This is a genomic window from Campylobacter fetus subsp. fetus (assembly GCF_900475935.1).
GTDB lineage: Bacteria > Campylobacterota > Campylobacteria > Campylobacterales > Campylobacteraceae > Campylobacter > Campylobacter fetus.
In genome coordinates this window covers 55,921-113,472 of the sequence record NZ_LS483431.1, presented here as the reverse complement: position 1 = coordinate 113,472, position 57,552 = coordinate 55,921, and the positions used below count along the sequence as shown (strand labels likewise).

Sequence of the window (57,552 nt, the reverse complement as noted above, 5' to 3'; positions counted from 1 at the left end):
AATAGGAGCATTTTGCATACTTATAGCGCTTCTTTTTATCTCATACTTTGCCGGAAGCTTCTCATTTATGCAATGGAGCAAACTAGATATAGATCCAACAGTCGCTACTTGTATTCTTATTCTGCTCTTAATAGGATTTGGCAGCAAAATCGGAATGTTTCCGTTTCACGTATGGGCACCGCTTGTTTATCCGTTGGCTCCATCAAACGTAGCAGGAATGTTAAGCGGTATTATGTCTAAAATGGCAATATTCGGAATTATTCAATTTAGCGTTATTTTGCCTATAACTTCTGGATTTGCTCTTAGTGTTGTAGCATTAGGAGCCATTAGCGCGCTGATTGGTATAACTTACGCTTTGATACAAAATGATTATATAAAATTAATATCATATAGCTCAGTTGAAAACTTAGGTATTATTATGCTTGGAGTTGGAGTTGGGTTTTACGGTATTAGCATAGCTGAGCCGACTCTAGTTTTGCTTGGGTTCATAGGAGCTTTATTTCACGTGCTTAATCACTCAACATTTAAATCATTGCTATTTTTAGGTTCAGGAAGCATATATAGCGTCACTAGAACAAAAAATATGAACTCTCTTGGAGGGCTTGCTAGAAAAATGCCTTTTACTGCGCTATTTTTTCTAATAGGAGCCATTAGTATATCCGCTCTTCCTCCGCTAAATGGATTTATCAGCGAATGGTTTATTTATAGATCTATGTTTATGGGAGCGCTTGATGATAGTATAGCTTCAAGACTGATTTTTGCTCTTGCTATCATATGTTTAGCGCTTACTGGAGCTATGGTAGTTTATGCTTTTATCAAACTTTACGGAGTTATATTTGCCGGGACACCAAAAGATGAAAACATACATAACAGAGCTTGTGAAAAATCATTCTTTATGCCATTTGGCATGTTTATACTAGCTTTTAGTTCTATTTATTTTGCTGTTTTTGCAAATAATATAATTCTATTCTTAGGAAACGTAGTTTTATATTTAGTACCTCAAACCATGTATAGCATGAACATAAATGTTATTTCAATGCCTGCTATAATGATTTTACTTATGTTTGCTTTAGCACTTCCGTTTCTGCTTTTTGGACTATTTGGAGCAAATATGAGCAAAGTCAGAGCAAGCGAACCTTGGGCTTGCGGATTTAAATTTAGTCCGCAAATGAGCATGAACTCAAATTCGTTTGTCGGGGATTTTAAAAGACTTATTAGCAAAGTTATCAAATTTAAAACAGAAACTAAGCAGCAAAATTACTTTAGTAATGTAGATTATAAAACCGGCACTGAAGATGTTTGGTGGAAGATTTTATACGAGCCGATTATCAAGTTTAATATGCTTATAGCTGATAAAATAGGTGCTTTTCAAAACGGAAGAAGTAGCTTTTATGTTGTATATATACTAGTTTATCTCTATGCTATGCTAGTAGTTGGATTTTACTTTTTGGGGGCTTAAATGGAAGCTGTTTTACTAATGATTTTACAACTTTTTGTTGCATTGGCGCTTACTCCGTTGTTTGATGGTATAGCTAGAAATCTGCGTGGTAAAATTCAAAGTCGCAAAGGTTCACCGATATTACAGACGTACTATGATATATTTAAACTTTTAAAACGTTCTCGCACGGCTCCAAACTGCGTGCATTGGTTTTTTAAATTTAGTCCGTATATGCTTTTTAGCGTTTGTGCTATGCTTGTGATGATGATACCTATAACTTATGGCGGATCGGCAAACGCCGGAGCAGTTAGCGATATCATAGTCGTGGTTTATCTAGTTGCGCTTTTTAGATTTATCTTTGGAGTCGCAAGCTTAGATAGTGCAAATCCTTACGCAGCAGTAGGAGCTAGTAGAGAGAGTCTTATAGCTATCTATATAGAGCCTATAATGATAATTTGTTTAGTAGTGATAGCAATGCTTGCAAAAACAACAAATCTTGCTATCATAAAAGAGCTTATACAAAACGCGGAAATAGGCTACTCAAGCGCATCTTACGCAGTAGCAAGTGTAGCATTTTTGTGGGCGATGTATGTTGAAACAGGAAGAAAACCGTTTGATCTTGCAGAAGCCGAGCAAGAAGTACAAGAGGGCGTCATCGGCGAATACAGTGGAAAAGATCTGGCTTTAGTGGAAATGGCTCTTATGCTAAAACAGTTTGCTATGATAAGCTTTTTCATAGTTATGTTTGTTCCTATCGGTTTTTCAAGCCCATTTTTAACTCTCATTGTTCATCTTATTTTAGTGGGGCTTTTTTATGTAGGAGCGATTTTGATGGACAACTTTGGACCGAGATTTAGGATAATTTCAAGCTTGAAATTTAACTCAGCTTGCATACTTTTTATATCTCTTATATCTCTTAGCCTCTATGTAGTAGGAGTATGATATGGAAATTTTAATAATTTTAATGATGATTTTAAGTCTTTTGGTATTTGGTTTTAGAAGTTATAAATTAAGCATTATAAGCTACGTTTTAGAAGCTATAGCACTAGTTTGCGTGTTTTTGTTTTTAGCAAACGAATACAAAGCAAATGAACTGTTTTCATGGGCGATAATCGCATTTTTTATAAAAGTTATAGCAGTTCCGCTCATTCTCTTTACTCTAGTAAAAAAGCTTGGGGTTACTCACGAAGTTGAGCCCGTAGGCGGATTTTTGGTTTCACCGCTGATCGCATTTGCTTTTTCTATAGGATCGGCTATGCTGATAGCTCCTATATTTATGGAGTTTTCACTTATCAAAAACGAAACTGCTTTGATAGGCGGAATTTTTATATTTATGGTAGGAATATTTGGATTTATACTTAGAAATTCATTTGTAAAGCAAATTTTATCTTACTGTTTATTTGAAAACGGTATTCATCTAAGTCTAGCTCTCACAGCTTATAATTCCCACGCTTTAGTTGAGCTTGGCATTCTTAGCGACGCTGTTTTTGCCATCATCATAATGAGTATTTTAGCATTTGCTTACTATAAAATTTACGGCACTCTTGATACAAGTATAGCTGCTAGTTTAAAAGGTTAATTTATGGATATTTTATTTTTAATTCTACTGCTTCCTTTGGTATCGGCTCTCATTTTATTTGTATCTCCTTTAAATGTAAAAGTTTTAAACCTTTTGCATATACTTTGCAGCGCCGCAGTATCTTTAGCACTACTTTGTTCTATAAGTAAAGTTTTAAGCTTGGGTGCCATATATGCATTTAACGATATGTTGTTTTTAGACTCTTTAGGAGCTGTTTTTTTAGTACTTATAAGTTTGACTGGATTTTGTGTAAATTTATACTCGACTAGCTATTTTAAGTGGCAGTTAAACTCAAATTCTTTAAATTTAAAACAGATAAAAACAAATTTCTGTTTATCTCATATAACCACGTTTGCTATGACTCTAAGCTGTATTAGCAATAATATGGCGATAATGTGGGCCGCTCTTGAAGCAACCACTTTAGCAACGGTATTTATGGTGGCGCTAAAAGGTGATAAACGCTCACTTGAAAGCGGATACAAATATATAATCATCTGCTCGGTCGGCTTAGCATTTGCTATGTTTGCAACCATACTTTTGTACGCTTCTAGTTTAAATACTTTACATGATGAGAAAAATGCGATTTTGTTTTCAAATTTAATACTTCACGCAAGTAGCTTAAATCCCGATGTTTTAAAACTTATATTTATATTTGCTTTAATCGGTTTTGGAACAAAAGCGGGCTTAGTGCCTACTCATACTTGGCTCCCTGATGCTCACGCTCAGGGTCCAGCTCCAACTTCAGCTATGCTTAGCGGAATCGTTATAAAATGCGCCATGTTAGGACTTTTGCGTTACTACGCTATCGCTTCAAATGCAACCGGAGGTAATTTTAGCGAACAAATAATGTTGATAAGCGGTACATTAACGCTTTTCGTATCTGCGTTTTTTCTTATCAGACAACATGATGTAAAAAGAATGTTCGCTTACCATTCAGTAGCACATATGGGAGTTATAGCTTTTGCTCTTGGAGTCGGTGGAAAAATAGGCGTTTTTGCAGCCGTTTTCCACTGTGCGGCTCACAGCTTTACAAAAGCTTTAGCATTCCTAACCACAGGAAACACTGCTAGAATTTACGGGACAAACGATATGAGTAAAATGGGGTGTATGATACATATCGCTCCGCTCACAACCGTTTTGTTTGGCATATCTATCTGCTCACTCGTAGGAGTTCCTGGTTTTGCTATCTTTGTAAGTGAGTTTTTGACGTTTAAAGCCGCTGTTTTAAGCGGTCAGTACGCTGCTATCGTATTATTTGCGCTGGCTTTAACTATCATCTTTATAGCCGATTTTTCACATTTTTTTATGGCAAGTTTTGGTGAAGTTAAAGGTGAAGTTAAATTTAAATCAGAAATGAGTTTATGGGAAAATTTACCGCTTATCGCATTAGCATTTTTGATAATCAGCTTTGGCATATGGCAGTTTGATAACTTTTGGATATTAGTACAAAACAGCGTCACAATGATAAAAGGAAACTAATGAGAGGCGATAAATTTATAGATATTTTAAAAAATGAGTTTAATATTTTAGAAACAAGCAGACAATGTGAAGATCAAATAACGATATTAGTAGATAGAAATGATCTACCAAAAGTCGTTCATAAACTATACTACAGTATCGGCGGTTGGCTTTCTAGTATGGTAGCAAACGATGAAAGAACCATAAATCAAAGTTACGCGCTTTACTACGTTTTATCTATGGAAGGCTCGAAAATGAGCAAAGAAGACGGAACTATAGATGAGATACAAAGTAGCGAAAAATGCTTTATCACGGTTAAAACCCTTATCCCCCAAAACGACCCTTGTTATCCCTCCGTTACACCTTTGGTTCCTGCTTGTGTATGGTATGAAAGAGAAGCTTATGATATGTTTGGTTTAGTAGCCGAGGGCTTACCCGATAAAAGAAGACTCGTTCTTAGCGATGACTGGCCTGAGAATTTATACCCGCTTAGAAAAGATGCTATGGATTATAAATTTCGCCCGGATCCGGTGCAACCAAAAGACGAACCAGACTATGAGTTTATGCGACCAAACGGCTCTGTGACGGACATACCTTTAGGACCTCTTCATATAACAGCCGATGAGCCGGGGCATTTTAGGTTGTACTGCGACGGCGACACCATAGTAGATGCCGATTATAGACTGTTTTATCAGCACCGAGGTATGGAAAAACTAGCCGAAAACAGACTAAACTATAACCAGATGAGCTACCTTGCAGAAAGAGTATGCGGGATATGCGGATTTGCTCACTCTATAGCTTGCGTTGAAGCAGTAGAAAGAGGTATAGGGCTTGAAATTCCACGCCGTGCACAAGCTATCAGGATTATGAGTAGCGAAATAGAGCGAATGCACTCAAATCTTTTAAATTTGGGCTTGGCTTGTGAAGTTACTGGAAATTATACGGCATTTATGCATATATTTAGAGTTCGCGAATACACGCTTGAACTAGCTCAACTCATAACAGGTGGTAGAAAAACATACGGTACTATCGTGATCGGCGGCGTTAGACGAGATATCACGCTAAATGAGATAAAACAATCTTACGAAATCTTAGAAAAAATTGGCACCCAACTAGATGAAATTTGGCAAGTCGTCATGGAAGATAAACGCCAAATAGGACGCTGGAAAGGTATAGGCATACTTGATAAACAAGTGGCGCGTGACTTTAGCCCAGTCGGTCCAAACGTGCGCGGAAGCGGATTTAAAAGAGATACGAGATATGATCATACTTACGGATTTTACAAAGAGCTTGAGCTTACTCCTAACGTCCAGTTTGACGGTGACGTGCTAAGCAGGGAATTAGTTCGATATAACGACTGCAAACAAGCCTTGCGGCTAGTAAAACAGTGCCTTGATATAATGCCGGGCGGTGCTATTTTTACAGATACTAACTACAGACTACAACCTGGAACTTACTGCTTAGGATACGACGAAGCCCCGCGCGGGGAAAATATACACTGGATCATGCAAGGCGACTCTCAAAAAGTATATCGCTGGAGATGTAGAGCTTCTACGTATAATAACTGGTCAAGCTTAAGATATCAACTTCAAGGAAATACCATAGCAGACGCCGCACTTATAGTATGTAGTTTAGATCCTTGCTACTCTTGCACCGAGCGCGTGACTTTAGTAAATGTAAAAAGCGGAAAGTCAAAAGTGATAGGCGAAAAAGAGCTTAAAAAATACTGCCAAAGCCTAAAAGATAGTCCGACAAAGGATATAAGATGAAAATTTACGATATAGTCAAAAAAACAGGTATCGTTACAAGTAAATATCCATATGAACCTTATATAGTAGAAGAGCATTTTAGAGGCAAACCGACGTATCATTACACAAACTGTATAGGTTGCGCGGCTTGCGGGGTAGCGTGCCCGAGCAACGCGATAAGCGTAAAATGGGAGGATGGGAAAAAATTCATAAAATGGCGATACAACTGCGGTAGATGTATATTTTGCGGTCGTTGCGACGAGGTATGTCCTACTGCGGCTATAAGGCTAAGCAATGATTACGAACTTACGGTTAAATTTGATAAATCAGCACTCATCCAAGAAGGAGAGCTAGAAAGTGAGCTATGCAGTGTTTGTGGTAAAGCGTTTTTGAGTAAAAAATTCGTGCAGTTTTGTGAGCAAAGGCTTAGCACTTTAAGCAAACAAAGGCTAGAAGAAGCCAAAAAATATCTACATATCTGTCCTAGCTGCAAGAAAAATGCAATAGTAGAGATGATGACAAACAAAGAGTATAAGGCGGTAAAATAATGTACGTTGTACCTGATGATATACAAAGATCAAACGATCTAAACTCAAAGCTAAATTTACTTAAAAACATCAAACGCAGTTTTAGCGTATTTCGCATAGACTGCGGAAGCTGCAACGGTTGCGAAATAGAGATATTTGCCGCTCTTAGTCCGCTTTGGGATCCAGAGCGATTTGGATTTAAACTAGTAGCAAACCCGCGCCACGCAGACATTCTGATAGTCTCAGGACCTATCACTAGACAAATGTACTATCCGCTTCTTAGAGCCTACGAAGCCACTCCAGATCCAAAGATAGTAGTTGGCTTTGGTGCGTGCGGAGTGAGCGGTGGGATATTTCACGATAGTTACGCGGTTTGGGGTGGAGCCGATAAGGTTTTACCAGTTGATGTATTTGTGCCTGGTTGCCCACCTCATCCAGCAAGCATCATTTATGCTTTAGCAACCGCGGTCGGTCTGATAGAACAAAAGCTAGAAAAACAGAGCTTCAAAGACGACGATTTACTACCGAATTTAACTCAAAAATCGCTACTTGACAACGCTTCTTTTGAGCGCGATCTACTTGTAAAAGCTAAGTTTTTGATGAGCTATATATACGGCAGGATCTTATATGATAAATTTATAACCGCTCTAAAAACTTGCGTCAATCCCAAAGATCCGATTCTTGCAAAAGACGCACTTAGCTTAGCCATAAAAGAGCAAGACGATCAGAGATATGCTGAGTGTCTAGCCGTACTTTTTAATGAAATTTATTTAAAATACACAAACGCTTCAAATGAATTTCATATAAATTTAGATCAAATTTGGGATAAAAAGTGATACAAGTCTGGAAACTCACAAAACGCCACGTTGATGAAAACGCCGAACTTCCACAAATTTACAAACAAATAGTCACGTTTAGCACTTGCGTAGGACACGGCGTAGGAACGATAGATTTCAACGAAAAGATAGCAGAATTTGACGATGAACAGTGGAATAAAATGCTTGATAGCAGTGATGAATACGCCAAATTTAAACTCGGAAATATAAACAAATATTTTGAAGTCGAGATCTTGCCTGTTCACGCAAAAGTGCTAAAAGACAAGCTTCCAAACTCAAAATTTAGAGATATACTTTCAAGCTTAGATGAAGGCTATATCGTCCTAAAAAAGAGTTAAAAATGCCCAAAACCAAAAAAGAACTAAAAAAATCTCTACTTTGCATAGGCAATAAAATGCGAGGCGATGACGCCGTGGGTTTATACGTGGGCGAGTTAGTAGAAGAGCAGATGCCTAGCTGGAGAGTATTTTACGGGCAGGACGTGCCTGAGAACGAGTTTGGCGCTATCAGAGAGTTTGCTCCTGATATCATTGTGGTAGTCGATGCGATGAGCGGCTTTAAAGACGATAAGATAGAGTTTTTTAACCTTGAGAACGAGAGAGATTACATCTACTCCACGCACAATTTACCTACTCCGGTTTTGCTAAGCTATCTTAGAACCATCACTCCAAAAACGCTGTTTTTAGGTATCTCGGTGCTACTTGAAAATGTTCTTGGCTTTGAAGAAGGTCTTAGCCAAAACGCAAAGATATCTGCCAAAAAAGCAGTGCAAAAGATAAAAGAGATAGATTTAAATTTAAAATAAAACATACCCAAATATCTATTGTTTATATATAAATTTACCAAATTTAAAAGTAAAAATAGATCATAGAATTTAGAGAAAAAAGCCGGAAAAGCTTCCGGCTTATGGTTTTAGAGTCTAGACTCGTAACGTCTAAGCATATAAAGTCTTTTAAGCATTTTTTTGCGAGCTGAAATTTTTTGTTTTTTACGAATTTCAGTCATAGGCTCAAAAAATCTTCTAGCACGAACTTCAGTAACAACTAGGTTACGATCGGTTTGTTTTTTGAAACGTCTATAAGCTTCGTCAAAAGACTCATTAGGATGTACCTTTACTCCTGGCACAGTCCTCACCACCTTTCAGATTAAAATAAGTTGAGATTGTATCTAAATTTGACTTAAATTTGATTTATAAATAAAAAATATATAAAATACGTTTAACCTATTTTTAAAATCATAAGTTATATAATTGTTCCAAGTTAAATTTATAAAGGATTTACGAATGTCTGCAAATATCAAACAATACTTAGCGAACTGGACTCCATACGCTACAAAACGCTACATAGCTTACGCAGTAGTCACCATTATAGCACTCGTTTTGCCTTTTATCAGAATTAATGATAATCACTTTTTCTTGCTTAGTTTTGATAAAAAGCAACTTCACCTGCTCTTTACATCATTTGATATGCAAGAGCTATATTTGATGCCGTTTGTACTAATAATTTTATTTTTAACGATATTTTTTCTAACTACTCTTGGCGGAAGAATATGGTGCGGCTGGGCATGCCCCCAAACCTGTTTTAGGGTGATATATAGAGATCTTATTCAAACTAAAATTTTAAAAATAAGAAAAAATATTAGAGATAAGCAAAAAAAAGTTGATAGCGAGTATTTTAAAAAAATGATAGCTGTATTCATTTGGACATGTTTATCCCTAGTTGCGGCAAGCAATTTTTTATGGTATTTTGTACCGCCTGAGGATTTTTTTAGTTACTTAGCAAATCCTGCTCAGCACAAACTTTTAATAGGAATTTTAATAGGAATTACTCTATTTATCGTTTATGACGTAATTATTTTAGCTGAAAATTTCTGTATTTACGTATGTCCTTACGCAAGAGTTCAAAGCGTAATGTTTGACAATGATACGGTTCAAGTAATATATGATGAAAAACGCGGCGGAAAAATATATGAATGTCATACGAAAATAGGTAAAAAACCTCTTGAAAAAGATGCAAAATGTATAGGCTGTGATGCTTGCGTACATATCTGTCCAACCCATATAGATATAAGACAAGGAATGCAGCTTGAATGCATAAACTGCCTTGAATGCAGCGACGCATGTACAAAAGTTATGGCTGGATTTGGCGAAAAAAGTCTTATAAATTGGACAAGTGCAAAATCTCTGCAAACCGGAAAAAAGGTAAATTATTTTAGATTTAGAACTATAGCTTATATGGTAGTTTTATCTATAGCTATTATAGCTTTGATATTTATGAGTACCAAAAAGGAGCATATGCTTTTGAATATCAACCGAACAACGGAATTATATAAAATAAAAGTGGAAGATTCGAAATTTGAAGTACAAAACGCATATACGTTTTTGATCCAAAATACGCAAAACAAAGTGCACGAGTACTATTTTGATGTAAATGACACTAGAATCAGTATAAATAGACCTCTTGAGCCTATAAAACTAAAAGCCGGAGGCAAAAGAAAAATAATAGTAGTGCTTAGTACAAAAGATACTCTTGTCGACGAGGTAAACAAAGATACTCCTATTGATATCACTATAAATGCTTACGCCGTTGACGATATAAACACAGTTAAAGTTTCAAGGGATACGATTTTTGTATTTCCAAAAATGACCGAAATAAATAAAGCAATTCAAAAGCAAGAAAATGAGTAACGAAATACTTTCTCAAATAAAAAGTAAAAAAGCAAAAGATAGATATGAGTTAATCTTATCTGTCTCGCTGGAACTATTTTTAAAAAACGGTTTTGAAAACACTAGCTTGAATGATATTATTTCAAAAAGCGGCGGATCTCTTTCTACTATTTATACGTATTTCGGTAGTAAAGAGGGACTTTTTAAAGCTATAATCGATCGTGGAGTAAGGCAGTTTTTAACAGAAGTAGAGAATCAAATTTATCTTGACTCTTCTGATGATTTGGAGAAATTTTTATTTAAATTTGGTGAAGAATTTTTGAATGTAGTTTGGACAAAAGACTCTCTGCTGCTTAAAAAGCTGATTTTGAACGAATCATTTAAAGATAAGTCACAAATAGTAGATATATTTTACGAAAGTGGTGTTAAAAAAGTCAATCAAATACTCACGGATTTTTTTAGCAAACCATCCGTAAAACCAAGATTTAAAAGCGATGATTTGGAGCTATTGGCATTTAGATTTTGCTACTTGCTCGAAGAGCCATTTACAGTAAGAAGCGCAATACTTAAAAGACACTTAAATATGAATAAACAAGAGAAAAAAGAGTGGGTAAAAGAGTGCGTAGAGTTCTTTTTGAGTGCCGCACTAAAATAAAAACTTGAAGTCCATAAAAGTAACTTATTTAACAATTTAACAAATGTTTAATAAATTTTATGTATAATTCAAAACTATTTTGTAATTATCATTACTAAATTTAAAAATGAAAATTTGAAAGGTAAATAAATGAATAAATTTTTTAATTTTGTTATCCTGACCTCATCTTTGATACTAGCTGGATGTTTAGGCTCAGATAATAAAAAATCAGCCGCCCAGCAACAGATACCGCCTATGCCAGTAACTGTTATGCAAGCAAAAATGGGTGATATACCTATTGTTTTATCATTTAATGGTCAAACAGTTAGCGATATGGATGTCGTTTTAAAAGCAAAAGTAGCAGGAACTATAGAAAAACAATTTTTTAAAGCCGGAGCAAGCGTAAAAGAAGGAGATAAACTATACCAGATAGATGAAGCAAAATACAGAGCTGCGTATGATAGCGCATTTGCAAATTTACAAGTATCGCAAGCAAATTTAAAAAACGCGGAATCTGACTTTGATAGGGCAAAAAAATTACAAGAAAAAAGCGCAATCTCTCAAAAAGAGTATGACGCGGCTTTAGCGGCTTATGAATCTGCAAAAGCTAGCGTATTAGCCTCAAAAGCAAACGTACAAACTGCAAAAATCGATCTTGATTATTCTACTGTAACGGCTCCTTTTTCTGGAGTTTTAGGCGACACTTTAAAAGACGTCGGCTCATACGTAAGCTCATCAGACGCCGATTTAGTAAGACTTACTAAACTAAATCCGATTTTTGTTAAATTCGGAATATCGGATGTGGATAAGTTAAATATCGCTCAAAAAACTCGCACTAAAGAGTGGGAGCAATTAAACTCGCTCGTCACTTTGAGTATGCAAAACGGAGATTATAACGGTACTCTTACTTTTATAGATAACGTTATTGACGAGGGCAGCGGTACTGTTAACGCAAAAGCTATGTTTGAAAACAACTCAACTCAAATTCGTCCAGGTATATTTGCAAGCGTAAATGTATATGGATTTTATCAAAAAAACGGCTTTAAAATTCCACAAGTCGCTATATTGCAAGATTTAGCCAGCCCATTTGTATATACGCTAAAAGATGGAAAAGTAGCTAAAAACCCTATAAAAATAGTATCTCAAGACTCAACATCAGCAGTTATATCAAGCGGTATAAATGACGGCGATCTAATAATAATGGATAATTTCAAAAAAATAAATATAGGACAACCGGTTCAGGCGATAAATGATGCCAAAGGAAGCAAATAATGTTTTCTAAATTTTTTATCAACAGACCGGTATTCGCCTGCGTTTTGTCGATAATAATCGTCATCGCCGGCTATATCGGACTCAAAAGCTCTCCGATAGAAGAGTATCCTCAGCTCACTCCGCCTCAAATCATGGTTCAAGCCAATTATAGCGGTGCAGACGCACAGACTATAGCCGATACTATAGCAGCTCCTTTGGAAAATGCTATAAACGGCGTTCAAGATATGATATATATGCAAAGCACTTCAAGTTCTGCTGGAACTATGAGTCTAAGCGTGTATTTTAAAATCGGCACGAATCCGCAAACCGCAACGGTAAATGTCAGCAACCGCGTAACTCCTGCTTTGTCTTTGCTCCCTGAGGAGGTAAAAAGAGTAGGTGTTACTGTTAGAGAAAGAAGCAGTTCTATACTAAATGTTTTATCGTTTTATGACCCAAGTGGTAAAATGAGCGATACCGAGATCAGCAATTATATAAATATCAACGTAGCTGATGCCATAAAAAGAGTTCCGGGAGTTGGAGACGCTGTTGTTATAGGAAACAAAGACTACTCTATGAGGGTTTGGATAAAACCAGATCTCCTTAAAAAATACTCTTTAACAACAACAGACGTGATAAACTCTATAAAAGAGCAAAATAGTCAGTATGCTACAGGAAAAATAGGCGAACAGCCGACTCAAACAAGCAATCCTTATGTTTATGCCATAAAACCCGAAGGAAGACTAAAAAATGTTTCTGAATTTGAAAATATTATTATAAAAGCCAACAACAAAGGCAATATAATAAAACTAAAAGACGTAGCAACCGTGGAGCTTGGCGCACAAAACTACACATTTGCAGGAAGAATCAACGGCGCTACAATGATACCTATGCTTGTGTTTTTACAAAGCGGTGCAAACGCTCTTAATACAGCTGATGCTATCGTAAAAAGAGTAGATGAACTCAAAGCCTCTTTTCCAGGAGATTTAACATATATAGTCGGCTACGACACGACTGAATTTGTTAAAGTATCTATAGATGAAGTTATAAAAACATTTATTGAAGCTATGATTTTAGTTGTTATAGTTATGTATATGTTCCTTGGAAACGTAAGGGCTACTATAATTCCTATGTTGGCGGTGCCTGTATCTATTTTAGGAGCTTTTGGCGGACTTTATGCTATGGGGTTTTCTATAAATTTGATAACATTGTTCGCACTTATACTAGCCATAGGAATAGTCGTCGATGATGCTATTATCGTTATAGAAAACGTAGAACGGATATTGCATGAAGAGCCAAATCTCACCGTAAAAGAAGCGACTATAAAAGCCATGAGCGAGATAGTAGCGCCTGTTATATCTATAGTTTTGGTACTTTCGGCTGTTTTTATACCGGTATCTTTTATGGAAGGTTTTGTAGGCGTCATACAAAGACAATTTGCGCTAACCTTAGTCGTATCTGTTTGTATATCAGGACTTGTTGCGCTAACCCTTACTCCTGCTTTGTGTGCTATGATACTTCGCAAAAAAGAGAATCCTCCGTTTTGGTTTGTGCGTAAATTTAATGAATTCTTTGACTTTTCAACCAAAATTTTCACGGCCGGAGTAGCTAAAATTTTAAAACATGTCATTATGAGCTTAATATGCGTGGGAATAATTATATTTATGATGGCAGAACTATTTAAAGTCGTTCCAGGGGGGCTCGTTCCTGCTGAAGACAAAGGTTCTGTTTTAGCTATAACAAATTTACCTCCTGCTTCGACTCTTAGTAGAACTACTGAAGATACAGAGTTCATAAGAAGCATTATATCTCAAAATCCAAACGTAAAAAACGTAACCGGACTTGCAGGATACGATATGTTGGCGGGCACTCTTAGAGAAAACGCGGGTATAATGTTTATCAGTATGATACCATGGAATGAGAGACCAGGAGAAGCCAACTCAACTGCAGCGTTTGCAGCTCAATATAATAAACAGATGTATATGGCAGATAGAAACTCTATGACATATTTTATGACTCCGCCTCCCATCATGGGACTATCTATAACAGGAGGATTTGAGCTATTTGCACAAAATACGGAGGGTAAGAACTACTCTCAAATAGAAGCAGATATGCAAAAAGTGGTAGCAAAAGCAAATGCTCACCCGGCTTTAAATATGGTTCGTACTACGCTTGATACAAATTTCCCTCAATACGATCTAACTCTTGATAAAGAAAAAATCAAGATGATGGGAATAAATATATCAGACGTATTTAATACTTTAAGCTCCACAATAGGTCAGTATTATGTAAATGACTTTAATATGCTAGGTAAAACATTTAAAGTAAATATAAGATCAATGTCAGAGTATAGAGACTCACCGGAGGATTTACGTTCATTATATGTTAGAAGCCAGGACGGCAAAATGGTACCGTTAGACTCGATAGTATCATTAAAAAGAAGCTTAGGACCAGATAACGTAGATAGATTTAACGCATTTCCTGCAGCCAAGATCATGGGCGAACCAAAACCAGGATACACTTCAGGAGACGCTATAAAAGCAATTGAACAAATTATCAAAGAAGAGCTTCCAACAGGATACGATATAGGATGGTCGGGCTCGGCGTATCAAGAAGTAGCGTCAACAGGTAAAGGTGCTCAAGCATTTGTATTTGGTATGATATTCGTATTTTTGATACTTGCGGCACAATATGAAAGATGGCTTATGCCATTAGCAGTCGTAACTGCGGTTCCTTTTTCAGTATTTGGCTCACTTCTTTTTACATGGACAAGAGGACTTAGCAATGATGTATATTTTCAAATAGGACTTTTGCTTCTTATCGGATTAGCGGCTAAAAATGCGATATTGATAGTTGAGTTTGCGATGCAAGAGCATTTGGCGGGAAAATCCATAAAAGAAGCCGCGATAAACGCTGCTAGAATGAGATTTAGACCTATCGTGATGACCTCTTTAGCATTTACTCTTGGAGTTTTGCCTATGGTTGTTGCCACAGGAGCAGGAGCTGCGTCTCGTCACGCACTAGGAACCGGAGTTATAGGCGGTATGATAGCGGCGTCTACGATAGCGATTTTCTTTGTGCCGCTGTTTTTCTATATATTAGAAAGTTTCAATTTGTGGTTAGACAACAAACGTGGTAAAATAACCTCGGGAGAAGAACATGCGTAAAACAGCACTTATTTTACTAATAGGAGCATTTGTAGCAGGATGCTCTTTAAAACCTGATATGATAGAGATACAACAAACATACGAGTATAAATTTGATGTTTATAGTATCAATGAAAAATGGTGGGAGAGTTTTGGGGATGAAAAACTAAACTCTCTCATCTCTCAGGCCCTTAAAAACAACAGCGATTTATTGATAGCTTTAAATAATATCGAACAAGCTAAAATCAATCTAAATTTAGCTAACGTTGAGCTATTTCCAAATATAAATTTAAACGGTGAAGCAACCAAAAACCGCTCAAGCGGTGAAACATACATGGGGCAAGATAATAAAAAATACAACGCATTTAGCCTAAATACGGCTCTTAGCTACGAGATAGATCTTTGGGGCAGAGTAAGGGATAGCGCAAATGCAAGCGAGGCCATCTTCAAAGCTACAAAATACGACTATGATAGCGCGATGTTAAGCATAGCGAGTACTACAGCAAATACATATTTCATGCTAATATCGTTAAAAGAGCAAGAAAATATACTCAATGAAACTCTTAATACCTATGAAGAAACGCTCACCTATAGACAAAAAGAGCTTAATGCAGGAGCTATAGATGAACTTACGTATTATCAAGCCCAAGCAGCAGTGCACAGCGCTAAAACTCAACTTATAGGTATCCAAACTCAAATTGCACAAACAAATTCTGCTCTAAGCGTGTTAGTAGGTAAAAATTTAAATGATATTTTATATCAGAGCATAGACTCTCCTAACACTCTTCCGACTATGCCAGAAGTTCCAAGCGGTATAAGTTCGGATGTTCTTTTGCACAGAGCAGATATAGCTAGTTCATTAGAAAGACTTAAAGCTTCAAATTTCTTAGTTGGAGTAGCTAGAACGGCTTGGCTACCTCAATTGTCGCTTACTGGAATTTTTGGATTTAGTAGCGATGAGTTTAATAGATTTTTTGTAAATAACGCAAATATATGGAGCGTAGGTGGAAGTATTATGATGCCTCTGCTTGATTTTGGAAGGACAAAAAATAGAGTTGAACTTGCAAACTTAGAGCAAAATGCTAGTTTTTTATCATACGATAAAGCCGTAAAAACTGCATTTGGCGAGATAAGAACCGCTCTTGATACAAGAAAAAACTCAGTTTTAAAAGAACAAAGCATGCAAGATTTAGTAAAATCTCAAACAAAAGTTTATGACTTATCAAAAGCCAGATATGATGATGGATATAGCACTCATCTTGAGTTTTTAGACTCGCAAAGAAATCTTTTATCGGCAAGACTCAGCCTAGCTCAATCAAAATTAGACGTCGCTACTAGCGTAGTTGATGTGTATAAATCTCTTGGCGGAGGATTTAACTACAAAGAGGATAATTTAAATTTAGGAAACCCTAAAACTGCTCAAAAATGAGCAGTTTTTTTCTGTTTGATTTACACTGCATAAATTAAAAAATTTAAATATCTCTGTAATTAAATACTCTGTTTGGACTTTTTATGAGCATAAACTTCTACAAAAACAACAGCGCATAATGATATCAAAACTATAAGCAAACTTGGCAACGCGGCAGAATAAAGTCTCTCATCAGTCGCGTAAAAAAACGCTCTAATACTTAGAGTTTCAAACTCAAATGGACGTAAAATCAAACTCAGAGGAAGCTCTTTTACTATATCTACAAAAGCTAAAGTAAAAGCTAGCAAAATAAAATGTTTCAAAAGCGGTAAATGCACTTTAAAAAACATGTTCCAAAGGCTAATTTTCATAACTTTAGACGCGTCATCTATAAATTTAGAAATCTTTGAATAACCACTATCAAGAGCGTAAATACTAGCAGTCATAAAGCGCACAAGATATCCAAACATCAGCACCACAAAGCTACTTGAGAGTAAACTCGTGCCGAAATTTCTATCTATATAACCAAAAACTATCATAACGCAAACTCCAACACTAGCTCCAGGAAGCGCGTACCCAAGAGACGAACATCTTAAAACCATAGTTTTTATCAGTTTTGAAACAAAAAATCTTGATGAAAATGTCAAAAATAGCCCTACAGCAGCTATCAAAACAGAAGCTAAAATAGCGATAAATAGTGAGTTTGAAGCCATTTTAATAAAACCCGCATCAAATTTCACGTCACCAAAAATCGACCAATAAACAAGCCAGTAAAAAGGCAAAGCAAAAGCTATCATAAATAGTGTAAAACACCATAAAAACGCAAAAAATTTAGCTATTTTTGAGAGATTTGCAGGTTTTAGACTAAGAGAAGTATTATTGTTAAAACTATAGGATTTTTTATTAAGATATTCTGCAAACATAATAAAAAATACTATAACCATTAAAATTCCAGCCAAAAAACTAGCCAGATATGAATCATCAAGATCATACCAAACCTTAAAAATTCCGGCACTAAAAGTATTTACTCCATAATAAGCCGCCGTTCCATAATCGCTCAAAGTTTCCATGGCTACTAGCATAGCTCCACCAAAAATAGCAGGTCTTGCGAGAGGCAAAGATATCTTAAAAAATGTCATAAATCCATTGATATTGTAAATTTTTGCCAACTCAAATACCGTTTTACTTCCCGTTTTGAAACTAGTTTTAGCAAACATATAGATGTACGGATATAGCGATAAGCTTATCACAAAAATCGCACCCCAGATATTCATCATATCTATGCGAAATCCAAAAACTTTCATAAATTCGCCATTATAATCCATAAGCCCCACATAAGCAAAACTAAATATATAAGCAGGGATTGCCAAAGGAAGCACAAGAGCAAACTCAAAAAATCTACTAAATGGAAATTTATAATTCACGACCAAATACGCACTTATACAAGCTATTGTGATAGTGGATACCAAAACACCGAATAAGAGTAAAAAAGTATCTTTTATATATCCCGAAAGCAGATATTTACTAAAATGATTTAGAAGCGAAAAATCACCGAAAAACATCTCTATAAATATAAAAAATAGAGGAAAAACGATAACTAGGGCGACAAAAATCGCCCCTAATTTAAGTATTTTCACTTATTTCCAACCGGCTTGATCTACTAAAAATACGGCTTTTTTGATATTTTCGCTAACTTTGCTTAAAGAGATTTCATCTGCTTTAAACTCACCGAAATTAGCAGTAGTTTGACTCGGTTTTACGTCTTTATTTACCGGATATTCGTAATTGATATTTGTTATTATTTCTTGGGCTTCAGGACTTAGCAAAAATTCCATAAATTTAATTGCGTTTTCTCTATTTTTACTAGCTTTTGTAAGCGCAACACCGCTGATATTTACGTGAGTACCATAGCTATCTTGATCAGGAAAAATGATGCCTATGCTCTTTGCAGCATCTACGTCATTTGCTTTTGGTGAGTTTAGCATAAGACCTATATAATACGTATTAACAAGAGCTACGTCTCCCTCGCCGGCAAATATCGCTTTGATCTGATCTCTATCGCCTCCTTTTGGAGCTCTAGCAAAATTCGATACGATATTTTTAGATAGTTCAAGGGTTTTTTCTTCACCATTATGCGCAATTAAAGAGGCGATAAGAGTTGTGTTGTACCCAGCCGTTCCGCTTCTTATAAGCAGTTTACCTTTTAAATTTGAATTTCCTAGATCTTCATAATTTTTAAGTCCCATTTTAGCAGGATCAAACCTATCTTTTGAATAAACTATAACTCTAGCTCTTTTTGTCACGGCAAACCATTGTGAGTCGCTGTCTCTTAGATTTTGCGGTATGGTTTTTTCTAAATATTCAGAATTTACTTTTTGAAGTACGCCTTTTTGCTTTGCAGAGTATAAATTCCCAACATCGGCAGTTATAAAAAGGTCAGCAGATGAGCTAGCTCCCTCAATCTCAAGTTTTTTGATAAGCTCACTAGCTTTTGCTTGAGTTGCTTTTACTTTTATACCTGTTTTTTTCTCAAATGCATCGTAAATTTTCTGATCTGCATCATAGTGTCTCGCGGTATATAAATTTACTTCACTAGCTAACATAGCGCTTGCTAAAAGTCCTAAAAACAGTACTCTTTTTTTCATTCACTTATCCTTATTTTTAAAATTTTGTTTATTTAAGTATATCTATGATTTTTAAATATAATATTAATTATCAATATTTACATATTAGCAACAAAAAATATTCGAAATCTAAATTTATCTATACTTAAAGAGAATTCTGGTAAAATCAGCACCTATTTTGAAGTAAAGGATTAGCATGCCAAAAATGAAATCTGTTCGCGGTGCAGCTAAGCGCTTTAAAGTTGGTAAAAATAAGATAAAAAGAGGCTCAGCATTTAGAAGCCATATCTTAACAAAAAAACCAAGTAAGCGTATGAGAGACCTTAGACAATCTCAATATGTAGATAGTACTAATGTTTCAGCCGTTAAAAAAATGCTTTGTATATAAGTTTTTGACGAAAGTCATTTAAACCTCCTTAGCCAAAAAGCTTAGGACAAGTTCCGAATTTGGACGCCAATTTGTAAAGGATAAATATGGCAAGAGTTAAAACAGGCGTAGTAAGAAGAAGACGCCATAAAAAAGTTCTAAAACTAGCTCGCGGTTTTTACAGCGCTAGACATAAACATTTTAGAAAAGCAAAAGAACAATTAGAAAGAAGTTTAGTTTATGCATTCCGTGATAGACGTGCGAAAAAACGTGATTTCCGTCGCTTATGGATCATCCGTATCAACGCAGCTTGCAGACTAAATGATATCAGCTATTCAAGATTTATGAATGGTCTTAAAAAAGCAAACATAGCATTAGACAGAAAAGTTTTGGCAAATTTAGCTATGAATGATGCGGCCGCATTTGCTGCTATCGTAGCAGAGGCTAAAAAAGCTCTATAATCATTGAGTCCAACTTGGACTCAATTTTAAATTTACACTATGACTATTGATTTAGCTAAAGTTAAAATCGAAGATAGCTGGAAAGAAGTATTAAAAGACGAATTCCTAAGTTCGTATTTCTTAGAAATTAAATTTAATTTAATAAACGCACTAAAAAACGGCAAAGTATATCCTCCAAGCAACCTCATATTTAACGCATTTAATCTAACACCATTTGATAAAGTTAAGGTAGTTATATTAGGACAAGATCCTTATCATAACGAAGGAGAAGCAATGGGACTTAGCTTTTCTGTGCCAAAAGGCGTAAGAGTGCCACCAAGTTTAGCAAATATATATAAAGAGATAAAAGACGACTTAGGTATAATAGAACCAAATTGCGGCGATCTATCATACTGGGCAAAACAAGGGGTTTTGTTGCTAAATGCGACATTGAGCGTTGGGGCTAGAATGGCAAATTCGCATTCTAATTTCGGCTGGCAGATATTTAGCGATGCCGTTATAAAGAATATCAGCGAGAAAAAAACAGGTGTGGTGTTTATGCTTTGGGGGAATTATGCAAGAGCGAAAGCAAACCTGATAGAAGCTAATAAACATCTAGTACTAACAGCAGCTCACCCGAGTCCGCTTGCACGTGGAGCATTTTTTGGCTCACGTCACTTCTCAAAATGCAATAATTATCTTATAAAAAACGGTCAAACTCCGATTGATTGGGATTTGAACAACTATACGTTAAACTAAATTTAAGGTATTTATAAAAGCAGAGATGCGATAAAAATATTAAATATAAATTTATATCTATAACGCACTCTGCAATGAGAAACTAAATCTTACTCATATCTAGCTTTATAGCTTCATTATCTATATATCCGACACCTTTAGCTAAAATATTTCTAGCAATATCTTGAGCTTCATCTAAAGAGTGCAATGTGCATGTTCCGCACTGATATTTATTTAACTCCGGAATGTCATCTTGAGATTTTACGTTTAATATATCTTTCATAGACTCTTCCCATGCTTTTGCTACCATCTCCCAAGACGGTGTACCTATAAGACTCATATAAAATCCGGTTCTACAGCCCATAGGGGATATATCTATTATCTCAACGTCGTTATTATTTAAATGATCTCTCATAAATCCGGCAAACAGATGCTCTAAAGTATGCGTACCTTTTTGCGGTAAAATTTCAATATTCGGCTTGCAAAATCTAAGATCAAAAACAGTTATTTTATCACCTTTTGGAGTATTCATAACCTTAGCTAAACGAACTCCTGGTGCATTCATAATGGTATGATCTACTTTAAAACTATCAAGTAATGGCATATTGTCTCCTTAAATTTAATAAAAAAGATTTTAGCAAAAGTTATTGAATTTAAAATAAGCCGCCCTAGAATGAGCGGCTAGCAGAAGTTAATGCAAGTGCAAAATTAACTATGAAAAGTTGGGTTTTATTATCTCTACCCAAGCCTTTATGCGATCTTCGGTTTTATCGCTATCATTATCCGCATCTAGCGCAAGTCCTACGAATTTACCATCCTTTACGGCTTCACTTTCATCAAATTCATAGCCATCTGTAGATATAGCACCTACTATATTTGCGCCTTTTTGAGATAATTTTTCGTATAATATTCCCATAGCATTACAGTATGTATCTGAATAGCTTGAGCTATCTCCCATACCAAAAAGAGCAATGGTTTTGCCGCTAACTTCAAGCTTATCAAAATCAAAGCTATCCCAATCATCTTGTAAATCTCCGCTTCCCCAAGTAGAGCTACCGATGATAAGCTTATCAAAGCCATTTATCGTAGCCGCATCAGTATCGGCGATGTTTAGAACTTCGTCAATGCCTAGATTTGCAGCTATTAAATTTGCTGCTTCTTCAGTATTTCCCATACTGCTACCATAAATTATACCTGTCATTAATATCCTTTATCATAAATTTTATTACAAATTTTATATGGAACGAGCCTTAGTCTAGCTCCATTTTGTTTTATATCTATATATCTAGTAAAATTCACATTTCTAGGAAATGCCATATATAGATCAGTGCCTATATCTCTGCTTTTTTGCTGAGCAAAATTTATTTCAGCTAGTAGATTATTTTCATAGTCGCTATCAACTAGCTTGAAAAATGCTATCACCCCTAAAATAGTTTTTTCACCATCCTTTAGCAAAATCAAACCATCTTTCATATCTACCACTTTATATGGATGACGCTTTGAAATCTTATCAAAAACATACTCACTGAACATAAATTGCATATCAAATTTAGCATTTGAAAATGCAGTTTTGATAAGTTTTGCAACTCTCATTTTTGGCTCACGAGCAAAAATAGGCAACTCTTTTCCATCTAAAAATGCACGAATTATAGCATTTGAAATCAAACAAAAAATAACACATTTTGTAAATTTAAACGGCTTAATATTTAGCAAATCATTTACTCTTAAATGAAATATATGACCTACGCTTTGACTATTTTTTATATATTTATAGGGTATTTTTAAGCCTTCATCGACAGATGAATTATAAAGCGTTAAAAATGTTTCGAGCCTATTACTGCTATACAAACTGCCGTAAATTTCATAAAAAACGTCTAAGCCGCTGAATTTAGAAATCATTTTGAGCCTTGGCAACCAAACTCTTTATCTAGTCCAAATACTTTGCAATATTCACAAAAAACGCAGCTTACGCTTCTTTTAGCACACACTATAGGAATGTTGCGCTTTTTAGCTTCGCCTTTGATCTTTTTCATCGTATTATGATTTAAAAAGCTAGTTAACATAATAACACATTCAGTATTTTGAGGAATCGGTTTACGATTTACTCTATTTTCATTTCTCGCATCCCAATGCTCAATGCTACTAGCACCTAAATCTCTTAAAACAGCTTTTATCGGCGTTATTTCATCTGCGCCTATTACTAATACTGACATAATATTCCTTGATACTTTGATACTTTTTTGATATTCGTTATTATATTATCACTTGACTGAATTTAAGCTTATTTTGATTATTCTTATCAAATTATCCAACTAAAAAACAACTCTAAGCTCGTAAAAATCATAAAATAATAGATAAATATGTTATAATAATAGAAAAAGGATTATCTATGAAAAATGCTATTTTGATAAGTATCTTTGCCCTATTTTTAGCATCTTGTAGCGATAAAAAAGCGGTTATACAAGATCCATTAAAAAATGAGCTTTTAGCATACACACAGAAATTTGAAGATACGAATGATAAATTTTTAGCCGTAGGAACATATCTAAATCCCATTCATCAAGATGAATTTCTAGACAAAAAAAATGAGCATTTCATTATCACAATCTATCCAAAAGATAGTAAAATAAACTACTCTTCATTTAAAGTAAATGATGATAATAACGGAACTAAAATATCTATTTTAGAAGATAACGATCCTCTTTTAAAACTAACAACGTTTCAAATGCCATGGGGAATTTATCTAAAGGTAAGTGCGCCGCAAAAAAATAGCGACACACTAAATCTTAGTTTTGAGCGGTTTGTAGATTCAAACGGAACTTCTCGCCCACTCCAGGTATCATTAAATTTTCGAAAAATTGCGAAATCTTTGTATTGGAATTCAAAATAGCAAGATATATGATATAGTTTGCAAGAACTTTTTTAGCATATGTTCTACTCTCGGCGTAAGGAACTAACTCCATAGATAAAAATGGCTCGTATCTTTTATATTCGCTATTTTGACTAAATAGATCTCCTCTTTGAAGCATACGTTTTGTAAATCCTATCCCTCCATTATAAGCATAAGCTATAAAAATAGGGTTTATAAGATATTTTTCCAGATAATCCAAATGATAATTCGCAAATTTATATGCAATCTCAGGCTTAAACATATCATCTTGATCAAAATTTGAAATACCCAGCTCTTTTCCTATATGATTTGCTAAAAACGGCATAAACTGCATCATACCAAGAGCGTAAGAAGTCGAAACCGCACTTGGTACAAAACGGCTTTCCTGCCTTGCTAATGCTAATATGAGAGCTTGCCTTTTAACATCATTTGTGCCGATATGCTCCATAAACGGAGTCGGATAAAAATGAAGTTTATAATTATGAGCTTTTTCCATTATATAACTGTACTCGCCAAGAGTACTTTTAGTAAAAAATCTAACCCCATACCTAATAAGCTCGCTCTGGCTCATTTTTGCTACTTTATTTAATGTTTTTTGCCAAACAAACGGATCTGTATAGTCATAATTTAACAAAGTTTTTGTGCTCGGATCTGGAACAACTATCTTTATCTTGCCTCCACCGCTGAACTCTCTTGCATACAAACTATACATATTTATATCGCTGCTTTTTGATATGGTTTTTAAGATAGACTTATCTTTTGTAATAAGATATATCCAGAAATTCGCGTTATCTCTTTGACTAGCAAATTTAGAAGTCTTTGCCGCACTTTTGAAAAACTCAAGCGCTAAATCGTCTTTATTAAAAATAATAGCATTTATCCCAAGCAAAAACGCTATTTCAGAACTAGCAAACTGCGGCGATATATTTAATAAAGACAGCCTAAAATTATCAAATTTTTTGTTGATCACGGCGTCATTTATAAGAGTTTTAAATTGCCAATTACTAGATAAGTGCGGTATAAATGAACTGGTTATATTGTTATCGTTTAAAAACTTCTCTTTATTGTTGCTTGTATTATAAAACTTAAAATAACTTACAGTATCATTTGTATCCATATAATACTTCACTGGATTTGGGGCATCAAAACCTATAATAAAATTTGCAAGCTCGGGAGAACCGTCTTTAAATTTAAAAGCCAACTCGTCTCTTTTGTCTTTACTCATAGTTTGTAAAAATTTAACGCTCAAAACCATCTTTTGACAAGTAGCGTTAGCATCTATTATATTATTTGCATTTACGCCTCTACAATCAACAACTCGCTCTTTTAAAGGTCCTATGATCGATTCTATATCTTTTTTAAGCTTTCCCGAGTATCTATAAATTTCGGTTCTAAGAGTTTTTATCTCGTTTGGAGTAGCTTTTTTACTCTCATTTATGTATCTATAGATATAATAATCTTTTGCAAGTCCTTTTGGAGCTTGTTTTATCTGCTCGTAACTTATAACTCCGGCATCCAAAAAAACAGCTATAAAAGCTGTAAATATACTAAATTTTAGTAGAAATTTCAATTAACAATCCTACTAAAAATAGATCTAGGAATTGAAGTGCTAAAAGTACGATAATCGGAGCTATATCTATGCCGCCAAATGCAGTGGGTATCTTTGTTTTTCGTACTAACTCATAAGCAGGCGCAGTTATACGATGCAGAAATTGAACTATCTTGTTATACGGATCTGGATTTACCCAGCTAATGAGCGCTGCAGCAACTATAATCCACGTATAGGCGGTGATTACTATGTGTAAGAGGTTTGCTAGTGCTATAATAAACGTGCTTATAACCATCATTTTGCTATTATCTCCTTTATATCATCTTTGATTAGCGCATATAATTCTTTTAGCTCCGGACCATGCTCGCTTCCTGTAAGCAATAAACGAAATGGCATAAACAGAGATTTTCCTTTTAAATTTGTAATTTGTATAATCTCATTTTTCAACTCATCAAAATTATTAGGAATATTTGAGTTTAAAACGGCGTCTTTTATTAAATTTGCATTTTGTTTCCACTCATCTGAAATATCTTTTTTAGAGTAAATTTGATCTATTTTATCTTTAATTTCTGAAATTAAACTACACTCTTGAGTATAAAATCTAGCCAAATGAGGTTTTGATAAACCAAGTTCTTTTAGCCTTTCGTCACTAGCTTTTTTTATGTGTTCTCTGTTTATTTGAGCTAACTTTTCCTCGTCAAATTTAGCAGGAGATTTCGAAATATTTTTTATACTAAACCACTGTAAAGACTCTTCTAAAGTAAAAATCTCGCAAGGGGTTTTATTGCCTAACAAAATAAGATAATTTGCAATGGCTTCAGGCATATAACCTCTATTTAAAAGCCATTTTACAGATGAGCTATTTTCACGTTTGCTCATCTTTTTGCCTTCTTTATTTAGGATAATAGGCAAATGAGCATAGCCGATTTTACCGGTGTAACCAAGCGCTTCTCGGATTAAATTTTGTTTTGGAGTATTACTAACATGATCTTCGCCTCTGATAACAAACGTGACGCCCTCAAGCATATCATCTATAGCGCAAGCAAAATTATAAGTCGGAGTTTTATCCGCTCTTAAAAGAACAAAACTATCGATATTTTGCGGTTCAAATTTGACTTCGCCTTTTATAGCGTCATAAAAACTTTGCGGCTCGTTTTTGATTTTCAAGCGAACGGCTGCTGGACGGGGATTGCTTAAAACATCGTCATCACTTAAATTTTCACAAGTTCCATCATATCTGTACGGCTTACCTGCTGTTTTTGCGGCTTCTTTTTTAGATTCTAAGGTCGTTTCGTCACAAAAGCATAAAAATGCTTTTTTTTCAGCCAAAAGTTTAGCTGCAAATTCCTGATGAAACTTAAGATTTTTACTTTGATAATAAAGTGTATCCCATTTTATATTAAATTTAGTCAATATATCAAAGATCTCTTTATCTTTTCCATCTATGTTTCTAGCATTATCGGTATCTTCGATACGTAATATAAATCCGCTATTATCTTGTAATGAGCATATGTAATTAAATATAGCAGCTCTTAAGTTGCCTATATGCATATCTCCTGTTGGAGATGGTGCAAAACGGTACATCTATTTTCCTTAAATTTTTCATTTATTATATCACAATAGGCTAAATATTATCTTGTAGCTTAAGCGTTTTAAAAGTATAAAATAGCGTTTAATTAGCTTTTATAAGGTATTTTATCGCTCAGTTTTGCCTCTTTAAAGCCTTTTAGTCTTAACCTGCAGCTATCACAAGTACCGCATGCAAATTCGCTATTTTCATAGCAGCTCCAAGTAAGCTCTAATGGAACTTTTAGGCTACTAGCCTCTTTTACTATATCACCTTTTGAGAGATGAACTAAAGGAGTTTTTATAACTATATTATTATCTGCGGTACCTAAATTTATAGCCTTATTTATAGAATTTATAAACTGTTCAGTGCAGTCTGGATATCCGCTGCTATCTTCTTCTACGACTCCTATATATATAGCCTCACAACCTTCTTTTTGCGCTAGAGCCGCTGCTATACTAAGAAATATACCGTTTCTAAATGGCACGTAAGTTATAGGGATATTTTCGCTTATGCCATCTTTTGGTATATTAAGAGTTTTATCCGTTAAAGCATTTCCACCAATTTGCGCTATAAAACCAACATCTAAAATAAATCGTTTTTCAACATCTAAATCATCGCAAATTAGGTTAAAACACTCTCTTTCTTTATTCATGGTGCGTTGATTATAATCAAAATGAAGCGCTACTATCTCATATCCTGAATTTTTAGCTTTATACGCTGCTAAAGCACTATCCATACCGCCGCTTATCACGCAAACAGCTTTTTTTAAATTTACCATTAAGTCCTACTATAATCGTCTTCTATTCGTATTATATCATCCTCGCCGAGGTAATCCCCAACTTGAACTTCTATAAGGATAAGATCCGTATCAAGCTTATTTTCTAATCTATGGAGCTTTTGCTTTTCTATATAAATCGACTGGTTATTTTTCAAAAGTGTCTCTTTATAATCGATCGTGACTAGAGCTTCGCCACTGACAACCACCCAATGCTCGCTTCTATGAAGATGTTTTTGCAAACTTAAACGCTTATATGGTTTTACTATAATTTTTTTAATTTTGAAATTTGGAGCATCTTCTAAAACCTCATAACTTCCCCACGGACGATAGGCTTTGGTGTGAATTTCGCATAAATTTGGATTTGTTTTTTTTATCAGATTATAAACATTTTTTACTTTTTGAGAGCTACCTTTTTTAGTAACCAAAAGAGCGTCTTTAGTATCTACTATGATAAGATCATCCACATCTACTAAAGCGCTATTTTTATAGCTGATAACAAAGTTATTATTTGCATCTATACTTGTTGATGGCGAACTCTGAACCTTTTTGGATAATTCATCGAAACTTCCCATATCGCTCCACCTAGCATTCAATGGAACCATAGCGATATTTTCACTTTTTTGCATCAAAGCGTAATCAATGCTTATATCATCGATATTTTGCATATATTGTGGTTTAATGCGCATTATATCCGAGTTATTTTCTACATTTAAGATAGCTTGACGCGCCTGTTCAAGTATATTTGGAGCATATTTCTGCATTTGATTAATAAAAACTCCGGCTTTAAAACAGAACATTCCGCTATTAAAATAACAATCGCCCTGCGCCAAAAGCTCTTTTGCTTTTTTTAAACTCGGCTTTTCTATAAAGCTTTTAACATTGTTTCCATCAGCTTTTATATAGCCATATCCTATATTTGGTTCGTTTGGAGTAATACCGAATGTTACTAGCTTGCCATCATTTGCCAACTCTACTGCAGCTTTTATAGATCTATTATATTCGTCTTCAAGCTCGATTAGATGATCACTTGGCGTAACTAGCAAAATTTCATCTTTATCTACGCTCAAAGCACAAAACACTATAGGAGCTGCGGTATTTTTTCCAAACGGCTCTAAAATAAATTTAGCACTATTTCCTCCGCACTCATCAAGCGCTAAAAAATAGTGACTTTCGTTACAAATAATTATTCTATTTTCAGCAAAAGTATTGCGTTTTAATGTTTTACTAAATAGCGAATCATTATCAAAGATTTTTACAAATTGTTTTGGCAAAAGCGCTCTAGAAAGCGGCCAAAGTCTAGTTCCGCTACCTCCGCAAAGAATTACATTTGTCATATTTTTGCCTTTAACTTTTGTACTAAAGATAGTACTTTTTGCTCTAAAAGCTCTTTAGTTTCTAACGAACCGGCTTCAAATCTAGCTACTAAAACCGGTGTCGTATTTGAAGCTCTTACAAGACCCCAGCCATTTTCAAATTTAATCCTAACACCGTCTATATCGATAACATCGACTATCTTAGGAAGTCCGTTTTTGGTATTGTGAAGTTCTTTTTTTAATTCATCTATAATTTTAAATTTCATCTCTTCGGTGGTATCTATTTTTATCTCATCGCTCGAGTATAACTTTGGAAGGCTATCAAGCTCATCATCAAGGTTAAATCCTTTTGCAATAAGCTCCAAAACTCTTATCATAGCATAAACCGCGTCATCAAAACCAAAAAATCTCTCTTTAAAAAATATATGTCCGCTAACCTCAGCAGCCATATCGATATTTAGTTCTTTCATAGCCTTTTTTATATTACTATGACCTGTTTTACCCATAAAAGATTTACCGATTTTGTCTATTTCATCATACATATTTTGCGAACATTTAACTTCGCCTAAAACCCTAGGGTTTTTCATATTTTTTGCATACAAATAGGCTAACTCGTCGCCCTTTATGCTTCTTTTTTTAGTTAAAACAGCTATTCTATCTGCGTCTCCGTCAAACCCAAAACCAATCTCGTATTCACCACTTAAAGCGTTTTTTAAATCTTTTAAATTTTTCTCTTCGCTAGGATCTGGATGGTGATTTGGAAAGTTTCCGTTTGGCTCTTTATAAAAGATAGTAGCGTTTAAACTCAAAGCTTGTATTATCGGCTCTAAAGTAATGCCGGCAGTGCCATTTGCGCAATCGCAAATAATCTTTGTTTTCAGTCCGGTCAAATGCGAAAACTCATTTTTATAAAACTCTACGTATTTGCTTAATATATCGTATTTTTGCGCTTCAAAATTATCTTTTATCTGTTTTTTAGAAGAAATAAGTTCATTTACACTATCTTTTAATTTCTGAAGATCTGCGCCAAAAAAACTATCTTTATGAGTTGTTATTTTAAATCCATTATACTCTTTTGGATTATGGCTTCCAGTAATCATCACGTTTGCATCAAAAACATCTGTAAAAACACTAAAATATCCAACAGGAGTAGGCAGCATACCTATATCAAATACTCTCATTTTAGCTTCATTTAAGCCACTAATTAAATATTTAAAAAGAGTATCGGCGCTAAGCCTAGCATCATATCCAACGCTTATCGTTTTAACATCTCTTTTAGCCATCTCTACACCTAAACAATAACCAATGGCTTTAACGCTGGTTTCGTTTAGATCTTTTTCATAAATACCTCTGATATCATACTCTCTAAAAATCGTATCAAACATAATCCATAACCTTTTTAAATTTAGAATAGAAACATTAAAATACTATCAAAACTAATATTAAATTTACTTTACTTCATATGTTTTTTAAATTTGATTTTACATTATCAAGCTCTTTACTTTGACCTATTCTGTATAATGCAAAATCATATTTTATCGGATCAAAAGCATCAAAGTTTTTTAAATTTAAAGTTATCTCTTTAGCCGCTTTAAAATCATAACTTTTCCTATCGCAAAGCCCCAGAGCAAGACTAACTTTATGCGTATGAGTATCAAGAGGAATTATTAACTCGCTTTTTGGCAAATTTTTAAACAGACCAAGATCGATATCGCTATCTCTAACCATCCATCTAAGCCACATATTATATCGTTTATATGGACTTTTGGGTTCGTTTTGATAACTTCTGCCAAAGAAAAACTCATAACCGTCGCTTCTATAGTCGTTCAAATCATAAATTTTATTTATAAGCGAATTTATTCCGTCTATCATAAGTCCATTTTTATCAAACCCACTTTTTATAATAGCTTGTATATCTTCTTGCGCCGCTCTTTTTATAGTGATAAAAATATTTGACACGTCTTTTGGATTTTGAAATCTATAAAGTCGTTTTTGAGCCAATATCTCTTTTTCTATAATCTGATCGCTTAAGCTTAAAAGTTCGAAATCCAGCGAATTTAAGAATTTCACTATAGCTTTAGCATTTCCGTAAGCGAAAAGTGCGCAAATAAGACTTATATGCACGTTTTTAAATTTAGCCGCCACTTGCAGCGGATCGGCTTCTAAATAGAGATTTTCTAAAGTATTTTTCTCTTTTAAAGCTCTTTCTAAAATTTCTTTTAAACCATAATTCATAATTATTGTTTCATTCCTATAAGGGTTTCTAACATTTTTTCTACTGTTGTGACTATCTTTGCAGCCGCCCCGTAACTTGATTGAAATTTAATTAAATTTCCAAGTTCTTCATCCATATTTACACCACTTATAGACTGAAACTCTGCATTTACACTTTTATAAAGAGATAAATTTGTGTTATTTAAAGCATTAACGGATTCAGTTTTTGACGCTATATCGGTAGTTAAATATCTATAATACCCAGTTATCGTTTCAGATCTTATAGTTCCGTCATTTGCATAGAAATTTAGACTTTGATATTGAAGATTTATCATAGCGTTTGCCATACTATTATCTCCATCTACCGGAGCTTTATTTCCTTTAATCTTTGAAGTATCGCTTGCTAATGATGATTCTATTTTGATATTTGAAGCGCTGTCTCCTTCAAAAAACTGGCTCATTCCAAATACTCCGGGGAAATTTGTTCCTTTATCCTCTATCGCCATAGTATATTCGCCGGATGAAAAAAGAGGAGAAAAACTTAGATGACCAAGTCCTGTTTTCTCATCATAGTTAAACTTTGCAGTGAAAAAATCATTAACATCGTCATTTAAGTTGCCGTTATTATTATCATCGGTATCTGAGTTAAAGTCGCCGACTATTGAATTTCCTTGTTTTGTATCGTCCATGGTTGTTGAAGAGTTTACATTTATAGTTTTTCTTGCTACTTCCACGCCTTGAGAGTTATAGATTATAACATCAAAATTACCGCTTTGAACATTTTGATCAAAGTTTTGAAGAGTTGTGTTTGGTTTCATCTGCGAAAGATCGGTTGAACTCATACCTTCTTGAGCTGCGCTGGCGTATATATTATTTGTTTGTATTATTAATGTCTTTGCAAAAGTATCGAGATTATTTCTAAACTCAGTTATCATACCATCTTTGACTTCTCCATTATCGCCCATAGTTCTGCCTCTTAGATCAAGCATGGCACCAAGTTTGCCGCTATTTATCTTTGAAGCCATATCGACTCTCGTACCGTCATTTAACTCATAATATATATTTGTAAATCCATCTTTATTTCCATTAGTATCAAGAGTAAGAGGATGAAAATTTACTCCATCTATCAGCGTTATGCCGTCTATATTAAGATTATAGTTTCTTCCTTGATCAGTAAGAGTACCTCCAAAAGTGCTATTACTCGAAATATCATTTTTAAATGTTGAGATGTTTAAAATATTTGCCAAAGTAAGCTCTAGCTGATCTCTTTTATCTCTTAAATCATTTGCGTTTTGAGTCGTGCCTGTTTCTACTTTTTGAATTTGAGCATTTAAATCTGCTATTTGTTTGCCGATCCTGTTTATCTCATCTACTGCTAATTTTACTTGCTCGTTTATATTATTATGAACTGTTTTTAGCTGAGAGGATGTATCGTTTAATCTATTTGTTAAAGTGCTGGTTAAATTTAAAAGATTAGTTTTTTGTGCACTTTCATACGGATGAGACGCAAAATTATTCCATGCGCCAAAGTAATTTTCTATATCTTTTAAAAGTCCGGTATCTTTAAGATCTGGAAATCTTTGAGCTATTTCTTGAAGAACTTGCTGTTTGTATGCGGTATTTTCTTTATTTGTCGTTGCAGTTTTGAGCTTGTCAAATGTAAATTCATCATGAATTCGTATTATAGTATCTATCCTAGTTCCCATACCAACATCGCCCGGAGAAGTATGAAGCGGAGTTGTAGCCGACTGCACAACTCTTTGTCTAGTATAGTAATCACTATTTATATTTGTTATATTTTGCCCGGTTACTTGGATCTGGAGCTGAGCGGCGTTTAGCCCTGATGCTCCTGTATAAAGCGAATCGAATATTCCCATCTCAAACCCTTAATTTAAAAAGTTGCTCTGGCGAAAGAGATTCTGAGCCATATGTTCCTGATCCAGAGTCGCTGCCAAACATTGACTTTAATAAAGAGTCGTAAAATTCCTTTACTACAATAACAGATTTTGCGTACTCTTTATTGACTTTTTGTAAAGATACAAGAGATTCTCTCAATTTTGATAGTTTCTCTTTTATATCATCGCAAAGTATATCAGCAAGATCTGTTCCATTATTTTCTTTAGCTAGTTTTACTAGTTCATTATCTAATAATGTTTTTGTATTTTCAAATTTTTTTATAAGTTCGGATTTTAATCTTGTGTGTTCTGCGACAAAAGAATGGTCTGCATTTTTTATATTTTCTATATCGGCTTTGGTTATTTTTATCAGCTCTTCAAGATGTAAAACAGCATCATCTAAATATTTTTCTAACATAGCTCTTACTCCCTTTTTTTCTCAAAGGAGTAAGAGATTTACATAAGTGAGTCAGCTATCTTTTTTGCTAATTTATCGATATCTACTTTATAAGTACCGTCATTTATCTCTTTAGCTATAGTTGCTACTTTGCTATCGTTATTACTACTTTGAGTTTGTGTTGTTTGTTCACTTTTTTTTGTTTCATTTTTAGGTGCTGACAAACCTGAGTAAGCAGCGCCTACACCTACAGAACTTATCATGTTCGATCCTTTTTAACCATATATTAATGACTAAATCGGACATATAAGCTTTTTATTTAGTTTCTTTCTTTCAAAAAATTAAATAACATCTCACTAAATCCCAATCCTCCGCTTAAAGCTTTACTCATCGTATCATTATACATAGACGAATATATCTTATCTCCAGCATCTTGAGGAAAAAGACTATTTTCATTTTTAATAGATATATCTAAAACCTCTTTTAACAAAAATGCTTCAAATGCATCCGTCTGCTCTCTTAAAAGTTCATCATTTTTTGAATCTTTTAAATTTGAATTTATGCTTGATGTACTAAGAGAGTTGTAAGAATCCAAAGCTAAACTATTATCTACTTGCATCTATATTATCTCCACTCCGGCGTGTATCGCGCCTGCTCTTTTTAAATTTTCAATTATCGCTATAATATCTTTTGGAGTAGCTCCTAGTTTATTTAAAGCTCTTGTTACATTAGCTACTGTTGTTTTTGCTGCATCAATTTTTAACGTATTCGTAGTAGTGTCTATCGCTGCTCCGCCTATGTCCACATCATTGGCATTTGCTGCTGCTGGATTATAAGCATTTGGTTCAATTTTTATAGTGATGGCGCCATGCGATATCACAACTGGATCTATAGTGATATTTACACCGCTTACTACAGTTCCGGTTCTTTCATCAATAACAACTTTTTCATCGGCTTTATAATCCATATCCACTTCCAGAACTTTAGCTAAAAACTCGACCATATTTGTATTTGCCGGTTTGGTAAGTTTTACCGTTCTTGGATCTATAGCCATAGCAGCTTGAACTCCGAATTTTGTGTTAATGGCATTTTGCATTCCGACTGCTGTTTGGAAACTAGAGTTTTTAAGACTTAAATTTGCGGATTGCTGTGTATAGATATCGAAATTTACCTCTTTTTCAACAAGACCTCCTGCAAGAATTGTGCCTACAGTAGGATGATTTCCGCCTTTACTAGTACCGCCACCCAAAGTAAGTGCTCCTTGTGCAAGAGCGTATATATCACCGTCAACGCCTTTTAAAGCTGTTAAAAGAAGCGTTCCTCCAACGAGATTTTTAGCATCTCCTATAGAGCTTATAGTAACATCTAACTTATCTCCTTGCCTTGCAAAAGGAGGAAGTTTCGCAGTAACCATAACAGCGGCAGTGTTTTTTGATTTTATATCATTTGGATTTATTTTGACATTTACTGTTTGTAGCATATTTGACAAAGACTGAATGGTAAACTCGCTACTACTTCCGTCTCCGGTTCCATTAAGTCCAACTACCAAACCATATCCTATAAGCTGGTTGTCTCTTACGCCTACTATACTTGCAAGATCTTTGATTTGAGCAGCGTTTATAGTGCTAAGAAGTAGCGCGAACGAGATGATTTTTATAAATATTTTCATATGGACCCTTACTTTATTTTGCAAGGATTAAAGCAATAATTATTCCAAATTTAATTTAAATTTAATGCTGCTTATAGTAGCTAAGCGTTGTTTTTCCAAATTTACGGCTTTTAAATTTAGAAAATCCGGCACAACTATCAGGAGAATTATAAGTTGAAATATGCTCTAAAACTATTAAAAATATCTTTGATTTATCAAGTGCAGAGATCATATCCCAAACTCTCTCATAAATTCCGCCAAATCCATCTCTGATATCAAACGGAGGGTCTATGTATAATACTATATCATCATTTTCATTTACTATTTGAGGAGTTATTTTAAACGTATCAGCATTGATTGCAAGTATATTTTGGTCGTTTAAGTTATCGATATTTTTCTTTGTAAATTTATACGAATCCCTATCTAACTCGACAGCATATGCTTTAGCCGCATAGTTGCTAAGCGCTTCGGCAGCCATAAGTGCACTTCCTCCAAATACTTCTATAAAAACTTTACCGACTATATCTTGTCTCGCTGCGCTAAAAAATGACTCTTTTACTATAGATTTTGTACTTCTTGTTGTATTTAAACTCGGTAAAAATAGCTTTTTCCCTTTGAATCTGCCACTACTAATAGTCGTCGTCAGACTACTTTTCATATTCATCTTTTATAATATTTATTAAATCACGCTTAAAATTATCGACTAAATTTGAAACTCTCTCTTCTAAGCTTAAAGGGCTCTTTTTTACATAGTTTTGATTTCTTATTTGCATAGCGGAATAAAACTCTTCTAGCGTATTTAATAGCGTATCTTTTGTAAATGGCACACTAAGATATGGTGATTTTTCGCTTATTATGAAAACAGGTTTATCCGAAATCGTTTTTTTATCTGATATGATAAAATCGCACTCTTTTTTAGGCGCGTAGTAACCGTCCAAAAATAGTCTTAGACTCTGTGCAAGAAGTACGCAGTCGCACTCTATCGATATTTTCATAGAATCTCCTTATGCATCATTCTAGCATATTTAATATAATATTTCAACTATAACTATAAAGCTTTATGCAGTAATTACCGATATAATAAAAGTTAGATTTTATATTTCAAAGGATTTAAAGATGGAAATTTTTAAGGTAGCCTCGCAGCAAATAGATAATTCCGTTGCTTTAAATACTAAGCAAAATAGCAACCAAACAAGAGAAGTTGAGCAAGCAAAAATACAACAAAACGTAGCGCAAGAACGCTCTAACCAAAATAAAGGCAATAATGAACAAGACTCAAAGCGTATAAGCGACATAGTAAATAAACTAAATGACAACATGGAGACTCTAAACACAAACATAAGATTTGGTTTTAATGATAAAATTAGCTCTATGTATGTGAGCGTAACAGAAGCTGATAGCGGTAAAGTTATCAGAAAAATACCGACTGAAGAGATTATGAAATTAACAGAGCATTTTAAAGAGATTGTCGGTGTGATCTTTGATAAAAAGGAATAAAAAATGGCTATTAATACTGAAAAGTCCCAACTTGGATTGGGAAGTGGTAATGTCCTTTCGTGGGATATTCTTGATAAATTAAAATCAGTTGATACAAAAAATTTAGTATCAACGATAGATGCTAAAATTCAAACAAATTTGACTCAACAAAAAGACTTAACAGCCATAAAAACACTATTAAGCAATTTTAAAAGCAACGTATCATCACTTACTGATGATACTAGCTACTTAAAACGCTCGGTATCTAGCTCAGGAAGTGGAAGCGCTACTGTAGATGCAAGTACCGGAGTTAATGAACAAACAATGAAAATTAAGGTATCTCAACTAGCTAGTCAAGATGTATATCAGTCTAAAAAATTTGAGCTAAAAAACGAATCTGTTTTAAGTCCGGGTTCGGCTGAAACAAGTTTTAAGTTAAGCATAGGATCAGACTCATATGAGATAGAGATCAATGCTTCAACTACGCTTGAAGATATAGCAAACAAAATAAATGAAGCAACAGACGGCAAAATTCAAGCAAAAGTTTTAAATGTCGGAGGAGAAAATCCATATAGTTTAGTTATCCAGTCAAAAGATAGCGGAAAAGATAACGAAATAAGTTTTAGCTATGTACAAGATAGCGCAGGAAGTATAGACAACTCAAAAAATTTAATGAAATCTTTAGGATTTATGTTTAAAGATCCAAGTACGACTTCTCCTGGCGAAAAGCTAACTATGATGACAGAAGATGAGATAAAAGATGCAGCATTAACAGATAAGACTATCGATACTTCAAATTTAGCTTCAAGACTGCAAACTGCTCAAAACGCTATATTTGAATATAACGGAATAGAGATAACAAGAGATACAAACTCTATAAGCGATCTCATAACCGGAGTCACTATAAAGCTAAATAAAGTGGATAAAGAAGGAGAAAGCTCGAATTTCGACATTAAACAAAATACAGAAGGTATAGTTCAAGACGTAGAAGGCTTAGTTAACAGTTACAATAATCTTATGAATAATTTATCAGTAGCAACTTCTTATAATTCAGAGACAGGAGCTAGCGGAACATTTCAAGGCGTAAGCGAAATAACGCAGATAAAATCAAAAATTAACCAGATAATAAACGGAGTCTCAAAAGACGGAAAATCAATTCAAGACTTTGGATTATCTCTAAGCAGTGACGGTCTTTTGAAACTAGAAGCTAGCAAACTTAAAGATGCTTTATCGAACAATTTTGATAATTTTAAAAACTTTTTTAGCTCAAAAACAGAGTATACAAACGTATCTACAACAGGAACAAAAGCCGTAGAAGCAGGAGAGCTTCAAGGAAGTTTAACTATAAACGGTAAAAATATAGATATCAAAACCGACTCTGCAAACAATAGCAATCAAAACGCAAAAGATATACTAAAAGCTATCACTAGTGCAGGTATAGACAACATCGCTGTAACTATAGATAAAGACGGAAAACTAGTAATAAAAGGTAGCGGTGGAGAAAATTTAGAAATAAAAGGCGACTCTACTTTTTTAGAAAAACTAGGTTTAAAAGAAACTGAACTTAAAGGAAGCTCAGAAGTTACCGGAGGATTTTTCAAACAGTTAAAGGATACCTTAGATTCATTTATAGGAACTAAGGGATCGCTAGTTACGTACGAAGAGAGCCTAGTTAGCAACAACAAACAGCTAACAAAAGAAAAAACAAACAATGAGGAAAGTATTACCAAAAAGTATGAAACTATGGCTGAAAAATGGGTGCAATATGATAGCATGATAGCAAAGATAGAACAGCAGTTTTCTACGCTAAAAACCATGATAAATGCACAACTAAACTCTAAATCTTAAGGATGATGGTATGCAATCAAATGTAGCTTACGCAGCTTATAACCAAAATAATATCGGTATAGAATCTCCACAAAAGCTTATCACTATGCTTTATGAAGGAGTTTTGAGATTTATCTACCGTGCAAAAAAAGCGATAGACGAGGGAGATATAGAAACAAAAGTTCAATTTCTAAATAAAACAAATGCGATATTTTTTGAACTTATAAACTCTTTAGATATGAATCAAGGAGCGATATCGCAATACTTAAATGGACTTTACGCAAGGCAAATTCAGCTCATATCTCTAGCAAATAGCACAAACGATAAAGCTCCGCTAGATGAAGTAATACACGTAACAAGGGAGCTTCTTGATGCATGGAGAGACGTTACGAAAGAAGAGTCAGATGAAGTGGCTAGATGATTTTAAGAGTGCTTTGGTAAATGAAGATCTAAATAAAATAGAGTATTTGATAAACAACTATCCAAATAAAATGGATATAGAAGAGATGCAATGCGCAGCAGCTTTATTGGAAAATGCAGCAGCGATATATAAACGAAAACAAAAAGAGTTAGACGTAGAGTTTCAAAAAGTTAAAAAAGCTAGAAAATATAGCTTCTAAACTAAAAGCTACTTTGTAGGTGCGATGATAAGCCGAGTTCTGTTATGGTAGCTATTTATCTAGTTTTGATATTGTATCAAACTCAAGCGAAGGGTTGAGCATAAGACTCCAAACCGTCCCTTCTTGCTGCAAGTTGGGTTTACATAGCTATAAGTATCTCTACTTATACTGGTGGGCTCTTACCCCGCCGTTTCACCATCACCGTTAAATTTCTTTAGCGGCAGTTTCCTTTCTGTTGCACTTTCCCTTAGGTTTCCCTAGCCACCCGTTAGGTGGAACTCTGTCTTATTGCAGCTCGGACTTTCCTCAAGATAATATCTTGCAACTACCCATCGCACCGGCTGTTATTTTAACTAAAATATATTAAAATAGATATAAATTCAAAAGATCAATAAAGTTTTTTAAATTTATACCGATATTATATGTTTAAAATCGATAGTATGTGAATACTTGTGGGAGAAAAACTCCCACTTTTTACTCTTCAAAAATATCTCTACCTAAAATTTCGCGCAAAACAACAGTCGCATATGAACCTTTTTGTAGCGCAAAACTTATGCTAAACTGTGCGGATTCTTCATTATATTTATATTCTAAATTATCAATCCACATCCAAGCAAATCGTCTTGAACCGCTTACAAAAGAACTAAATTTATAAGCGTCTCTAAATATTTCATCTTCTAAACTCTTTGCAACTCCTGTACTTTCATACGCTTTAGAACCGATTATCAATCCGCAGCTTGTTCTGTCTCTTGCTCCAAATTTAGCAACCTCGGCTTCTAAATCTTCGCATAAAAACACCTTTCCAAAAGGATAATGACCTAAAACTTCGCCTTGAAAAAGCTTAAAAAATTGTTTTTGGGATTTTAAATTTTTTATAGTAGTTTTATCAAATTTATATATATCTTCAAGCTCCCTGGCGCTAAAATCTTCACTAAAACGGCTAATTTCCACTCTCTTGCTTAGCCATTTGTTAAAAAGATCGCTCTGATAAGCTGAAATTAAAAAATCTCTTAACTTTGGATTTGCCTTTTTAAACATCGATTTATCACCGTTTAAAGCACTATTTAAAATTTCAAATCCACTATTTGCATTATCTCCAAATCTACCGAACCTCTGATAACCGAAATAATTCGGATAGCCGTTTTTATCGATAGTTTTTAAAGCCTCTTTAAGTTTAAGAGCTTCACTTCCTAAGACTTTTTTGAGACGAATAAAAAAGCTGTTTGATTTTAAGTGACCGATTCTTATTTTATTATTATGTTTTGTTATACTTAGGATTTTTAAATTTTCGTAGCTGAATTTTGAAATTTCATTTTCAAATTTAGCCGGCATACTAATAAATTGTGTTGTCATACCCTCTTTATCTTTAAGCCCGGCATAACCAAAATCACGCATTTTTGCTCCGCTTTGCCTGCTTAAAACAGTAAGGGCTTCGGAAGTCGTCATACCTTTTTTTTGAATTTCAACAACGAGATGCTCACCGCTTCCACTAAAACTATAAAGAGGGTTTTCTCTAACTACAAAATCACTTGCGTTTTTACTAAAATGCGCGTTTATAGGCGAATGCGTAGTGCCTAAAAGCGGTTTAAAAATGGCTGTATTTTCCATATGATTTATATTTTCCTTTTATCAGTTTTCCTAATATATTTAGTTTAAGTCTACATTTTTTTGCTTCATTTTGCATACGTTTTAGATGTTTTTTACTCACCGTAAATAGAAGTTCATACTCTTCACCGCTTCTGAACTCATCTTTACTAAGTATATTTTTAAATTTGATTCCAAATTTAGAGCATATTTTTGGTAAATCGCTAGCCAACCCGTCGCTGATATCCATAGCACTGTGTATAAAAGGTGCTGCTTTTTTCATAAAATTTACTCTTAAAACAGGTCTTTTAAAACGAGAATTTTTCGGTAGATTTCCACCGTTTTGGAGAATTCTCAAGCCTTTTAAGGAGTCTCCTAGCTTCCCTGTATAGCATACTAAATCCCCCAGCCTAGAAGTATTTCTAAAAATAGGTTTTTTGGAGTTTAGGTATGATATTATCGTTAGGCTTATTATTATTTCGCTGCTTTTTATAGTGTCTCCGCCGACTATCTCAACATTAAAATCTTTCGCTGCGCTTTTTATACCTCTACAGATCTCATAAATATAGTTATTTGATATGTTTTTTGGAATACCAAGCCCTAAAAGGGCATATTTAGGAGTTGCGTTCATAGCTACCGCGTCACTTAAATTTACCAGCATTGCTTTTGTGCCGATCTCATAAGCGCTTAACCATTTACGTTTAAAATGCGAATTTTCAACAAACATATCTTTGCTAAGCACCATTTTGCCGACTACTGCTCCATCATCGCCGTTTAGTTTATGAGAAAAACGGTCTATTATACTCTGCTCTTTATCCACTCTTTAAGCTCCTGCCACGAAGCTGACGTATCAGCCATACTAATCACATCTTTATCAACGCAAAACTCGCAAATCGCTGTCACCTTATCATCATTCATAAATAGTTGACGATGAAAAAGCCCGGCTTCTTTAATGATCAAAGAAGCCCTGTTTATAGCGATCTTTATCTTTGCATCGTTTGCACTTTTTATCCAGCTTAAAAATATATCGTCATAGCTTAAATTTAAAGCTCCGGTGCCATCTGGAAATACGACTATATCATATCCATAAAGCGACTGAGAGTAATTTGGTGAATTGAGCTTAAATGAGCCCTCGCAAGTTATCTCTTCTCTTAAAGAAGCAACTTCGAAATCAACGCTATTTGCTATAAAGAAATCATAAATTTTAGCAAAGCTAAGCATACTTATTCCATCATACAAGACTATGCAGCTCTTCACATATCACCTTTTGTTTTGCATAATATTAGCGAAAGCCGCATAAAATAGTCATAAATTTAAGATCTATTTGATATAATCTTACGACATAAATTTATTCACGATAATTAATTCAGTATAATAATTAGGTAAAAAATGTTTGATATAAAAAAAGCCAAACAAGAAAGCAACTTTAGAGAGTTAAAAATATCTCAAAGCCATTCCAAATTTATAAACTATAGAGGCAAAACTCTTTTAAATCTCGGTAGCAACGATTACTTAGGCATAGCTACGAATATAAGTTTAAGAGACGAATTCTTAACAATCGCCAAACATAAAGAGTGGTTTTTTGGCTCTGGCGCGAGTAGGCTTGTATATACTTCAAGTAACGAATTTAATGAGCTTGAAAGCTGGTTTGAATCGAAATTTGACGGTAAAAAAGCAACAATTTTTAACTCCGGCTACTGTGCAAATTTAAGCTGTATATCAGCCATAAATAGTCCAAATACTCTATTTTTAGCCGATAAATTAGCTCACGCTAGCATGATAGACGCTCTAAAGTTAGCCGGAGCAAATTTCAAAAGATATCCTCACAACGACCTTTTAGCACTTCAAAATTTACTCGAACAAAATCAAGATAAATTTGAAAATATTATAATATTAACAGAGACTATTTTCAGCATGGATGGGGATTTGCTAGATATCAAAAATCTTATAAATTTAAAAAAACGGTATAAAAATGTACTACTTTATATCGATGAAGCTCATTCATTTTTTATCAAAGACGAATTAGGTCTAGCAAAAAGCAGCCAAACAGATACCGATGTGGATTTTTTACTTGTAACTCTTAGCAAAGCAGTCGGGGGAGAAGGAGCTGTTATACTTAGCGATAAAGAGTATAAAGATATTTTTATAAACTCGGCTAGAAGCCTGATTTACTCTACTGCCATTCCTAGTATAAATATAGCATGGACGAACTTTATACTAAACAAAGATTTTAGCCGCGAAAGGACAAATTTAGAAAAAAATATCAAATTTTTAGATCTTGGCACAACTCACATATGTCCATTTATGACCTATGAAAACGATAAAACTCTAGAACTCGCAAATAAAATTTTTGACTCTGGATATTTCGTACCGGCAATCCGTCCCCCAACAGTGCCTAAACATAATTCAAGACTTAGGATAAGCTTAAGAGGAGATATAGAAATAGGCGAATTATCAAATTTAAAAAAGATTTTAGATGAAAATAGATATCATTAAAAAAGACGGTAAAAAACTAATTTTGTTATTTTTAGGCTATTCATTTACGCCTAGTTGTGTAGAACATTTAGAAGTAGGAGATTTCGCTTTAGCGGTTATTTACGACTATAGCGAACTTGAGTTTGATCATAGTTTTTTAAAAGATAAAGATATTTATCTAGTGTCTTGGTCAATGGGTGTTTGGGCTGCAAATTTGGTATTAAAAAATATACCTTTAAAAAAATCAATAGCCATAAACGGAACTCCGTTTGGTATAGATGAAAAATACGGTATAAACGCAGGTAATTTTTATAAAACAATAACGAATTATGATTTTGAAAACTTCAAAAAGTTCTGTTTTTTAGGAATTCCACCAGAAAAAATCTCAAATTTTAAATTCAATACAAACGCAAAATTCGAACTACTTAATCTCTATAAAAACGCTATAAAACCGTGTGATAACAACATTTGTTGGGATAAAGCGATTATAAGCAAAAAAGATTTGATCTTTTCGCCAAAAGCATCTGAATGGTTTACATGTCAAAAAATATATATAAATGCTCCACATTTTGCATTTTTTAACTTTAAAAGCTTTGGAGATATAATTGAAATTTGAAAAAGCTATCAACTACGAAGAATTTGCAGTGGCTCAAAAATTTGCCGCTCTCAATCTCATAAATTTGTTAAAAAAATATACGCAAAACTTTAAGAATGTTTATGAAATCGGTGCTGGAAGCGGAGTTTTAACAAAGCTTTTTATACAAAATTTTAATTATGAACATTTAATTCTTAATGATATCTATAAAAGTGAATTTATGAATAATTTTTATATGGATATCGGAGATATAACTACTAAACAAATGCCAAAAAACATTGATATTATCATATCGAGCTCAGTATTTCAATGGATTGATGAGATTGAAAAACTATGTGATAAGATATTTCTAAGCCTAGAAAATAACGGAATACTTGCATTTTCTATGTTTATAAATGGAACTTTAAATGAACTTTCAAGCTTTACTAAAGATAGTTTAAATTATAAAAATACGGATCAAATCATAGATATTTTTGGAACCAAATTTGATATTTTAGAGTATAAAAATGGGGAATTTATAGCTAAATTCGGTAGTTTAAAAGAGCTTTTAACTCACCTTAAGCAAACAGGGGTAAATAACTTAAACGGGAGTTTTAAACTAACCAAATCAAATTTAAAAAGTCTTGAAACGCATTTTAATAATGATTTCAAACTAACTTATAAATTTACAAATATAATCTGCAAAAAAGGTAAAAAATGAGAAATATCTGTATCAGCGGTATTCATACGGATGCCGGAAAAAGCTGCGTAAGTGCGGCTTTGTGTTATGCGTTTTCATACGAGTATTTTAAGTTAATACAAGCCGGAAATATAACCGATGAAAGTTTTGTAAAAAAAATTGTGCCAAATCTCAAATCACACTCTCCTGGCGTAATGCTGCAAACCGCTGCTAGTCCGCATGTAGGAATGATAAATGAGAACATACATTTTGACGGACTTAAAATAAAAATTCCAAAACCAGACGATATTTTAGTCGAGTTAGCAGGAGGACTTTACTGTCCGCTTGATGACAAATTTTACATGATCGACTATATCAAAATAGCAAATCTTCCTACGTTTTTAGTTTCTAAAAACTATCTTGGCAGCATAAATCACACTATTTTAAGCATAGAAGCCTTAAAAATGAAAAATTTAGAGATTTTGGGGGTTATTTTTAGTGGATCTAAAGATGAGCAAAGTGAGAATTATTTAAAGAAGCAGTTTAAAGATCTACATTTTTTTAATCTAGAAAACTTTGATGAAACAAGCTTTGAAAAAGCAAGTCTTAGATTAAAAGAACAAATTATAAAAGCGAGAGTAAAACTATGATATATGAAAATGAACTTATCTGCATTGAACTTGAAAAAAGCGAAATTCCTTGGGTAAAGGTATTTACAAAAAAAGAATTCAAAGAGATTAGCGATGTAGATGATGTGACTAGAAAATGGCTATTTGAAGCGGCTCTAATTACCGAAAAAACTATGCTTGATTTCTACTGCGCCGATAAAATAAATTGGGCAAGTTTTGCTAATTACGTTCCAAAAGTACATATCCACGTTCAAGCCAGATTCAAAGACGATAGCTTTTTTCCTGAGTCGATGTGGGGTACAAAACAAAGAGATGGTACGAAAAGGGATTTAAATATAGAAAAATTTACAAATCAACTCGTTTTAAATTTAAAAAATTATAACTTTATCAAAAAATAATATCTACTTTGCATAAAATTTATTAATATTTTTAAATTGAAAAAATTAACGTAGTTAATGAAATTTAAAAAATTATTAAATAGTATATTTATTGTATTGAAATTTAATATTAATTGTATTTTACATTGTACAATTATTTATATTTTATAAAAAAGGACAAAAATGACAAAGAGAATATTTGGATCTGCGTTGTGTGCAATGCTTTTAGTAGGTTTTGCAAACGCAGCAAACTACGATATAGATGTTACTCATTCAAGTACAAATTTCAAAATCAAACACCTAAGCGTGAGCAACGTAACAGGATCGTTTGACAAATTTAGCGGAATTGTTGATATAGAAAACGGTATACCAAAAAAGATAGATGCTATAATAAACGTTGATTCTATCAATACAAGCAACACCGCAAGAGATAACCATCTAAAACAAGCTGATTTTTTCGATATTGCTAAATTTCCTGAAATGAAATTTGTTATGACCGAATTTAAAAAAGATGGCGATAACGAAGGTAAAATTATAGGAAATTTAACTATAAAAAATGTAACAAAACCAGTAACTCTAAACTATGAATTTGGCGGACAAAGCAAAAATCAAAAAGGAATTCAAATCGTTGGATTTAGCCTTGAGGGCAAGATAAAAAGAAGCGATTTTAGCTTTGCTCCAGATACAAGCACATTAACTTTAGGAGATGAAATTAAGATAAATATAGAAGTAGAAGCTGCAGCAAAATAAATAAAAAAGGCGGATTTATCCGCCTTTCATATCAAAGTATCAGGTTTTAGTATCAAAAATTACGCTAAAGTAGAATTAAGCATCCAAATTTTCTTCTCATATGAACCGTAATGATCTTGAGCGATATTTGCAGTTGTTGTATCACCGGCTTTTTCAGCTGCCGCTTCAAGCTTTTTGAACTCTTCAACAAGATGTTTATAAGCTACTCTTAATTGTTCTATAACTTCTATAGCAGTATAGCTATCTTTTTGCATTACCGGAGCATGAGCAAGTTTTACAAGCTCTTCAGATTTTAAAATAGCTTTCCCGCCTATTTGTATAGCTCTTTCAGCTACATCATCAAATAGCTCTGCCATCTCTTCATATGCTTTTTCAGTATATTCGTGAATTGAGAAAAATTGAAGACCTTTTACATTCCAATGATAGTCATGAAACGCAATGAAAAACGCATGAGCGTCTGCTTGAATTTGGTTAAGTTGTTTAACTACATTTGTCATTTTATATCCTTTATTTTTTAATTTCGAGAATTATATCAAATTATTCTTAAAAAGAAATAAATCTTAGATAAGAATTTTTATTATTTAGATACAGAATCTCTTATTAAGTAAATTATATAGTTTAAATGATAAATAAAAAATAAATATTGCCTATTTTGAACCCTATTTGTTGAGTAATCATTATCAAAATACAAACAGACAAAATTAGTTATTTGATAGTAAATTTTTTAGTATTCTTTTAGAGGCTTCAACGCCAGGCTGATCATAAGTATTTACTCCGAGCATAAGTCCAGTAGCGCTTGTAAGGAGCTCGTAATAATAAATGAGCCAACCAGAGTGCCACTCATCTAATCTATCTACTAAAATCGTATCTATGCTGATATTTTCACTAAGTAAAGCTTGAATGGTAGATTTTGCTTGAGCATTTAAAAGCGTACTCATAGACACTTCATTTACAAAGTCGCACTCATCTAAATACTCAAGTTTTAAATTTGGAATACAAATGCTGCTTAAATGATCTTTTAAAATCAAAAACGTAACTGTTTTATCTTTTATTCCTTCCATTATAAGCTGCAAAAACGAGTGTTGATCTTTACTTCCTATAAGTCCGACCGGAGTAAGTCCCATTCGCTTATAACCGCGCTTTTTACCAAGACTCTCAGCCCATAACTGTACATACCAATCATTAAAACTATGAAATCTTTCACTATAGCTAAAAACTACATTTATCTTAGCGCTTTTATGCGTTGCATAGTGATATGCTTTTTGTAAAATTAAACTATCATCATCTTCTAAAAACTGCTTTTTACAAGAAACAGCACCGTCTAACAAGGATGACGTATCTGCTCCACATAATCCAAGCGGCACAAGCCCTATAGCAGATAATACGCTAAAGCGTCCTCCAACATTTTTTGGAATATTAAAAACAGTTATATTATGTAAATTAGCGTACTCTTCAAGAGGGCTTTGGGGATCGGTAATTATGATAAAATTTTTGTAATTTTTTGGCGAATAGAGATCTAAAATATACTTATAAATACTAATTGGCTCTATAGTCGTGCCTGATTTGCTAGATAAGATAAAAATACTGCTATCAAACTCGATATCTTTTAATCTATTTTCTATATAAAACGGATCAAGATTATCTAAAAATATAAGCTTAGTTTTTAAATTTAGCATTTCATAAAGTGCTTTCACGCCAAGCGAGCTGCCGCCAACTCCTATTAACACAACCGTGTTGAAATTTACATTTTTACGATACAAAGCAAGTTTTTCGCTTATCTCCTCACCAAAACTAGGCAGATGATAATAGCCGATCTCATCGTTATTTAGCTCTTCATTCATACGTCTTGCGTATGAGCTGATATTTTGCATATCCTTAAATGGAAACTTCAGCTCATTTACTACCATTGTCACTCTCATAGAAGAAATTCGTAGCTTCGACAAATCCGCTAACAGAACCACAATCAAATCTTCTTCCTTTAAATTTATAAGCTAAAACCATACCGTTTTGAGCCTGTTTTAAAAGCGCGTCTGTTATCTGAATTTCACCGTTTTTGCCCGGTTTTGTAGATTCTAATATCTCAAATATATCGGGCGTAAGTATATATCTGCCTATGATAGCAAGATTTGTAGGGGCTTCATCTGGACTTGGTTTTTCTATCATATCATTTACCATTAAAAGATCATCTTCTATAAACTTGCCATTTACAACACCATAACTACTGATACTCTCTTTAGGAACTTCCATAACCGCTACTATGCTACAGCGGTATTTTTCATAAATTTTCGCCATCTGAGCTAGAACATTTTCACCATCTTCGTTTATACACAAATCATCGGCAAGTATAACACCAAAAGCTTCATCTCCTACTAAAGTTCTACCAGTATATATCGCGTCTCCTAGACCTTTCATACTACTTTGACGAGTAAATGAAAAGCTACAAGAATTCATAAGATCTCTTATCTCGGTAAGAAGATACTCTTTTTTAGTCCCGGCTATTTGGTGCTCAAGCTCATAACTTATATCAAAATAATCCTCCAAAGCTCTTTTTCCTCGACCGGTGACAAATGCCATATTTTTCATACCGGCTTCTCTAGCTTCATCTACTCCGTAGTGAATAAGAGGCTTAGTAAGGATAGGAAGCATCTCTTTTGGCAAACTTTTTGTAGCTGGAAGAAATCTCGTACCATAACCGGCAGCAGGAAAAAGGCAAGTTTGTATCATATGGATAATCCTTAATTTTTTAGTAATTTTATCTTAAATTCATTTAAATTTAAATTTATCTGTTAAAATATATCCATGTTTATAGTAAATCAAATTTATACCGGCTCAAAAGAGATAAAAAAGTCAAATTTTATAAGCTATTTATGCCCTATAAATGAATTTGAAACTCTTCACAAAAAGCTAAAAGAAGATCATCCAAAAGCGGCTCACATAGTATGGGCGTACAGAAATTACAACAAACATTTTCAAATAGTAGAAAATTCCAGCGATGACGGTGAGCCAAAAAGCAGCTCCGGACCACCTTGTCTTGATGTGCTAAGAGGAGCAAACCTTATAAACACGGGAGTTTTTGTTGTACGGTATTTCGGAGGAGTAAAACTAGGAGTCGGCGGACTTGTACGAGCATACTCCAGCAGTGCAAATTTAGTGATAAATAACGCAAATTTGATCAAATTCGAAGCGCAAGATGAATGTCTGTTTTTTATACCGTTTGCCTTGTTGGCACGTTTTAATCATTACTTTGAAAAACACGGAGTAAAAGACGAAAAAAAGGAATTTGTAGAGCAAGGGTCTATTTATACTTTTAAATTTAAAAAAGAAGATTTTGAAGAGTTTTTTAAATTTGCAAAAGATTTTGAAATAGATGGATTTTACTTTCTTGCAGTGCCGATATTTGCCAAAGAAATTATCTAATTTTCATAAAATCTTTTGTCATATAAGCACAACAAGAGATAATTTTAATTTATACGTAAATATAATCACTCATAACCGGCGTTAAACCGGCTTTTCTTATAGATCTTTTCATCTCTTCTACATCTCTACCGTCGCTGATCTCAAACTGAGAATCGCCTTTTTGCTCATCTTTTTTACCACCGTGCTCACCGATACCAACACTAACTCCGGCAGAAACTTTTGTTACTCCAAGTTTGATTGCGTTATCCCTAAAATGCGCACTTTCTCTAGTGCTAAGAGTGATATTTGCAAACGGTAAAAATAGACGATAAGCAACGATAACTTGCAAAAGCTCTCTCTCGCCGACGTCTTTTGGATTAATCTTTTTATTGTTTATAATAGGTCTAAGTCTAGGAACTGAGATAGAAATCTCAGCATGAGGATACTTTGCTTGCAAAAGATAAGCGTGAAGCCCTGTAGATAAAGCGTCTTTTCTCCAGTCATCTATACCTAAAAGAGCGGCAAAAGCAACCCCTCTCATACCGCCCATAAGTGCTCTTTCTTGAGCGTTTAGACGATATGGAAAAATGCGTTTATTTCCCTCCAGATGGATTTTTTCATATTTTAGCGGATTATAAGTCTCTTGAAATACGGTTACAAAATCCACGCCGCATTTGTGTAAAAATGCGTATTCATCCGAATTTAGAGGATAAATTTCTACTCCTACTACCTTAAAATAACGTTTTGCAAGCTCACAAGCTCTACTTATATAACTAAGCGGAGTTTTGCTTTGACTCTCTCCTGTAAGTATAAGAATTTCGTCTAATCCACTTTTTGCGATGTTTTCTAACTCACGTATAATGCCATCTTCTTCAAGCTGCGCACGTTTTATCTTGTTGTGTACATTGAATCCGCAATAAACACAGTTATTATCGCAATGATTTGCTATATACAAAGGTGTAAAAAGATAGATATTTTTTCCAAAATGCCTCTCTTTGATACTCATCGCTTCTTTTGCCATATCTTCTAAAAAGGGGGCTGCTTCAGGACTTAAAAGTGCCTTAAAGTCATATATACTTTTATTATTTGCATTAATAGCGCTTATAACATCATCTTGAGTAAAGTTTTCAAATTTAGTCTCTTCCCACTCTTTAAATATCTTATTCATCACATCATGGCTTATAACCTCTTGATGAGGAAGATAACGCATATGATCTGTTCTATCTCTCATTTTATATTCTCATTTTATCTTTTAATTTTCGCCTAAAAATCCAGTTAAAGGCGAACTAGCGCTTGCTATATTTTTTACCCTACCAAGTCCGGCTTTATAAGCAGTTCTTCCGGCAATTATCGCTTCGCAAAACGCTTTTGCCATAGCTCTTATATCTTTTGAAGTAGCAATAGCGGTATTTACCATAATAGCAGCACAACCCATCTCCATAGCAGCGCATGCCTCGCTAGGACGGCCTATACCCGCATCAACTATAATAGGAATATCTATCTCGTCAATCAAAATTTGAATAATATCTCGGTTTATAAGTCCTTTATTAGAACCGATCGGAGCGGCTAAAGGCATAACGGCACTTGCTCCAGCATTTACTAAATCTCTAGCGCAAGTTAAGTCTGGATACATATATGGCAACACTATAAAGCCTTCATTTGCAAGTTTTTCGGTAGCTTTTATAGTTTCGTAATTATCGGGAAATAGATATTTACTATCTCGAATGACTTCTACTTTTATAAAATTTCCGCAGCCCAACTCACGACTAAGTCTTGCTATGCGCAGCGCTTCATCGGCATTTCTGGCACCGCTTGTATTTGGTAAGAGAGTTACATTTTTTGGTATAAATTCGGTTATACTATCTTTGTCTTTATTTACTCTTCTTAAAGCAAGAGTTACTATTTGCGCTTTAGCGTCTTCTACACAAGCACTTATCAACTCTGGATCAAATTTACCAGAGCCCATAATAAATCTTGAGCTAAAACTAACTCCACCTAAAACAAGCTCATCCATTTTGTTTTACCTTATCTATTAATATTTCTAATATTTTATTTGCTTGATGCATAGCGCATATTCCGACTCGCGGCGCCATAAGTCCATTTCCTATACTAGCCGCACTTACTAAATCACCGCAAACATAGAGATTATTTGCCATTTTTATAGTTTTTATATCTTCATTTCTACCGTATCCGGCCATTCCGCTAGCTGCTACTATCATCTTTTTAGTTAAAGAATTTATTATCATAGCTTTTGACTTTGGATTATCAAAACATTCAGCTACTACGTCACACTTTTGAAAAACTTCATTCACATTTGTCTCTTCAAGTCTTATGGTTTCAAACTCAACTTTTACAAATGGATTTATAAGACTTAAAGTTTCACTTAAAGCCTCAGTTTTAAAACGTCCGATATCTTTTATAAAATACTGCTGACGATTTAAATTTGAAGGATCAACAGTATCAAAATCAACTAATTTTAAGTAGCTCACTCCGACTCTAGCTAAAGCTATTGCTACGTTACTTCCAAGTCCTCCAAGTCCTGCTACGCCTACTTTTGCGCTTTTTAAAGCTATGTTGATCTCAGGAGAGTTTCTTGAACTCATCATCTCTTCTAAAAACTCTTTAGGAGGCATTTCTCCTTTTTTTATAAATACAACGCTATCATTATCATTTAAAGCTATATTGTCATTTGTAGCAAAACCTTTATATATAGTAAGCATATCGCTACTAATACCTAATTCGTTCCGTAACTCATTTAAATTATTTGCGTTAGTTTGACGTGTAATTGAATTAATTTTTATCGTTTTCATAACGTTCATTATAACAGAGTAAAACCAATTTTTTCTTAAAAGAAAGATTTTAAATTTAAAATATAAATTTGAGTGCAAAAAAGGCATAATAAGAATATATAAAATGATAAAGTATGGCATTAATGTATGTTTGGATTATCCTCCACCTACAAATTCAACTATCTCCAAGCTTACATTTTCTCTTAATATAAACTCATTCCAAACACTTTTTGAAATGATCTCTCCATCACATTCTATAGCGATTCTATCTAAATTATAGCCATTTGTCTCTAACCACTTTTTTAGACTAAGGTTTTCATCTATATCTATGATATTTGAGTTAATTTTTATCTTCATCGCTAACCTTTTAATGAATTGATACTGTTTGATTATACGTTTTTGTTATTAATATTTAATATATAATGTGAAAATTTGATACACTAATTAGGAAATTTTCAATAATATTTTAATTAATTATAAATTTAAAAATAATTTTAAGTTAAATATAATAAAATAAACAACTTACCACATTTTCTGAAAGGATAAATTTTGAAGCTATATCAAAAACTGTTATGGCTGCTTGTATCTGTGATAGGTGCTTGGACATTTGGTGTTTTAGCACTAAACCGCGGAGAGAGCATAAGCGCTGTTTGGCTAGTTGTAGCTAGCGTTTGTATCTATATGATAGGTTATACTTTCTATGGTCGTTTTATCGCCATGAAAGTCCTAATGTTAGATGACAACCGCGCTACTCCTGCCTACACCCTAAATGACGGAAGAGACTATACTCCTACAAATAAATACGTTCTTTTCGGTCACCACTTTGCAGCCATTGCGGGTGCTGGTCCTCTTGTAGGTCCGGTAGTTGCTGCTCAAATGGGTTATTTACCAAGCATGATATGGCTTTTAGTCGGTGTCGTGCTAGCTGGAGCCGTTCATGACTTCGTTGTTCTTTTCTTATCTGTTCGCAGAAACGGAAAGAGCTTAGGAGAGATGATAAAAGAGGAGCTCGGAGCATTCACCGGCGGTGTAGCTATGGTGGGCATTTTCTTTATTATGCTAATTATCGTAGCTATACTTGCTATGGTCGTTGTAAAAGCCTTAGCTGAATCTCCATGGGGATTATTTACCATAGCTATGACGATTCCTATTGCTATTTTTATGGGAATTTATATGAGATTTTTACGTCCTGGTAAAGTTATAGAAGCTTCTATAATCGGATTTATATTTCTTATGTTTGCTCTATTAGGAGGTCACTACGTTGCTGCCGATCCGTTTTGGAAGGATATATTTTCACTAAAAGGCACAACATTAGCATGGCTTACTATAGCTTATGGATTTATAGCCGCTATTTTACCTGTTTGGTTTTTACTAGCTCCAAGAGACTACTTAAGTACATTTTTAAAAATAGGCGTAATAGTCGGTATGGCTATAGCTATATTGCTTGTCGGACCTGAAATTAAAATGCCTGCAGTTACTTCATTTACAGACGGTACTGGTCCTGTATTTGCCGGCCCTCTTTTCCCGTTCTTATTTATTACTATAGCCTGTGGCGCTATATCTGGATTTCATGCTCTTATATCAAGCGGTACAACTCCGAAATTGGTAGAAAAAGAGAGTCAAACACTATTTATAGGTTATGGTTCTATGCTTATGGAAAGCCTTGTTGGAGTTATGGCACTAGTTTCAGCTACTATACTAACTCCTGGGCTTTACTTCTCTATAAATATAGGAGGCCTAGGCACTGACGTGGTAGCCGCAGCTGCTAAGATAACAGAGCTTGGCTTTAGCGTAACCCCTGAAGAGATCTTAGCACTAGCAAAAAATGTAGGTGAAGAGACTATGATGAGCAGAACAGGTGGTGCCCCTACATTTGCAGTAGGTCTTACTTTGCTTTTCCATGAGCTTGTAGGCGGAGTAGAAGCTATGCCGTTTTGGTATCACTTTGCGATATTATTTGAGGCACTATTTATATTAACCGCGGTTGATGCCGGTACTAGAACAGGACGATTTATGGTACAAGATATACTAGGTAACGTTCATAAACCAATAGGTGATACAAAAAACTGGTTTTGGGGTATTATAGCTACTATAATATGCGTTACTGGCTGGGGATACCTACTATATAGCGGTGTTACTGACCCTATGGGAGGTATATTCACACTTTGGCCTCTATTTGGCGCGGCAAATCAAATGCTAGCCGGCATCGCTCTTATGCTTGGAACCGTAGTATTATTTAAAATGGGAAAAGCAAAATACTCATGGGTTACTATAGCTCCTCTTGTTTGGGTGCTTATAACTACAATGTATGCAGCATATCAAAAACTTCTTCCGGCAAATGGAGAGAGAGTTCATGACGCCGTAAGTCACATAGCTACTGCTCAAAACTGGGCGAAAAAACTAGAAACTCTAACCGATCCAGCAGCCATAGCTAAAGCTGAAGCCGTTATTAGAAATAATATAATTGACGCTGTGCTTTGTGGATTTTTTATGATAGTTGTCGTTATTGTAGCTATACAAACATTTAGAATTTGCTTTAGAATTTACAAAGATGGTAATGATAAAGCTTATCCACTTGGTGAAAGCGAATACAAAAAAGCGAGCGATTACAATGGCATTACTTGCTAAACTTAAAAAAATTTGGCAAGCTTATAAGAAATTAGATGAAGCCTTGTATCCTTTGATCGGGCTTCAAAGATATGAAAAATATCTGGAACATTTTAACAAAACTCACCCCGGGAAAGAACCTCTTTCTAGGGCTGAGTTTTTTAAAGAAGCTCAAGACGCTAAAGCCAAAAATGTTAAATGCTGATAAACTTAAAATGGTTTAGTTAAGCCGGTACAAAATAAGTTTAGTTTAGCCGGATATATTTTCCGGCTATAATTATTAAATTTAATTATATAAATTTAAAATTTACAAATTAAAAATTAGCATCTTTATTGTATTGCAAATATACAACGTGAGTAGCTAGATACTCTTCAAGCCCATGCTTTCCATCGGCTCCACCTATACCACTTTTTCTAAAACCGGCGTGAAATCCTTGCATAGCTTCAAAATTTTCCCGATTGATATATGTTTCTCCAAATTTAATCTCACGGCATGCTCTCATCGCTATATCTATATTTTGTGTATAAATACTTGAAGTTAGCCCATAATCACTATCGTTTGCCATCTCTATAGCATTATCTATACTATCAAAAGCCACTATAGGAAGCACCGGACCAAATATCTCACTTTGGATAAGCTCACTTTTTTGATCTATATCGGTAATAACAGTAGGTTCATAATAGTAACCGTCTTGATTGCTAGATATGCGTCCTCCGGTTAATACCTTAGCACCGCTATTTTTCGCACGTTCTACCATAGCATTTACTGAGTTTAATCCGGCTTCGCTTACAAGGGGACCCATATCTACTTTTTCATCAGTCGGAATGCCATATTTTACATGTTTCATTGCTTCTACCATTTTGTCTGTAAAAGTTTTTATAATATCTTTTTGCACATAAACTCTCTCAGCGCAGTTACAAACTTGTCCTGTATTGATAATACGCGAGTTTTTTATATAATTTACGGCCGCGTCTATATCGGCATCTCTACAAACAATAGCAGGAGCTTTACCGCCTAGTTCTAAATTTACTTTTATGATATTTTTACTAGCAGCTTCCATAATCTTAGCTCCTGTTTCCACGCTACCAGTAAAACTTACTAAACCTATATCTTTGTGACTTGCTAGTAAATTTCCAACCGTACTTCCACGTCCACTTACTAGATTAAACACTCCTTTTGGAAGACCTGCTTTATGGGCAAGTTTGGCAAATTCAAACGCGTTATTTGGCGTTTCAACACTGGCTTTGATAACAATAGTATTCCCCGTAACAAGAGCAGGAGCCAACTTTCTAGCGATTAAGAAAAATGGGAAATTCCAAGGTAAAATACCGCTTGTAACTCCGATTGCTTGTTTAAATATAAATATATTTTCATTTGTGCGATCGCTTTGTATAATCTCACCTTCATATCTTCTAGCCCATTCAGCCATATAATCAAGATAGTCAGCTGTAAAATTTACCTCAACTCTAGCTAAAGATATGATTTTACCTTGCTCTTCGGTAATAGTCTGAGCTAACATTTCTGAATTCTCTCTTATCTCATTTGCTATTTTTCTTAAATAATTTGCACGTTCGATCGCTGCAAGTGCCTCCCAAGATTTTTGAGCTTTTTTGCTACTGCTAATCGCCTCTTCTACTTGCGATATATCGGCATCTGGAATAGTCGAAATAACCTTTTTTGTGGCTGGATTTAGAACTTCAATGCTCTTAGAGCTTCTATTTGGAACAAAAGCACCGTCTATATACATTTCGTAAGTACGCATGATATTTCCTTTATATAAATTTATATTATCATACACTACTTTTAGCAAACGGTTTATTTTTTTACCGGATAAAAGGCTTATATTTTTGATAATTAATATAAATTTGAGTAAAAAAGTAACAAAAGAGGAGTGAATCCTCTTTTTAAATTTAAAGTAGATTTTTAGCTCTATTGGCTACGTTTGTAGCGGTAAAGCCAAAATATTTAAAAAGTTCATTAGCAGGGGCGCTAGCACCAAAAGTACGCATTCCTAAAACATCATCAGCGTATTTATACCATTCAAGAGCGCTTGCTGCTTCTACTGCTAAAACTTTTGTAGATGGATTAAAAATCGTATTTACATAATCCGCATCTTGCTCCAAAAGCAGATCAAAACAAGGAGCAGATACAACGTTTGTTGCTATGCCCTCACTATCTAAAATACCTGCAGCTTCTAAACAAAGTCCGACTTCACTTCCACTAGCAACTAGAGTTATTTTCGGATTTGAGGCTTGTTTCAATAAATAAGCACCGTTTTTTACATCTCCGAATTTAGACTCATCTAAAGGAGGTAGAGCTTGGCGAGAACATACAAATGCAGATGGAGCATTTAAATTTAATGCAGTTTTCCAACATTCCACATTTTCATTACCATCAGCCGGACGGAATGAGTAAAAATTAGGCATTGCTCTAAATGTAGAAAGCTGCTCGATCGGCTCATGCGTAGGTCCATCTTCGCCTACTCCTATGCTATCATGCGTCCAGACAAAAAAATGCTTTATACCCATTAAAGCAGCTATTCTAGCACTTGCTTTTAAGTAATCGCTAAATATAAAAAACGTTGCCGAAAACGGTAAAAATAGTCCATAACGCGCATAAGCATTACATATAGCTCCCATAGCGTGTTCTCTTATG

Annotated in this window: 64 protein-coding genes and 1 other RNA gene (2 of these 65 cut by a window edge); 31 read left to right on the top strand and 34 right to left on the bottom strand. The window is 34.3% G+C overall.

Features of this window, described 5'->3' with window-relative positions:
* The 9 genes in view from DQN38_RS00670 to DQN38_RS00630 are tightly spaced (at most 3 nt apart) and all read left to right on the top strand, a layout consistent with a single transcriptional unit that may run on beyond the window.
* Positions 1-1,459 carry the 3' portion of a proton-conducting transporter transmembrane domain-containing protein gene (locus DQN38_RS00670; RefSeq protein WP_065843890.1) on the top strand. 494 nt of this gene lie to the left of the window's left edge, so 1,459 of the gene's 1,953 nt are visible here — the last part of the coding sequence; its start codon lies off the left edge, out of view; it ends in the stop codon at positions 1,457-1,459.
* Complete coding sequence (locus DQN38_RS00665; protein WP_065843889.1) at positions 1,460-2,380, top strand: respiratory chain complex I subunit 1 family protein; 921 nt, start codon at positions 1,460-1,462, stop codon at positions 2,378-2,380. It abuts the gene before it with no gap.
* Between the two features lies 1 nt (position 2,381).
* Positions 2,382-3,017, top strand: a complete 636-nt coding sequence (gene hyfE, locus DQN38_RS00660) for a hydrogenase 4 membrane subunit (protein ID WP_011731707.1) — start codon at positions 2,382-2,384, stop codon at positions 3,015-3,017.
* 3 nt (positions 3,018-3,020) lie between these two features.
* Complete coding sequence (locus DQN38_RS00655; protein WP_002848122.1) at positions 3,021-4,496, top strand: proton-conducting transporter transmembrane domain-containing protein; 1,476 nt, start codon at positions 3,021-3,023, stop codon at positions 4,494-4,496.
* On the top strand, positions 4,496-6,244 hold the full coding sequence (locus tag DQN38_RS00650; RefSeq protein WP_002848121.1) for an NADH-quinone oxidoreductase subunit D-related protein: 1,749 nt from the start codon (positions 4,496-4,498) through the stop codon (positions 6,242-6,244). Before DQN38_RS00655 ends, DQN38_RS00650 begins: the two co-directional genes overlap by 1 nt.
* A complete protein-coding gene (locus DQN38_RS00645; RefSeq protein ID WP_002848120.1) occupies positions 6,241-6,771 on the top strand; it encodes a formate hydrogenlyase complex iron-sulfur subunit in 531 nt (176 codons plus the stop codon). Before DQN38_RS00650 ends, DQN38_RS00645 begins: the two co-directional genes overlap by 4 nt.
* Positions 6,771-7,586: an NADH-quinone oxidoreductase subunit B family protein gene (locus DQN38_RS00640; protein WP_065844221.1), complete on the top strand. Its 816-nt coding sequence runs from the start codon at positions 6,771-6,773 to the stop codon at positions 7,584-7,586. Before DQN38_RS00645 ends, DQN38_RS00640 begins: the two co-directional genes overlap by 1 nt.
* Positions 7,583-7,924 (top strand): formate hydrogenlyase maturation HycH family protein, encoded by a 342-nt coding sequence (locus DQN38_RS00635; protein ID WP_065844220.1) that lies wholly within the window; start codon positions 7,583-7,585, stop codon positions 7,922-7,924. Before DQN38_RS00640 ends, DQN38_RS00635 begins: the two co-directional genes overlap by 4 nt.
* Before the next feature lie 2 nt (positions 7,925-7,926).
* Entirely contained in the window at positions 7,927-8,391 is a 465-nt protein-coding gene (locus DQN38_RS00630) for a hydrogenase 3 maturation endopeptidase HyCI (RefSeq protein ID WP_011731705.1), read from the top strand.
* Positions 8,392-8,498: 107 nt separating this feature from the next.
* Here the strand turns inward: DQN38_RS00630 and rpsU are convergent, their stop codons facing one another.
* Positions 8,499-8,711, bottom strand: coding sequence for a 30S ribosomal protein S21 (gene rpsU / locus DQN38_RS00625; protein ID WP_002848116.1), 213 nt, complete (start codon positions 8,709-8,711; stop codon positions 8,499-8,501).
* A gap of 157 nt (positions 8,712-8,868) precedes the next feature.
* On the opposite strand from rpsU, the gene ccoG reads away from it, so the two are divergent.
* The 5 genes from ccoG (at position 8,869) to DQN38_RS00600 (ending at position 16,711) form a co-directional block, all read left to right on the top strand.
* Positions 8,869-10,272 carry a cytochrome c oxidase accessory protein CcoG gene (gene ccoG, locus DQN38_RS00620; RefSeq protein WP_065844165.1) on the top strand — a complete coding sequence of 468 codons (1,404 nt, stop codon included), beginning with the start codon at positions 8,869-8,871 and terminating at the stop codon, positions 10,270-10,272.
* A complete protein-coding gene (locus DQN38_RS00615) occupies positions 10,265-10,906 on the top strand; it encodes a TetR/AcrR family transcriptional regulator (protein ID WP_010397601.1) in 642 nt (213 codons plus the stop codon). The genes ccoG and DQN38_RS00615 overlap by 8 nt, the downstream gene beginning before the upstream one ends.
* A gap of 129 nt (positions 10,907-11,035) precedes the next feature.
* Positions 11,036-12,157, top strand: coding sequence for an efflux RND transporter periplasmic adaptor subunit (locus DQN38_RS00610; RefSeq protein WP_002848114.1), 1,122 nt, complete (start codon positions 11,036-11,038; stop codon positions 12,155-12,157).
* The gene (locus tag DQN38_RS00605) at positions 12,157-15,303 is read left to right on the top strand and encodes an efflux RND transporter permease subunit (RefSeq protein ID WP_111738134.1); all 3,147 of its coding nucleotides are present in this window, start codon (positions 12,157-12,159) and stop codon (positions 15,301-15,303) included. Before DQN38_RS00610 ends, DQN38_RS00605 begins: the two co-directional genes overlap by 1 nt.
* A complete protein-coding gene (locus DQN38_RS00600; protein WP_065843734.1) occupies positions 15,296-16,711 on the top strand; it encodes an efflux transporter outer membrane subunit in 1,416 nt (471 codons plus the stop codon). The genes DQN38_RS00605 and DQN38_RS00600 overlap by 8 nt, the downstream gene beginning before the upstream one ends.
* Before the next feature lie 59 nt (positions 16,712-16,770).
* Here the strand turns inward: DQN38_RS00600 and DQN38_RS00595 are convergent, their stop codons facing one another.
* Complete coding sequence (locus DQN38_RS00595; protein ID WP_065843733.1) at positions 16,771-18,327, bottom strand: ABC transporter permease; 1,557 nt, start codon at positions 18,325-18,327, stop codon at positions 16,771-16,773.
* Positions 18,328-19,335 (bottom strand): Fe(3+) ABC transporter substrate-binding protein, encoded by a 1,008-nt coding sequence (locus tag DQN38_RS00590; RefSeq protein ID WP_065843732.1) that lies wholly within the window; start codon positions 19,333-19,335, stop codon positions 18,328-18,330.
* Between the two features lie 175 nt (positions 19,336-19,510).
* On the opposite strand from DQN38_RS00590, the gene rpmI reads away from it, so the two are divergent.
* From rpmI to ung, 3 genes are all read left to right on the top strand, one after another.
* On the top strand, positions 19,511-19,702 hold the full coding sequence (rpmI, locus tag DQN38_RS00585; protein ID WP_002848109.1) for a 50S ribosomal protein L35: 192 nt from the start codon (positions 19,511-19,513) through the stop codon (positions 19,700-19,702).
* An 86-nt stretch (positions 19,703-19,788) separates the two neighbouring features.
* A complete protein-coding gene (gene rplT, locus DQN38_RS00580; RefSeq protein WP_002848108.1) occupies positions 19,789-20,142 on the top strand; it encodes a 50S ribosomal protein L20 in 354 nt (117 codons plus the stop codon).
* Between the two features lie 39 nt (positions 20,143-20,181).
* Complete coding sequence (ung, locus tag DQN38_RS00575; protein ID WP_002848107.1) at positions 20,182-20,880, top strand: uracil-DNA glycosylase; 699 nt, start codon at positions 20,182-20,184, stop codon at positions 20,878-20,880.
* A gap of 82 nt (positions 20,881-20,962) precedes the next feature.
* Here ung and luxS read toward each other — a convergent pair whose 3' ends face one another.
* From luxS to DQN38_RS00555, 4 genes are all read right to left on the bottom strand, one after another.
* Positions 20,963-21,463, bottom strand: coding sequence for an S-ribosylhomocysteine lyase (gene luxS, locus DQN38_RS00570; RefSeq protein WP_002848106.1), 501 nt, complete (start codon positions 21,461-21,463; stop codon positions 20,963-20,965).
* Positions 21,464-21,571: 108 nt separating this feature from the next.
* Positions 21,572-22,060, bottom strand: a complete 489-nt coding sequence (gene fldA, locus DQN38_RS00565) for a flavodoxin FldA (RefSeq protein WP_002848105.1) — start codon at positions 22,058-22,060, stop codon at positions 21,572-21,574.
* Entirely contained in the window at positions 22,060-22,758 is a 699-nt protein-coding gene (locus DQN38_RS00560) for a hypothetical protein (protein ID WP_011731698.1), read from the bottom strand. Before DQN38_RS00560 ends, fldA begins: the two co-directional genes overlap by 1 nt.
* Complete coding sequence (locus tag DQN38_RS00555; RefSeq protein ID WP_002848103.1) at positions 22,755-23,072, bottom strand: DUF2325 domain-containing protein; 318 nt, start codon at positions 23,070-23,072, stop codon at positions 22,755-22,757. The genes DQN38_RS00560 and DQN38_RS00555 overlap by 4 nt, the downstream gene beginning before the upstream one ends.
* Before the next feature lie 176 nt (positions 23,073-23,248).
* Here DQN38_RS00555 and DQN38_RS00550 point away from each other — a divergent pair, with 176 nt between their 5' ends.
* Positions 23,249-23,749: a hypothetical protein gene (locus DQN38_RS00550; protein WP_081303747.1), complete on the top strand. Its 501-nt coding sequence runs from the start codon at positions 23,249-23,251 to the stop codon at positions 23,747-23,749.
* Here the strand turns inward: DQN38_RS00550 and DQN38_RS00545 are convergent.
* From DQN38_RS00545 to DQN38_RS00480, 14 genes are all read right to left on the bottom strand, one after another.
* Positions 23,646-25,319, bottom strand: coding sequence for a lytic transglycosylase domain-containing protein (locus DQN38_RS00545; protein WP_002848097.1), 1,674 nt, complete (start codon positions 25,317-25,319; stop codon positions 23,646-23,648). The two genes, DQN38_RS00550 and DQN38_RS00545, sit on opposite strands and share 104 nt — an antisense overlap.
* Entirely contained in the window at positions 25,297-25,593 is a 297-nt protein-coding gene (locus tag DQN38_RS00540) for a YggT family protein (RefSeq protein WP_024305271.1), read from the bottom strand. The genes DQN38_RS00545 and DQN38_RS00540 overlap by 23 nt, the downstream gene beginning before the upstream one ends.
* On the bottom strand, positions 25,593-26,882 hold the full coding sequence (gene gltX / locus DQN38_RS00535) for a glutamate--tRNA ligase (RefSeq protein WP_002848095.1): 1,290 nt from the start codon (positions 26,880-26,882) through the stop codon (positions 25,593-25,595). The genes DQN38_RS00540 and gltX overlap by 1 nt, the downstream gene beginning before the upstream one ends.
* A gap of 92 nt (positions 26,883-26,974) precedes the next feature.
* On the bottom strand, positions 26,975-27,646 hold the full coding sequence (gene queC, locus DQN38_RS00530; protein WP_002848093.1) for a 7-cyano-7-deazaguanine synthase QueC: 672 nt from the start codon (positions 27,644-27,646) through the stop codon (positions 26,975-26,977).
* Entirely contained in the window at positions 27,646-28,980 is a 1,335-nt protein-coding gene (locus DQN38_RS00525; RefSeq protein WP_065843731.1) for a mannose-1-phosphate guanylyltransferase/mannose-6-phosphate isomerase, read from the bottom strand. Before DQN38_RS00525 ends, queC begins: the two co-directional genes overlap by 1 nt.
* A complete protein-coding gene (locus DQN38_RS00520; RefSeq protein WP_002848091.1) occupies positions 28,977-30,344 on the bottom strand; it encodes a phosphomannomutase/phosphoglucomutase in 1,368 nt (455 codons plus the stop codon). The genes DQN38_RS00525 and DQN38_RS00520 overlap by 4 nt, the downstream gene beginning before the upstream one ends.
* Before the next feature lie 73 nt (positions 30,345-30,417).
* Positions 30,418-31,194, bottom strand: coding sequence for a TIGR02757 family protein (locus tag DQN38_RS00515; protein ID WP_002848089.1), 777 nt, complete (start codon positions 31,192-31,194; stop codon positions 30,418-30,420).
* A 2-nt stretch (positions 31,195-31,196) separates the two neighbouring features.
* Positions 31,197-33,050: a flagellar hook-associated protein FlgK gene (gene flgK / locus DQN38_RS00510; protein WP_002848088.1), complete on the bottom strand. Its 1,854-nt coding sequence runs from the start codon at positions 33,048-33,050 to the stop codon at positions 31,197-31,199.
* Position 33,051: 1 nt separating this feature from the next.
* Positions 33,052-33,486 carry a flagellar export chaperone FlgN gene (flgN, locus tag DQN38_RS00505; RefSeq protein ID WP_002848087.1) on the bottom strand — a complete coding sequence of 145 codons (435 nt, stop codon included), beginning with the start codon at positions 33,484-33,486 and terminating at the stop codon, positions 33,052-33,054.
* A gap of 38 nt (positions 33,487-33,524) precedes the next feature.
* On the bottom strand, positions 33,525-33,728 hold the full coding sequence (locus DQN38_RS00500; protein WP_002848086.1) for a flagellar biosynthesis anti-sigma factor FlgM: 204 nt from the start codon (positions 33,726-33,728) through the stop codon (positions 33,525-33,527).
* A gap of 56 nt (positions 33,729-33,784) precedes the next feature.
* The gene (locus DQN38_RS00495) at positions 33,785-34,084 is read right to left on the bottom strand and encodes a rod-binding protein (protein WP_002848085.1); all 300 of its coding nucleotides are present in this window, start codon (positions 34,082-34,084) and stop codon (positions 33,785-33,787) included.
* Complete coding sequence (locus DQN38_RS00490; protein ID WP_024305270.1) at positions 34,085-35,122, bottom strand: flagellar basal body P-ring protein FlgI; 1,038 nt, start codon at positions 35,120-35,122, stop codon at positions 34,085-34,087.
* A 73-nt stretch (positions 35,123-35,195) separates the two neighbouring features.
* Complete coding sequence (gene rsmD / locus DQN38_RS00485) at positions 35,196-35,771, bottom strand: 16S rRNA (guanine(966)-N(2))-methyltransferase RsmD (RefSeq protein ID WP_223261882.1); 576 nt, start codon at positions 35,769-35,771, stop codon at positions 35,196-35,198.
* Entirely contained in the window at positions 35,761-36,108 is a 348-nt protein-coding gene (locus DQN38_RS00480) for an ornithine carbamoyltransferase (protein ID WP_065843730.1), read from the bottom strand. The genes rsmD and DQN38_RS00480 overlap by 11 nt, the downstream gene beginning before the upstream one ends.
* Positions 36,109-36,229: 121 nt before the next feature.
* Here DQN38_RS00480 and DQN38_RS00475 point away from each other — a divergent pair, with 121 nt between their 5' ends.
* The 4 genes from DQN38_RS00475 to DQN38_RS00460 are packed head-to-tail and all read left to right on the top strand — an operon-like array spanning position 36,230 to position 39,036.
* Positions 36,230-36,610 carry a flagella length regulator FlaG gene (locus tag DQN38_RS00475; protein WP_002848079.1) on the top strand — a complete coding sequence of 127 codons (381 nt, stop codon included), beginning with the start codon at positions 36,230-36,232 and terminating at the stop codon, positions 36,608-36,610.
* Between the two features lie 3 nt (positions 36,611-36,613).
* Positions 36,614-38,437 (top strand): flagellar filament capping protein FliD, encoded by a 1,824-nt coding sequence (gene fliD / locus DQN38_RS00470; protein WP_065843729.1) that lies wholly within the window; start codon positions 36,614-36,616, stop codon positions 38,435-38,437.
* 10 nt (positions 38,438-38,447) lie between these two features.
* A complete protein-coding gene (gene fliS, locus DQN38_RS00465; protein ID WP_038452599.1) occupies positions 38,448-38,837 on the top strand; it encodes a flagellar export chaperone FliS in 390 nt (129 codons plus the stop codon).
* Entirely contained in the window at positions 38,821-39,036 is a 216-nt protein-coding gene (locus DQN38_RS00460; RefSeq protein WP_010403374.1) for a hypothetical protein, read from the top strand. Before fliS ends, DQN38_RS00460 begins: the two co-directional genes overlap by 17 nt.
* A 12-nt stretch (positions 39,037-39,048) precedes the next feature.
* On the opposite strand, the gene rnpB is transcribed toward DQN38_RS00460, so the two are convergent.
* From rnpB to DQN38_RS00440, 4 genes are all read right to left on the bottom strand, one after another.
* Positions 39,049-39,377, bottom strand: an RNA gene (rnpB, locus tag DQN38_RS00455) — RNase P RNA component class A.
* Between the two features lie 133 nt (positions 39,378-39,510).
* A complete protein-coding gene (truD, locus tag DQN38_RS00450; protein WP_010403376.1) occupies positions 39,511-40,644 on the bottom strand; it encodes a tRNA pseudouridine(13) synthase TruD in 1,134 nt (377 codons plus the stop codon).
* On the bottom strand, positions 40,622-41,440 hold the full coding sequence (locus DQN38_RS00445; protein WP_002848076.1) for a thiamine-phosphate kinase: 819 nt from the start codon (positions 41,438-41,440) through the stop codon (positions 40,622-40,624). The genes truD and DQN38_RS00445 overlap by 23 nt, the downstream gene beginning before the upstream one ends.
* Positions 41,419-41,877 carry a type 1 glutamine amidotransferase family protein gene (locus DQN38_RS00440; RefSeq protein WP_167497326.1) on the bottom strand — a complete coding sequence of 153 codons (459 nt, stop codon included), beginning with the start codon at positions 41,875-41,877 and terminating at the stop codon, positions 41,419-41,421. Before DQN38_RS00440 ends, DQN38_RS00445 begins: the two co-directional genes overlap by 22 nt.
* Positions 41,878-42,009: 132 nt before the next feature.
* On the opposite strand from DQN38_RS00440, the gene DQN38_RS00435 reads away from it, so the two are divergent.
* The 6 genes from DQN38_RS00435 (at position 42,010) to DQN38_RS00410 (ending at position 46,104) form a co-directional block, all read left to right on the top strand.
* Positions 42,010-43,116 (top strand): aminotransferase class I/II-fold pyridoxal phosphate-dependent enzyme, encoded by a 1,107-nt coding sequence (locus DQN38_RS00435; RefSeq protein WP_065843728.1) that lies wholly within the window; start codon positions 42,010-42,012, stop codon positions 43,114-43,116.
* A complete protein-coding gene (locus DQN38_RS00430) occupies positions 43,097-43,711 on the top strand; it encodes a pimeloyl-ACP methyl esterase BioG family protein (RefSeq protein WP_042960150.1) in 615 nt (204 codons plus the stop codon). The genes DQN38_RS00435 and DQN38_RS00430 overlap by 20 nt, the downstream gene beginning before the upstream one ends.
* Positions 43,701-44,390: a methyltransferase domain-containing protein gene (locus DQN38_RS00425; protein ID WP_038452590.1), complete on the top strand. Its 690-nt coding sequence runs from the start codon at positions 43,701-43,703 to the stop codon at positions 44,388-44,390. Before DQN38_RS00430 ends, DQN38_RS00425 begins: the two co-directional genes overlap by 11 nt.
* The gene (locus DQN38_RS00420) at positions 44,387-44,998 is read left to right on the top strand and encodes a dethiobiotin synthase (protein ID WP_065843727.1); all 612 of its coding nucleotides are present in this window, start codon (positions 44,387-44,389) and stop codon (positions 44,996-44,998) included. The genes DQN38_RS00425 and DQN38_RS00420 overlap by 4 nt, the downstream gene beginning before the upstream one ends.
* Positions 44,995-45,375 (top strand): HIT domain-containing protein, encoded by a 381-nt coding sequence (locus tag DQN38_RS00415; protein WP_002848066.1) that lies wholly within the window; start codon positions 44,995-44,997, stop codon positions 45,373-45,375. Before DQN38_RS00420 ends, DQN38_RS00415 begins: the two co-directional genes overlap by 4 nt.
* A gap of 162 nt (positions 45,376-45,537) precedes the next feature.
* The gene (locus DQN38_RS00410) at positions 45,538-46,104 is read left to right on the top strand and encodes a YceI family protein (protein WP_002848064.1); all 567 of its coding nucleotides are present in this window, start codon (positions 45,538-45,540) and stop codon (positions 46,102-46,104) included.
* Positions 46,105-46,163: 59 nt separating this feature from the next.
* Here DQN38_RS00410 and DQN38_RS00405 read toward each other — a convergent pair whose 3' ends face one another.
* The 3 genes from DQN38_RS00405 to galU form a co-directional block, all read right to left on the bottom strand.
* Complete coding sequence (locus DQN38_RS00405) at positions 46,164-46,601, bottom strand: Dps family protein (protein WP_002848063.1); 438 nt, start codon at positions 46,599-46,601, stop codon at positions 46,164-46,166.
* Positions 46,602-46,805: 204 nt separating this feature from the next.
* Positions 46,806-48,011, bottom strand: coding sequence for a glucose-6-phosphate isomerase (locus tag DQN38_RS00400; RefSeq protein WP_065843726.1), 1,206 nt, complete (start codon positions 48,009-48,011; stop codon positions 46,806-46,808).
* The gene (galU, locus tag DQN38_RS00395; protein ID WP_058908926.1) at positions 47,998-48,828 is read right to left on the bottom strand and encodes a UTP--glucose-1-phosphate uridylyltransferase GalU; all 831 of its coding nucleotides are present in this window, start codon (positions 48,826-48,828) and stop codon (positions 47,998-48,000) included. The genes DQN38_RS00400 and galU overlap by 14 nt, the downstream gene beginning before the upstream one ends.
* Positions 48,829-48,903: 75 nt before the next feature.
* On the opposite strand from galU, the gene DQN38_RS00390 reads away from it, so the two are divergent.
* Complete coding sequence (locus tag DQN38_RS00390) at positions 48,904-49,521, top strand: YigZ family protein (RefSeq protein WP_065843724.1); 618 nt, start codon at positions 48,904-48,906, stop codon at positions 49,519-49,521.
* A gap of 49 nt (positions 49,522-49,570) precedes the next feature.
* Here DQN38_RS00390 and thiH read toward each other — a convergent pair whose 3' ends face one another.
* The 4 genes from thiH to thiS form a co-directional block, all read right to left on the bottom strand.
* Positions 49,571-50,731, bottom strand: a complete 1,161-nt coding sequence (gene thiH, locus DQN38_RS00385) for a 2-iminoacetate synthase ThiH (RefSeq protein ID WP_002848057.1) — start codon at positions 50,729-50,731, stop codon at positions 49,571-49,573.
* A 21-nt stretch (positions 50,732-50,752) separates the two neighbouring features.
* Positions 50,753-51,514, bottom strand: coding sequence for a thiazole synthase (locus tag DQN38_RS00380; protein ID WP_002848055.1), 762 nt, complete (start codon positions 51,512-51,514; stop codon positions 50,753-50,755).
* Positions 51,507-52,310 (bottom strand): sulfur carrier protein ThiS adenylyltransferase ThiF, encoded by an 804-nt coding sequence (gene thiF / locus DQN38_RS00375; protein WP_024305267.1) that lies wholly within the window; start codon positions 52,308-52,310, stop codon positions 51,507-51,509. The genes DQN38_RS00380 and thiF overlap by 8 nt, the downstream gene beginning before the upstream one ends.
* Before the next feature lie 135 nt (positions 52,311-52,445).
* On the bottom strand, positions 52,446-52,646 hold the full coding sequence (gene thiS, locus DQN38_RS00370) for a sulfur carrier protein ThiS (protein WP_011731687.1): 201 nt from the start codon (positions 52,644-52,646) through the stop codon (positions 52,446-52,448).
* A gap of 189 nt (positions 52,647-52,835) precedes the next feature.
* Here thiS and DQN38_RS00365 point away from each other — a divergent pair, with 189 nt between their 5' ends.
* Positions 52,836-54,917: a carbon starvation CstA family protein gene (locus tag DQN38_RS00365; protein ID WP_024305266.1), complete on the top strand. Its 2,082-nt coding sequence runs from the start codon at positions 52,836-52,838 to the stop codon at positions 54,915-54,917.
* A complete protein-coding gene (gene kcuS / locus DQN38_RS00360; RefSeq protein ID WP_065844219.1) occupies positions 54,901-55,101 on the top strand; it encodes a KCU-star family selenoprotein in 201 nt (66 codons plus the stop codon). The genes DQN38_RS00365 and kcuS overlap by 17 nt, the downstream gene beginning before the upstream one ends.
* 109 nt (positions 55,102-55,210) lie before the next feature.
* On the opposite strand, the gene aldA is transcribed toward kcuS, so the two are convergent.
* Together aldA and tkt are read right to left on the bottom strand one after the other, a co-directional pair.
* Entirely contained in the window at positions 55,211-56,659 is a 1,449-nt protein-coding gene (gene aldA / locus DQN38_RS00355) for an aldehyde dehydrogenase (RefSeq protein ID WP_002848049.1), read from the bottom strand.
* 148 nt (positions 56,660-56,807) lie between these two features.
* Positions 56,808-57,552 carry the 3' portion of a transketolase gene (gene tkt / locus DQN38_RS00350; RefSeq protein WP_065843888.1) on the bottom strand. The gene runs 1,157 nt beyond the window's last position, so the window shows 745 of its 1,902 coding nt (coding positions 1,158-1,902); the start codon falls outside the window, past its right edge; the stop codon is at positions 56,808-56,810.

Coding starts and splice junctions, on each gene's coding strand:
- DQN38_RS00665 (WP_065843889.1), top strand. CDS start 1,460: ATGGAAGCTGTTTTACTAATGATTTTACAACTTTTTGTTGCATTGGCG.
- hyfE (WP_011731707.1), top strand. CDS start 2,382: ATGGAAATTTTAATAATTTTAATGATGATTTTAAGTCTTTTGGTATTT.
- DQN38_RS00655 (WP_002848122.1), top strand. CDS start 3,021: ATGGATATTTTATTTTTAATTCTACTGCTTCCTTTGGTATCGGCTCTC.
- DQN38_RS00650 (WP_002848121.1), top strand. CDS start 4,496: ATGAGAGGCGATAAATTTATAGATATTTTAAAAAATGAGTTTAATATT.
- DQN38_RS00645 (WP_002848120.1), top strand. CDS start 6,241: ATGAAAATTTACGATATAGTCAAAAAAACAGGTATCGTTACAAGTAAA.
- DQN38_RS00640 (WP_065844221.1), top strand. CDS start 6,771: ATGTACGTTGTACCTGATGATATACAAAGATCAAACGATCTAAACTCA.
- DQN38_RS00630 (WP_011731705.1), top strand. CDS start 7,927: ATGCCCAAAACCAAAAAAGAACTAAAAAAATCTCTACTTTGCATAGGC.
- ccoG (WP_065844165.1), top strand. CDS start 8,869: ATGTCTGCAAATATCAAACAATACTTAGCGAACTGGACTCCATACGCT.
- DQN38_RS00615 (WP_010397601.1), top strand. CDS start 10,265: ATGAGTAACGAAATACTTTCTCAAATAAAAAGTAAAAAAGCAAAAGAT.
- DQN38_RS00610 (WP_002848114.1), top strand. CDS start 11,036: ATGAATAAATTTTTTAATTTTGTTATCCTGACCTCATCTTTGATACTA.
- DQN38_RS00605 (WP_111738134.1), top strand. CDS start 12,157: ATGTTTTCTAAATTTTTTATCAACAGACCGGTATTCGCCTGCGTTTTG.
- DQN38_RS00600 (WP_065843734.1), top strand. CDS start 15,296: ATGCGTAAAACAGCACTTATTTTACTAATAGGAGCATTTGTAGCAGGA.
- DQN38_RS00590 (WP_065843732.1), bottom strand. CDS start 19,335: ATGAAAAAAAGAGTACTGTTTTTAGGACTTTTAGCAAGCGCTATGTTA.
- rpmI (WP_002848109.1), top strand. CDS start 19,511: ATGCCAAAAATGAAATCTGTTCGCGGTGCAGCTAAGCGCTTTAAAGTT.
- rplT (WP_002848108.1), top strand. CDS start 19,789: ATGGCAAGAGTTAAAACAGGCGTAGTAAGAAGAAGACGCCATAAAAAA.
- ung (WP_002848107.1), top strand. CDS start 20,182: ATGACTATTGATTTAGCTAAAGTTAAAATCGAAGATAGCTGGAAAGAA.
- luxS (WP_002848106.1), bottom strand. CDS start 21,463: ATGCCATTACTTGATAGTTTTAAAGTAGATCATACCATTATGAATGCA.
- fldA (WP_002848105.1), bottom strand. CDS start 22,060: ATGACAGGTATAATTTATGGTAGCAGTATGGGAAATACTGAAGAAGCA.
- DQN38_RS00560 (WP_011731698.1), bottom strand. CDS start 22,758: ATGATTTCTAAATTCAGCGGCTTAGACGTTTTTTATGAAATTTACGGC.
- DQN38_RS00555 (WP_002848103.1), bottom strand. CDS start 23,072: ATGTCAGTATTAGTAATAGGCGCAGATGAAATAACGCCGATAAAAGCT.
- DQN38_RS00550 (WP_081303747.1), top strand. CDS start 23,249: ATGAAAAATGCTATTTTGATAAGTATCTTTGCCCTATTTTTAGCATCT.
- DQN38_RS00540 (WP_024305271.1), bottom strand. CDS start 25,593: ATGGTTATAAGCACGTTTATTATAGCACTAGCAAACCTCTTACACATA.
- gltX (WP_002848095.1), bottom strand. CDS start 26,882: ATGTACCGTTTTGCACCATCTCCAACAGGAGATATGCATATAGGCAAC.
- queC (WP_002848093.1), bottom strand. CDS start 27,646: ATGGTAAATTTAAAAAAAGCTGTTTGCGTGATAAGCGGCGGTATGGAT.
- DQN38_RS00525 (WP_065843731.1), bottom strand. CDS start 28,980: ATGACAAATGTAATTCTTTGCGGAGGTAGCGGAACTAGACTTTGGCCG.
- DQN38_RS00520 (WP_002848091.1), bottom strand. CDS start 30,344: ATGTTTGATACGATTTTTAGAGAGTATGATATCAGAGGTATTTATGAA.
- DQN38_RS00515 (WP_002848089.1), bottom strand. CDS start 31,194: ATGAATTATGGTTTAAAAGAAATTTTAGAAAGAGCTTTAAAAGAGAAA.
- flgK (WP_002848088.1), bottom strand. CDS start 33,050: ATGGGAATATTCGATTCGCTTTATACAGGAGCATCAGGGCTAAACGCC.
- flgN (WP_002848087.1), bottom strand. CDS start 33,486: ATGTTAGAAAAATATTTAGATGATGCTGTTTTACATCTTGAAGAGCTG.
- DQN38_RS00500 (WP_002848086.1), bottom strand. CDS start 33,728: ATGATAAGTTCTGTAGGTGTAGGCGCTGCTTACTCAGGTTTGTCAGCA.
- DQN38_RS00495 (WP_002848085.1), bottom strand. CDS start 34,084: ATGCAAGTAGATAATAGTTTAGCTTTGGATTCTTACAACTCTCTTAGT.
- rsmD (WP_223261882.1), bottom strand. CDS start 35,771: ATGAAAAGTAGTCTGACGACGACTATTAGTAGTGGCAGATTCAAAGGG.
- DQN38_RS00480 (WP_065843730.1), bottom strand. CDS start 36,108: ATGAAAATATCGATAGAGTGCGACTGCGTACTTCTTGCACAGAGTCTA.
- DQN38_RS00475 (WP_002848079.1), top strand. CDS start 36,230: ATGGAAATTTTTAAGGTAGCCTCGCAGCAAATAGATAATTCCGTTGCT.
- fliD (WP_065843729.1), top strand. CDS start 36,614: ATGGCTATTAATACTGAAAAGTCCCAACTTGGATTGGGAAGTGGTAAT.
- fliS (WP_038452599.1), top strand. CDS start 38,448: ATGCAATCAAATGTAGCTTACGCAGCTTATAACCAAAATAATATCGGT.
- DQN38_RS00460 (WP_010403374.1), top strand. CDS start 38,821: ATGAAGTGGCTAGATGATTTTAAGAGTGCTTTGGTAAATGAAGATCTA.
- truD (WP_010403376.1), bottom strand. CDS start 40,644: ATGGAAAATACAGCCATTTTTAAACCGCTTTTAGGCACTACGCATTCG.
- DQN38_RS00435 (WP_065843728.1), top strand. CDS start 42,010: ATGTTTGATATAAAAAAAGCCAAACAAGAAAGCAACTTTAGAGAGTTA.
- DQN38_RS00430 (WP_042960150.1), top strand. CDS start 43,097: ATGAAAATAGATATCATTAAAAAAGACGGTAAAAAACTAATTTTGTTA.
- DQN38_RS00420 (WP_065843727.1), top strand. CDS start 44,387: ATGAGAAATATCTGTATCAGCGGTATTCATACGGATGCCGGAAAAAGC.
- DQN38_RS00415 (WP_002848066.1), top strand. CDS start 44,995: ATGATATATGAAAATGAACTTATCTGCATTGAACTTGAAAAAAGCGAA.
- DQN38_RS00410 (WP_002848064.1), top strand. CDS start 45,538: ATGACAAAGAGAATATTTGGATCTGCGTTGTGTGCAATGCTTTTAGTA.
- DQN38_RS00405 (WP_002848063.1), bottom strand. CDS start 46,601: ATGACAAATGTAGTTAAACAACTTAACCAAATTCAAGCAGACGCTCAT.
- DQN38_RS00400 (WP_065843726.1), bottom strand. CDS start 48,011: ATGGTAGTAAATGAGCTGAAGTTTCCATTTAAGGATATGCAAAATATC.
- galU (WP_058908926.1), bottom strand. CDS start 48,828: ATGATACAAACTTGCCTTTTTCCTGCTGCCGGTTATGGTACGAGATTT.
- DQN38_RS00390 (WP_065843724.1), top strand. CDS start 48,904: ATGTTTATAGTAAATCAAATTTATACCGGCTCAAAAGAGATAAAAAAG.
- thiH (WP_002848057.1), bottom strand. CDS start 50,731: ATGAGAGATAGAACAGATCATATGCGTTATCTTCCTCATCAAGAGGTT.
- DQN38_RS00380 (WP_002848055.1), bottom strand. CDS start 51,514: ATGGATGAGCTTGTTTTAGGTGGAGTTAGTTTTAGCTCAAGATTTATT.
- thiF (WP_024305267.1), bottom strand. CDS start 52,310: ATGAAAACGATAAAAATTAATTCAATTACACGTCAAACTAACGCAAAT.
- thiS (WP_011731687.1), bottom strand. CDS start 52,646: ATGAAGATAAAAATTAACTCAAATATCATAGATATAGATGAAAACCTT.
- kcuS (WP_065844219.1), top strand. CDS start 54,901: ATGGCATTACTTGCTAAACTTAAAAAAATTTGGCAAGCTTATAAGAAA.
- aldA (WP_002848049.1), bottom strand. CDS start 56,659: ATGCGTACTTACGAAATGTATATAGACGGTGCTTTTGTTCCAAATAGA.